This is a genomic window from Desulfobulbaceae bacterium, from assembly GCA_015231515.1.
Taxonomy (GTDB): domain Bacteria; phylum Desulfobacterota; class Desulfobulbia; order Desulfobulbales; family VMSU01; genus JADGBM01.
This window is the reverse complement of sequence record JADGBM010000001.1, coordinates 1-57,671: the sequence shown is the minus strand read 5'-3', so window position 1 is coordinate 57,671 and position 57,671 is coordinate 1. Positions and strand designations below refer to the sequence as shown.

Genomic DNA, 57,671 nt, shown 5'->3' with positions numbered 1-57,671 from the left:
TCTTGTTGAGCGAAATATATGGAAGTTGTTCAATGGTCTCCTTGGTTACTTTGTTTGAATCAAAGAAACGGAGAAATTTTTTAAAGTTGTTGGGTACGGTTCCTTCGCAGAATATAATAAAGAAATGGTTCTGCATGGCAAACTCTTGTTCTGCAACGCGAGCTCGTGGTTTTAACTCGCGTTTAAGTACGAAGGGGTAGGGAATACCAGCTTGGCAGAAATTACGGTACGAGTCAATGAGGGCAATTTTAGCGAGATTATTGTCCAACTGGTCGCGCAACACCTCGTAGAGGGAGCGACGCAGACGAAGACGTGTACTCAGGTGATATCTATAGGGCCAGGTAAGCATTAAGTTTGTTTGGTAATATCACGGCCATAGGTGCCGGAATGAAAACAGTGTTATGGTTTGCAGATTCTACAGGGTTTAAAACCTGCACTAACAGCTTCTGAATGTGAATTGAAAAGTGAAGTACAGGTGATTGAGTTAAAGCTTTTACAGTCGGTTTTGTGGAATACCTTACTCTTAGTGTTAGCGTATAAGGCAGTGCTGCAGGTTTGACATGCGGCAGCAGAAGCCGGTTTTTCAGTCCTAGTATAATAGTGTAGGGTGTCATCTGAATAGGCAGAGAACGTTTTCAATGTGGTTTTTGCCAGATTTAGTACGTCGTATTTTTTAAGTTTTTTGAGCTCTGGCAGGTTAAATTTGAGGTGTCCTTCAGTGGTACCTTTAAAATCGGCCAGTGAGTCGGGATCAAAGATACTTTTCAGGTAGTTCTCGACAGAGATTTTAGGTGCTCCAAATATAATTTTTTTAACTGTGTCAGCCTCAAGCTCAGTAATTGCGCCGTCGCACTCACATAAGGCATTGCCGTTTCCGTCGTAGTTATAGGCAACGATAGTGATGTTGCAAAAATTAGAGAAATACTCGTCGAATAAGATGTTTTGCAGTGACAAGTTTTTTGTGAACGAGAGATTTTTCATATGGTTTCCAATCGTAAGTTAGTGGCAGTTGATATAAAGATTGACAGATTGTAATCGACTGCATTCATTAGACAATGACATGCTGATTGATGTCAAATGTTATTTGAAAAATGTTTTTAAAGAAGATGGTGGAATGGGTTTGGCTACCTAATGAACTGTAGCCGATCTGCTATTTGAAACTTTCTGGCGATAGAGGGAGGATGATACTGAAGCAGCTGCCTTCATTAATGACACTTTTAACGGTGATTTTGCCTCCCAGGGCTTCAGTAAGCTTCTGGGCAAGAGTTAGGCTAAGGCCGAGACCGTTATACGGTCTGGAGTTTGAGCCATCTGCCTGACTGAATGACTCGAAAATTATTTGCAGTTTTGAATCGATTATCCCAATGCCGCTATCCGTTATGTCAACTATAAGGCAGTTGTGCTCATTGTCCTTTGTACCTGTAATTGTAATCTGTCCGGATTCAGTGAATTTAATTGCATTGTCGACAAGATAATTGATGATCTGCACCAGAAATATCTCATCGGTGATGAACTGTTCTGGAGTGTTCTCTTCGAGAGTGTAACTAAGTTGCAAGTTTTTTGCGGCAGCTTTCGGCATCTGTGAATGGGTAATATGGTTAAACAGGCTCTTCAAAGAAACTTCAGAGAGGTTCGGTCGAAGCATCTGAGAGTTGAGGCGTTTCAGGTCAAGAATTCGAATGGTGCTTGAGGTAAGATCATCGACAGCTTTGTGAATATAGTCAACATACTTGTGTAGTGATTTGTCTGTGATTTTTAACTCAAGTACGGTAGCTGTCGTGCTGATAATGTGAATCGGAGTTAAAAACTCATGGCTCATATTGTTACTGAAATTAAGTTTGTCCTGACGATGTTGTTCTGCTAATTGAGCTAAGAGTTTCTTTTCGATTTCTACTTCCTTCAAGACGGAAATGTCATCTTGGATAAGAATAAAATTTGTGATTTTGCTGACAGGATCTTTTATAGGGCTGATGGATAGGGCAACCCAAAACGTGCGGCCGTTGGTACTAAGCGATTGCAGTTCACCCTTCCAGGCATTGCCAGAGAGAAGCTGCTGCTTGATATCTGCAAATTGCGGACGGTTTTCAGAGGCAAATAGCCTCGAGATGTCTTCTCCTTGTATATCATGAAGGCTGAATCCTGATTTAGTCGAATACGATCTGTTAATATAAGTCACTTTGAACTCGTCATTGGTCATGATGATGGAGGTTGAACTACTATCAAGAGCTAATGACAGCTTGCTGATATAAGAGTTTTGGTTTTCAACTGATTCCTCAAGATAGTGCCGATAATTAATGGATTCACGTTCAAGATCCTTAAACCTTGTGCAACGTTCTACCAGGCAGGTCAGATCTGTGATGCCAAAAGGTTTCCGAAAGAAAAAATGGGCGCCTAGTTCATAACACTGCCGCATCTCATCATCATTACCATGACCAGTTAAAATTATCACAGCGTAAGGGTCATCAGGTTTAAGATTGATGGCTTTAAGAAACTCAATGCCGTTCATTTGAGGCATTGACAGGTCTAGAAGAATCAGATCCGGAACCAGATGCTTGAGCATGTTAATTGCTTCAAATCCGTTTGAGGCAGAGTGCAACTCGTAGGGCAGTAAGCTTAATGCTTTCTTTATTGAATAGATAATTGATGGTTCGTCATCTATGGCAAGTATTCTCTTGTTCGGCATTTACGGCTCATTGTTAAAGTTTATAAAGTACGAACATAAACGATATTTTGGCATAACGCAATAATTATTAATGCCAGTATATGGTCAGGCAATGGAGCTGCTGTAAATCTTTGTTCCGGTTCTATCAGGTGTAACAATTGTGCAATAAGATACTTTTATGGGAGTACTCAAAGAACTGCTCTGTGTCAAATTAACGGTTGTTATTCGTTAATCGGTTCGGCATCGATGGGAATTGGTCTTTTGTTTTTTGTGAGATCAGGAATAAATATTCTAAAAGGCAGCGTTAAGGTGTCAAGTATGAATTCAACTGCCGCACTTCCGACAGCACTGGGCTGAAGTGCTGTGGTCTCAGGATTAGCAAGAGGGCCTGAAACACCGACTGGAAAGGTGAAAATAGATTCTTTCTCACCGCCAATTGCCTTGCCGACCAAAGGAACGTTGGTAATAACGTTGTCTATCATCTTGAAAGGCGCAACAAAAAAAGTCAGATCAGTATTGAATTCGTTGTCGGCCAGGTCAATTGAACCACGACCAGTTAGATTTACGCCTTTTCCTTTTAAAACGGCACGTTCAAGTACCAGCGTATTCTTGTCAATATATGATTTTAAGACCAGGTCGCTATACATAAGGCCCTTGCCGTCGATATCGGGTGGCTCACCCCAGGCAAAAAGTTCAGTGAAATTAATAACGCTGAAAATATTGGAGAGAATATTCATTTTTTTAATAATGCCGCCCTCTGACGTTAATGACAGGTCGCCAGTGTTCCAGTTGCCGGGAAAACCTTCTATGTGCCCTTTTATTTTGAAAGGGCCTTTTATGATACTTTTTTGTTGCCCCATGCAGGGCAGAAACTCCTCGAAGTTAATCTCATCAGTGCCCGAGATAAAATCAAAAAAACTTTTCGATTCGTTATCGCCATTATAATAGGTGGCAGACATTTTCATGCCGCATAGATCACTTGGGAAAAATTGCAGTTTTATGTCGCCGGAATCAAATGAAATCGTGCCATAGGGATTTTTCCAGGTGTAAACATGTGGTGGTTGGCTTGGTAAGCTCTCTGTGTCAGCAGGTTGTTTGATATAGTTCAGCCGAAAAAAGTCAAAATCGAGTTTGCCTGAGAGCTGATCAATAAAGTCGGTATGTTCTTCCTGAGATAACAGACCATTCGAATTTGTGGGTTGCAGATTCTTTTTAATAAATTCTTTGTGAAGATCAAAGGCGGTTTTAATCTTATTGAAAGTCAGATTTTCTGAATGAAGGGAGATATCGAGAAGAAATTTATCTGTTGAATGGGTTATTTGGCCTTTTGCATCGAGGGTGTCACCCTCAATTTCTGAAGTGAACTGTTTTAACTGTATGGTGTTTCCTTCTCCGTTAAGCCGAATGTTTCTGGCAATAAGGGGAGGGGTGTCGGGTAGGTAGTTCCAGGAGAGATCATTGATCTCAAGGTATCCGGCATAGGTCGTATCCTTAGTTGGTTTTTTAGTGGATAGTTGACTGAAGACACCGTTGATCTGACCCTCTTTAAATATATTCTTCTCAAAAAATGAGTCTAAGGTTTTCATAGTAATGCCGCCCTGCCAGGTCAGCAGTGATCGACCGCTTTTCGATTGATCCAGGTAGGTGATTTTGCCCTGCATAACACCATCGTTAAAATTCAAACTGCTCAGGGATATATTTTTTTGTTTACTGATATCGATCAGCATTGATTTGGTATCGGATTGATTGATCTGGGCGATTATCTCACCATTAAGATGAAACGAATCAAAAGACGGCGCCGTGTTGGCTATTTGAAAATTATTTAAAGTCAGCGGTAGCCGTGGAAAGAATTCATCCGGAATCCAGCCTGTAGATCGCAGCCATTGTCCAAGTTTAGGTTTAACGATGCCATTCAGATCAATACGGCCATGCCAGTTGTCAAGCAAGGTGTGGCTATAGGTGCCGGACATAAATAAATTCTGGTCGAAAGAGTTGAAAATTCCTGAAAAGCGAACCTGCTTTGATGATAAAGTTCCCTGAACTATTTCACTGACAATAGCGGGAGGCAGGTACGGACTATGAATTGTTGTGTTGTTTAGTACGAATGCAGTCTCAAATTTCCATTTTTCAGGGTAGAGAGCTGGCCCCGAAAACTGTGTGTTGGAAAAATCAGCCACTCCAGTAATTGCTGTGATGACTTCGTGAAGGGCGTTTTTAAGATAGGCTTTGCCGGTGTTCACCTGAAGGAATGACTGATCGAAAAGAGTCTCGAGGTTAGCAGTGGCATCAAGTTCAGTAACTTGTATACTGATCTCATTTGCCCACTCAACTGAACCGGAGGTTTTTTTGATTGTCTGCCCGCCAACTTGCGCTTGAAAATCATCCCATACAACTTTGTCGGGTAAAATATCAAGCTTTCGGCCATCGAGTTTAAAAGGCCACGGCAGTCTGTCGTAAAATCCGGCAGCAGACAGATACGATATCTGAACAGTTGTTTCGACATTACCGAGTGTGTTGCCAAGGGTAAGGTTGCCTTTTGCTCTGCCGGAAATTTCGGAAAATTGACAGAGTTCGTTCTGAAAGGCGTCATCTTCAATGATTATTCCAAGCACATCCTGGAGATCCTGAAGATCAGCGTCCAGATTAATATCGAGATAAAAGGCATCATCTTGTTCAATAAGATCAAGCCATAAAGAGGCCTTTTTGCCGTGGGTGGAGCCAATGTCGGCCATCAGGTTTTTTCCGGCAAGGTAGCCATTGATAATACTGATTGGTCCGCTGGCACGATCAATGGCAAGACCAATATCCGAAATGTAAAGTGGAACATCAACAGCTTCAGCCCAAATTTTCATTTTATCAAGATATTCAAAGTCTGTGGTCGGTCCTTTGAAAATATAACGGGCAGTTTTGGCAAAACCACCTCTAACAACTGAGCAGGTTGTGGTGGCGGTTTCATTTTCAGGCCATAACGATAAAATCCGTGTCCGAACAGAGGCGAGATCGATATCATTTCCTGAAATATCTAGTGTCCACTCGGGTTCTTTCTGAAGAGAGTTATTACGTTTAGACACTTTACCTGAAAAGCTTGCGGCAGGATCTTCAAAATCAAAACGGTCGAACTCAAAAAAGAATTCATTGGCAAGTTTAGTGAAGGCAACATTGCCAATAGAGCGTATTTTGTAGCTCTCTCCATATGCAGTAAGGGAGAAAGGGGTATTGATTTCAGAAAAGTTCAGTTTGAAATTGTCTTTACCTAAACCTTCACAATGCATCCTAAGGGATATTCGTGAGTCATTTATCTGGTAATTTTTGTCTGCCTGATTGAATAATGGGGCAATATTTGTCTCGTTGGCACTTAAATCGAGACGGTAATATTTTTTGTTGAGATCGATGCGGCCAATTGCTTCAATTTTATCACTAAAACTTGATTGAAAGTTCCCATTAAATTTTAGTCGGTTACTGGTACTCTTAATTTTCAGGTTAAAGTCAGTAATTTCCAGTGGTTGGAGAGAGATGTTCGTGCCGCCAATTGTGTCAATTCGGGGTAATGTTATGGATCCTTCCGAAATAGCAAAGTTCAAATCTGGTATTGCTGATTTGCTTCTGATGTTATCGGCAGTTGGCAGATGTTTAAAGTGCAGGACTGGCTTAATGAGCTTGATGCGGCCTAACTGACCTTTGTCATCAAAAATAAATTTTAAGCGAGGAGTGAGTTGTATGAGAGGAACTTCTAAGGTGAATAGGTCTGATTTGGATTCGAAATGTTCAATGTACAGAGCAGGAAATGGTAACCAGTGCCACCTGATAGCGGCAAACCGGCAATCAAGACCATATGTTGTGATCAAGTCCCGGGTTATGCGATCCTGAAAGTGTTTTTGGTTGAGGAGTTTGGGGGTGAAATAGAGTGCTGTTAAAGCAATAACCAGAAGTAAAAGTAGTGCCGTCCTTTTTCTCATTTCCGATTAAGATTCTCGACAGTATCCATAAGGCAACTGATCGCCTGAATTACGAAAACTGTACACCAGCCTTACATTCAACCTTCGACTGGCATGTCCAGACAACAGTACCCTGACAGGGGAGGTCGTCAGCTGAAAAAGAGAGTACCTGCCCCAACTCAAATGGTGAGGAAGATATCAAACACATCCCGGTGTCACAGATATTTTCAACTCTAACTTTCAGTTCAGGTCCGCAGGCTGATGGATTATGGGCGTTTTGAATCACAACGTCAATCCAGTGGTTATCGCACTGGCGCCTGATAGCTCTTCGTCGTTCTTGATCTGTCATTATATGCCTACTTTAGATGTTGGATAATTTATGTCGGGCGGTTGTCATTCAGTTGTAACTGTACTACTTTTTACAGGGTACATGAACAAAAAAACAAAAAAAAGCGATGTTTACGATCTATACAATGGGGTCTATTACGATTGGTTGAAGGCGAGATACGAGTTGATACCTACAAGATAGCTCTTCGGTATGCCTTTAGTCGACCTGGTTTGTGCAGGTGGTTCTGAGTGAAATAACGGAAGAAGCAACGGAACTTACCGTATTTTTCTGCGGTGTAGTCGTTGCATCGGCACTTGTCGCAGCAAACGCTGTGGTCGTTCACCTCATCTATCCATTGCCAGTTGCCAAGCATGACAACAGAGGTCAGTTTGCGAAGGCAAACGTTGCATAGCCAAATTTTCTTATTTTGTTTAATTTGCCAAAGATGCATGCGTAGTTTAAACTCTGCTGATATAAGGAAGGTTAAGAGTTGGATTTTTAATCTATATCGGCTAATCTTCGAATCAGCATAAGATATAAATACATCCAGGGGTAGGCTATAGATGGATTTTGTGGAAATTACCGGTCAAATTGCACTTTATGGCAACCCTGTCATTTATGGCTTGTTCTTAATAGGTATTCTTGCCGGCTTATTGGGCACTACCAATATTTTCAGTAAATCGCCTGTCGGAACGGCCTATAGTCGTTATCTGCTTTACAGTTCCAACATCCTCTTCCTCCTTGGATTTGGACTGATCTGCTGGCTGCATTACCGAATTTATACGGAACTCCCTCTGCTTCTTCCTGAGTCGTTGTCGGGATGGATTAATAAGCAGATTACGTCCATGAACAGTCAGGCCGCCTATAGTTTTGCCCTTTATGATGCCAACAGTCCTCCTCGATATGCGATCCCGTTATGGATTGAAAACGAAAAATATTTCTTCTGGTTTATGTGCTACTCAGCAATGGCTCAAGCCGCCTTTAATCGTCTCAAGAATCACCGGATTCAAGGGGCTTTGCTGCTGTTCTTGGCTGCTCAGATTCTGATAATCTTTTTTGTGACGAATCCATTTGTTGATCCATTACCACAGTTTTTTGCTGAAATCACACCATGGTTTCAAAAGGGTTTGGCACCGATGGAACAATTTGGTCTGTTCATGAAGCTCTATCCTAAAATGATATTTTACTATAATGCCAGTTATATGTGGCTTCACCCCCCAATGCTATTTTTGTCATATGCAGCCATAACTATAACCTTTATCACCTCATCGTTTATGCTGATTAACAGGGAGCTTGAGGTCGAAATTCTAGGGTACGATTTTGCTAAGTTTGGCTATTTTATGCTGACTTTGGGAATGCTTCTCGGATATCCCTGGGCTCTAAAGGCTTGGGGGCCAAACTGGTGGTGGGATCCCAAAATATGCAGTTCAATTATGATGTGGGCTATATACAGCACCTATCTGCATACTCGGTTATATGCTAACAAAAAAAGTATGTGGTATTTTACCTCAATTCTTGGGATCTTATGTTTTTTAGCGATGCTATTTACTTTTGTAAGCTCATTCTTTTTCCCAGGTGAACACACATTTCAGTGATGTATATGGAAAACACAGGACCTACCCAAAAAGCTTCCTATGATTTTTATCTGATTCTTGCGACAGCAGTTGTCTTAGCAATTATTTCCGCCATCTGCATTTATGGGATGTTTTATTTTAAACATGCCCAGATTCAGAACATGCAGCCCCTGTTTAAAGCCCAGTACATGAACTCTATGAATGAGGTCGTGAGTCCGTTTATTATCTGTCTTATTTTATTGATTGGCATCTGTGTTCCCAAGCGGCTGCTGCCAACTACAATTTTGAACTGGTTCACCCTGGCGCTTGTTGTTCTTTTGGGTGTAGTCTCTTTTTACTATGGGATCATAACGGCCTTAAAGATCAATCTGATGGTGGCGCTTGCTGCACAGTTTGCGGTGCTGTGCCTGGCGTTGATTGGCAATCAGTATCTGCATTTTGAGAAAAAAGGGTATTGGGTCAGGGTTGGTTCATCGGCGATGCATCTTGGTATTATCCTCTTTATTCTCGATCTGTTTTATTATAAAAATCAAACTCTTCACCTTACCTTGTTCTGGGTTACAACAGTATCTACTGTCATAGGTATGCTTGGCTGCTTTTACTCGGAATCAATAGTCAACTGTATTAAAAAGATCCGCTCTTAAAGGCTTTTTCGTTCTCGCATCTGTTGTATTTTTTGGCGGTATTTCTCGGCATCACCAAAGTTTGCATAGTGATGATATCTGGGGGGAACGTCTTTGACTTTCCTTGCGTGCTTGATCGGACACCAGAACTCTTCTGTGCGTGACGCAATCTCCATTCCGTATGATAAAAGTCCGTTACCGTATCCACAGTAAATGCAGTTGAGCTTTTCAATTATATTCAGGTAGGCGAGGTGGTGCCTGTCAATGATCAGATAGTCTGAACGCTTGACTTTAGTAATGCCGTAAAGAGGGAAACATAAAGCCTGATAAACAGAGATGAACAGGTCGAGAAAAACCAGGGGAATGATAAGGCTATAGATAATTGGTGAAGTTATCATGAAAAGTATATTTGAGTTTCTAAAAAACTTATAGAGGTTTTCTTTGAACTCCTTTTGGGCTTGGAGTGCCTTTTTCTCCCATATAATTTTATTCTTTTGAAAACTGTAATTGAGTTTTTTTTGTGCCTTTTTCAGCTCCTCTTCGAATTCAATATGGAGCCCAGCCTGAAGCGTTTTAATTTTTTCCAGCAGGCTATCAATACGTTCATTCATGATGACGCTCCTTAAATGTTTTTGAATACGCTAGGCGTAGAGGATGCTTTAGGACACTTTGTTCCCAAGGGATGGCAATGAATTTAAGGATTTTGAGCTACAATATGCACCGTGCGATTGGCCTTGACAGGCGTTTTCGCTTAGAGCGCATCATCCGGATACTTGACCATTACGACGCTGATATTGTCCTTTTGCAGGAGGTTGATGTGGGTGTTCCCAGGTCACAAAGGCTAAATCTTGGCGATGAAATTGCCAAACAGCTCAAATATCCATACCATGCGATCGGCCTGAACGTCAAACTACGGAATGGAATGTACGGGAATGCAACCTTGAGTCGATTTCCAATTGTTGATGAAAGAAATATTGATCTGACAATTGGCTTCCGGAAGTCTCGCGGATGCCTGTTTACCAGACTGGAGCTGCCAGAGGCAAAAAGTGGCTGGGGGGCATTGGGACTGGCTGTCTTCAATTTGCACCTTGGTCTTGTTGCCCGGGAAAGGTTGCAGCAGTTGGAACTTTTATTCAGTTCCACTGAGTTTTTAAAAACGACATCTTCCGCACCGTGTCTGGTTGCCGGAGATTTCAATGACTGGAGGACAGTATTAACACCGATTTTTATCGATCGGCACTCTTTTAAATGTGCCACCGACCATGGGAGCCATAGCCGAAAACCCATGCTGACCTTCCCCTCTTTTGCTCCAGCAGTGGGGCTGGACAAAATTTTTTGCCGTGGTGAAATAGAGTCCCTCCATAGTTGGCGATGCCGTCTTATGGTCTCTAAAGTGGCAAGTGATCATTTGCCTGTTATTGCTGACCTTCAGTTACTGATTAACGGTGAACATCCATCGGCAAAATAGACCAAACCTCGGCCGGCCTCTCAGAAGGAAGACTAACGCTATTATGCACTCATTTATTCGGGTAAACAATCGCCTCGCCAACAGCATTGGTATTGATCACAAATAGTTATCCCGGTTTGAAAACAGGCGACATTGCCTTCCTTGCTCTGAATGGCGTGGATCAGTTCATTCTTTTTTAATTTGCCCGGTGCTACACCAATATTTTTGGCTATTGTTTTAATCTCTGTCATTTTCATTGGCTATACTCCTTTCTGCTTTCTTTATTATGAGGTGGTTTAAATTTACTATACTAACTTTGCCCTAAGCTTTCAGATTAAGTCAAGTAAAAAGTAAATATATAATATATCAATATATCGTTAGATAGATATGGTACTGTCAGATACTCAATTTTCTTGAAATGGTATTCTAACAAACAATGCAATGGCTCAGGGATAAATAGCGTGAAACCATGAATACGAATTTGCAGTTGATTCATGAGTTCTGGCCTCATTTTTTAATAACTGCGTTTACGCTTCTGGCTATGATGATGACTGCAGTTCATGTAGTTATGCTGAAGCGTGACTTTCGGGCGGCTGTTGGCTGGTTGGGTCTGATCTGGTTTGCCCCGATATTTGGTGTATGTTTGTACTGGTTATTTGGAATAAACAGAATACAGCGTCGGGCCAAGAAATTTTCCAGAGAGAGGAAGGCGCTGGGAATTCCTTCACAGGATTTTGTTGTTTCTCCGCATCAGATTGATACTATTTTTGGTCAGGAACGTTCCGTAAGTGCGCTCTGCCGTTTAACCGAAAAGGTGACTATGCGGCCGCTTTTGAGCGGTAATGCAATTGCCCCCCTCATTAACGGTGATCAGGCGTATCACGAAATGATAACAGCTATCGAGGGCGCTACAATTTCAATTTCCCTGTCCACATATATTTTTGCTAATGACTCATTAGGCAATAAATTCAGAGTAGCTCTTAGAGAGGCTGTACTGCGAGGAGTTGATGTTAGGGTGTTGATTGATGCTGTAGGGGCTCGGTATTCAATTCCATCCATCATTGGTGGGCTTAAGAGAGACGGTGTTCGCGTTTCCAGATTTATGAAAACACTGCTGCCATGGAGGTTTCGATATCTCAACCTGCGTAATCACAGAAAGATAATGGTGGTAGATGGAATTATCGGCTTTACCGGTGGGATAAATATTACAGAATTCTGTGTTACTGCAAACAATAAAAACTACACTGTTCAGGATATTCACTTTAAGATTCAGGGGCATGTGGTTGCTGAACTACAGCAGGTCTTTGTCGAAGACTGGCTGTTTAACGCCGGAGAAAATCTCCAGGGTCCTGCCTGGTTCCCCGTTTCTGAGACCCAAGGCGATGTGATTGCCCGTGGAATATCAGACGGCCCTGATGAAGATTTTGATAAGCTCAGATTTGTAATGATGGGGGCAATTGCGGGTGCCCGTTCTTCAATAAGGATTGCTACACCATATTTTGTGCCGGACAACGAAATGATCACGGCCCTGCAGATTGCTGCACTGCGGGGTGTAAAGGTCCAAATTCTACTTCCCGGCAAAACAAATCTTCGCATGGTTAAATGGGCCTCAGATGCGTCTCTCGTGGAACTGGTTCGATCTGGTTGCGAGGTGCTTTATACTGCTGCCCCGTTTGATCACTCAAAGCTAATGGTAATGGATGGTGAGTGGGTGTTGCTCGGTTCGGCGAACTGGGATGCCAGAAGTCTGCTGCTCAACTTTGAGTTCAATGTTGAATGTTATAATACAAAGCTTGCCCGGACAGTGGAGGGTATTCTCGATACCAAAGGAGTTAACTCTACAAGACCAACTCTTCGGGAGCTTGAGGGGAGAGGATTTTTCGTAATATTGAGAAATCGGTTTTTTAAACTGTTTACACCATATCTTTAATACTATGGGATACGTACCTCGTAATGTCCTTTGGAATCTCACATGAAGCCTATTTGGAAAAAATGCTATCTCTGGAATTGTTTTGCTATTGTATACTGTTTTTTTTACGTCGTTGTCTTCCCCCCACCTGCAAATGCTACTGAAGGTAAAAATCCTTGGACGCTCAGTTTTTATTTTGAGAATGATTTGTTTAATGGAACCGACAGCAACTACACGAACGGCGTTAAAATCTCTCTTATCTCTCCTGATCTCAAAAGGTTCGTTGAAAGCGGTAAATTGCCCCAATGGAGTATCGACTATGTAAATAAACTGCCCTTTATAAATGAGCCGAATCTCATTCGTCGTGTCGAGTTTTCATTAGGACAAAATATGTATACGCCCTCGGATATCATTCGTAAAGACCGGATCCTTGACGATCGGCCATATGCCGGCTGGACATACTTTGGGGCGGCATTTCACAGCAAAAGTAAAGCCATAATGGATACTTTCGAGTTTCAATTTGGTTTGATTGGGCCAGAGTCTTTTGCCGAAGAATCTCAAAAGAGTGTGCACGAATTAAGAAACCTGCAACGACCTAACGGATGGGACAATCAACTTAAAAATGAACCGGGAGTTGCTGCAATTTATGAGAGAAAATGGCGGCTGCCGTTTCTTTACAGGGCAAGCATACCCAACTTCGATTCCATCGCACACGCTGGCGGTGCTCTTGGCAATGTTTACACCTACGCCAATGGCGGCTTGGAGATGCGCCTGGGGTGGAATCTGCCGGAAGATTTTGGTGTTTCTCTGATCCGACCAGCCGGAAATACCAGATTCACCATAAAAAATGGCAAAACGGCCTATATTTTTGGAGCCGTTAACGGGCGTGCTGTTTTGCAGGATATTTTTTTAGACGGAAATACGTTTACTGATAGTCAGAGTGTTACGAAAGAACCATTTGTCGCAGATTTTGCCGGTGGTCTGGCAATTTACTTCGCAGGGTACAAGATCACCTGGACCCAGGTTTTACGTTCTCGGGAATTTAAAGAGCAACCGGACAATCATAGTTTTGGCTCATTGACACTATCCTTCTTTTATTAGTGGCTTTAAGTTTCTTCATTTTATAATGGTCTATATCCTGTGAAAATAAATATCAGCTACGTAATTCTTTTGACAAGGATAGAGGAATACTTATAATCAACTCTTCAATTCTTATTTTGAAATACTATAAAACGAGGGCTATCCAATGAAACGATATGTGTATCTGTTTGTTTTTCTTTTTCTTATGTCTGCCTGTTCAACCTATACAACACAATACGTGGGTTTCAGGCCTGCTTCTGATTATCCTAACTCCCATACGGTGGCTGGTGCTACCATTGGAGCAGAGGCTTTTGCCGATAATAAAGAGGCCAAACAGGCATTTGGGTTTGATATTAAAAAAGCCGGGCTTTTGCCTGTTCAAGTTGTTATGGATAATAAGTCTGGCGAGAGTATGGAGGTTGTCAGCGGTCAGACCTTTTTAGTCGACAACAACAATCGCTACTGGACTCTTATCCCGAATCAGGCTGCAGTAGAGCGTGTGTCTGAAGCTACAGAGATGGGAGCTTTTGCCTCAGGGGCAACGAAGGGGGCAACTCTAGGTGCCGCTGGTGGTGCAATACTTGGAGCAGCGTTCGGAATTCTTTCCGGGGATAATGTACTTGAATCAGCCGGAAAAGGGGCTGCTGTTGGTGGTGCCGGCGGAGCGGTTATCGGCGGCACAAAAAAAGGTACAGATCCTAAACAACGGCGCACAATTGCCGACGATATTCGTGATAAAGGACTTGAAGGGAAGAGCTTTCCGAATGACAGTCTGGCCAATGGTTTTTTGTTTTTCCCAGCAGAAGCTGAGACTGCCAAGGAACTCAAAGTGCAGATCAAAGAAAAAACCTCCGGGAAAATACACAGCCTTACCTTGGTTTTTTAATGGCACTTCACTTATGAAGACCATTCTCTCAACCGATAGATCACGCTCTTTAAGTCTATTGAAATGAACTCAAACGGGCAGCGCCGTGGTTTTCGCTAAAGTTATAAAGTTGTCTGGCATCTTGGATGAAACACTACATGAAATTTATCCTGCGCACTCTGGTCTTTCCAGCATGCGTTCTCCTTGTTCTTGCCGGACTGATTTATGGTAGTCGTTTTCTCCTGGTTAATTTTGCTGTTCAATCCATTGCCATTCCTTTTGCTGAAAAGTATCTGCCAGGCCTCGATCTGACAATAGCGTCTGTCCATTCTGATCTTATTTCATCCATAGAATTTAAAAACATACTAGTTGATTATCGCCTCGAAGATGGCAGTAATCTTCACACTGACCTGCCACAGCTACAGGTTAATTTCGCACTTTCTGATCTGAAAATAAATCTTTCAACCCTAATCTCTAAGGCACGGATTGTTGCCGACCTTCAATCTGCAAGATTCGATCTTCAATCAGCTTCTTCAACTTCTTCGTCATATGGTTTTGATCTCCCGGGTATCTCATTTCCCCTGCCTTCATTTTTGATCAGATTTGAGAGTGTGGTCATTGCCCGAGCAGATACGACTATCGGATTACGGGCAGGGGAGATATCGGTCTCGTCTCAATCTGTTACAACCGAGAATAGTGTACTGCCAATAGGTGTCACAGCTTCACGTATTGATCTTTCTTTTGGACACTATGAAACATCTGCCGAAGAGGTTCGGGTTGACTCCTTGTATCGTCCTGGTTCGTACGAAGTTGCTCTGTTAACTGTTGGCGGAGAAGAACTTGCTCGCGATCTAATAGTTAAAAGTGATGGCGAGAACATCTCCGTAAAGGCTGAAGTGACAGTTTGGGAAGGTAGGTCTAACTTTGAGGCGGTAATAGCAGAAGAGGCCCGAGTCACTTTTTCGATTTCAGGAATTAACCTAAAGAAAATTGATGTTGTTAGTTCCGGAGACACTATTGAAAAAACAGGAAATCTAGAAGGACGTGGCGTTCTCGCTTTCCCGATGGCAGAACCATATCGCCTGACCGGCGAGGTCTTTTTTTTACTTGAACAAGGAAAGTTGTTTGGGGTTCCTATCGATATATTTCGTTTACAGGCCAGTGCCGCAGATGGTCAGCTGCAGATAACTGAACTTAGTCTGAAAGCGCAGAAAGATCAGATACATATTGAAAAAAATGTCCTGCCGCTGGAACCTGTTCTCTCCGGAAATTGGTCGGAGTTGGTTGGAAAAGCAATTGGGCACTTTGAATTGTCAATTGCACGTCTGGGAAAGTATGAAACGCAGCTTCCGGAGCAAGTGAACGCCATTATAGAACGACATAAAGTTGATACCTTTCAAGCCAGTGGCAAATTGAACGAGGGTGTTTTATCGGTTCCTCATCTTCTGCTTAATTCAGAAAAAGTTTCTTTACGTGCTAATGGTATTGAGGCAGACCTCAACCCTTGGTCTGCTTCAAAAAGTTGGCAGGCGGTGCCGATTAAAGCGGACATACAAATTGATTCGACAGATGCTGACTACCTTACCGATTTTATACCGGAATTTGGTCCATTCAAAGGGATCTTAAAGGCAAATCTGCAGCTTGGAGGTGAGATCGGTGATCTGATAACTGATTTTTCAATTCAAGGACAGAAAATTACATATAAGAAAACGAACTTAGATTTTCTTGATCTTAGCGGGACAGTTCGTGATAGGGAAATTGATTTTGACGCAATCAGGGCGGTAAAAGGTCAAGACGCACTAGAGGGTGCCCTCAGTTATAGTTTTATGAGACCTAACGACACAACGGGAACGTTTAAAGTCAAGGTTTTTGAAATTGATAACTATCTGTCGGAAGGCATAAGAGAGCAAAGTCAACTGCAGGGTGATTTAACTGGGGAATTGGATTTTAGAAGGGTAAATGGACGTTTTTCAGGGGAATTTGCATTTGATTCTGACTCACTTTCTTATACTGGGGAAAGAATTGAACAGATCAAAGTTGATGCACAACTGTCAGGTAACGATCTCACAATTCGATCCTTTACTGGTCGATATCCTGGTCAGGATTTTACTGTCTCATCTCTTGCCGGGGAAATTGCCTTTAACCGGGAATGGGACCAATTTGTGGCTTATCTAAACAGTTTTTCATCAACCTATAGAGGGAAGAATATTGTCTTGCTGAATTCGGCCCAATTTAGTTATCAAACCGGACAAATATCGACGCTAGAGCCGATCGTCTTCCAGTATGAGGCCGGGAGAGCTTCAATTGCAGGACTGGCGTCAACTGACCAGGTTGACTTGCGGTTAACAGGCGATATAGCTGATGGTGCTGATTTCATGGTTGGTATTGGCCAACCGGAATTCTCCTTTGGAACGGCTTCAATGAAGGTTGGAATAAAAGGTAGCCTTCAAGATCCTGCAATTAAATTTTCAGGAAACATCAAACAAATTAAAGCCAAAGATGCCCCTCCCCTTGATGGCTTTTTTGATGTTTCGTTAGCTGCTGGTACTCTGAAAATTATTAAATTCGTTTTGAGCGATGATGTCTCTCCGAGACTGCAGCTGCATGGGGAGTTGCCGATATCGATAGAAGACAGAAAAATAGAGTTTACCAATGGCCCACTGCAGCTATTTGGAGATATTGATCTGCAGTCATCTCCACTTATTTCATGGTTTTTTCATGATAAGATTGTCCAAGTAGGTACAGTTTCAGGTAAAATCGATCTTCACGGTACACGGCAGAATCCCCTTGGCGTCTTGCAGTTGAAGGCAGACAATCTCATACTACAAGACAGCTCCGGTTGGTTGCCCTCAGAACCAATATCGGTGGATATTGCCGTAAAAGGCGAAAAGAACAAAATATCTGTGGCTCAATCTACAATTGTTTCTGATAGTTCCTCTATTGTGCTCCAGGGATCAATTTTCGCTAATGGTCTGCTTGATAATGAGTTTTGGGCGGATGGGAAAGAGTCCGTTCTGGACGCTGGTCTTGATCTTAAAGGAACTATTACCTTTAAAGATATCAGCTGGCTGGCTGACCGTCTTGAGCTGTTACGCCGTATTTCTGGCCGGGCAGATGCCGACTTTAAGCTTACCGGAACTTTGGCAAACCCACTTGTCGATGCGCAAATCTCCCTGCGGAATGGGGCAATGCGCTTTAGTAATGATATGCCCGCCCTACAAGAAGTTGGCTTACAGGCCAAGATAGTTGACTCAGTTGTTACGATCAGTCATTTTGCCGGCAGTCTTGGGGGCGCCCCTCTCATGGGTAAGGGGACAATTTCTCTGCTTGGAGATGATGGGCAGGTTTCTCTTGATCTTCAGGTTAGTGGAAGTGATCTCCTTTTTTACAGGTCAGAGGGTGTTACAATTCGGGGAGATGCGTCATTAAAGGTTTACGGTATTTCTGATCGCCCTTCCATAGATGGTAGCATTGTCCTTACCGATACTCGAGTTACCAAAAACATCGATTTTATATCGTCTTTACTTTCAGGATTTTCTTCTCGGGCAACCCCGCCGCCACAGTTTCCGGCCTTTACCGATCCGCCCTTGCGGGATGCTGTTTTTAACCTGACGCTTACATCTAAAGAGCCGGTTGCTATAGCCAATAATATGCTGCGGGGAAAAATTACCCCACAACTTGAGTTGCATGGCACCGGTGAAGTGCCGTTTTTAACAGGGAAAATCTATATAGCTGAGACTAATCTTGTCTTACCGGCTGGAAAGGTAAAGATGGATGCCGGAGTTGTGCAGTTTTTAGAAACTGATCCGGATAGGCCTGTTCTTGAATTAAATGGTACAGCAAAAATGATGGGCTATGATATCGTCATAGGCATATCAGGTGTGTATGATGCACCTGTTATTATGCTTTCCTCCACACCTTCTTTGTCAAATGAAGAGCTTTTGATGTTACTTTTAGCTGGTAAGCGTCCATCAGGACTTAACAACCCTCAGAATCAGTCAAAAAACTATTCAGGTGTTGCTGTCTACCTTGGTGAAAACTTGCTGAAGAGTATCTGGGGTAGCGATACTAATGAGACAACTGTTCCAGATCGTTTACAGATTGAAATCGGCAAAAATATTACTCAACAGGGTGAAGAGACTATAGAGGCGCAATTTGTCCTGGCTGAAAATATTAGAAATGGTCAAAATGCTCTGCTTTTGACCGGTGAAAAAGATGTGTGGGATAAATATAATGGCGGTCTTCGCCTGGTTTTTAAATTCAAATAACTGATGCGTTTACTCACTAATGTTGTGATACCTATCATTTCTAAAAATAGAGCCTTTTACGTCTTTTTTTTCATTCTGCTCATGGCGTTAATGGTTCCAAGCCGATTCTGTCTGGCGGTAGACGGTACGGCTTTTCTTAAAACTCTATTTCCACATCAGGAAAGTAAGCAGTTTTCCTTCTCGTTACGATTTGATGGTAATACCTTTTTCAAGGACGCCGAGCTTATTGCTTTTGCCCAGGAAGAGTTGCAGATATTTGAGACAAACAGCATGAAAAAAACCGCTGTTGACGACGCTGCTTTTAAGATGGAGTTAGCCTATCGTCTGGCTGGTTATCCCGCAGTACTTGTGACCTATCATATATCTGAGCAACAAGGTCAATACGATCTTCTTTTTTCAGTTTTTGAATGGGGGCGTGTTTTACTGAAATCAGTGCATATTGAAGGAAATAGTTCGTATACGGAAAGGTATCTTCTTGGGTTGGATAAGAAACTGATGGCCCAGTTGGACAAACAGGTGCCGTTTCCTTATGTGGAGCAACAGCTTCAGTCTTTTGCTGGCAGTCTGGTTGATTTTTATTTGGCGGAAGGTTTTCTTGATGTTACAGTAAATTTGCCTGAACTGATTGCAGATGCTACTGAAGAGACGTTTGCTTTGATCAATATACTAATTAACGAAGGCCCACAATACAGGGTTGGTGAAATTCGCAGCTCAGCTGATATCCAGGATCAGATCCAGGATATTACCGCCGCATTTGAGAACACTGCCTACAATCCTCGGCTGAAACTTCTGCTGAGAAGCAGGATTCAGGAACAGTTTCAAAATAAGGGTTTTAGTGATGTGAGCACGGCAGTCGATACAATTAAACGACCAGAAACAAAAGTGATGGATCTTGTCGTTGATGTCCAACAAGGCGAGCCAACATCGATACAGGAGATTGTTGTGCAGGGTAACGATGGGATCTCTGAAGAGTATATCCGCAGGAGAATTAAGCTTGCTGTCGGCCAGCCTTACACCTTGGAAACTGAGAGAGCCAGCTTCTCTGGGCTTTACCAGACCGGTCTTTTTGCCAAGGTGCATTTTGCGCTTGAACAGCTCGATAAACCAGGCAATAAGAAGCTGATAGTTGAAGTAGAAGAGAAACCGGCAAAGGAGTTCTTTATTGAACCAGGGTGGGGCTCCTATGAGTTGCTGAGAGTTGCGGTCGGTTATACCGATAAAAACCTGTTTGGTACCGGCAGAAGCTTTCGTTTAGATAATAATGTATCATCAAAAAGTAGTCAGGTATTGGCGGGATTTACTGACCACTACTTTCTGAATACCACTATTTTAGCGGATCTCCCAATTTATTATCGTTACCGGAAAGAACCTGACTACGCAATTGAAGAGAATGGCGTTGGGATGTTCCTCTCAAAAAAATTCGACAATAAATCCCGAGTTAGCGGAGGATATTCGTACAGCGCTAAAAAGATCACTGACATTGAGACTACTCTTGATCCACTGTATATCGACAATAACTATACTAATGCCGCACTTACCCTGAGCTTGAGCAGAGATACCCGCGATGATTTTTTTCTCCCTAAAAGCGGCTATCACGGTAATGTCTCACTGGAATATGCTGACACAATAATCGGTGGCGATCTTTCGTACCTGCGCTTTACGACAAGCGTTCGTAATTTTAAGAAAATTCAGGATCAATTGGTATTAGCCATGCGATACAATATGGGTGTTGTTCTGCCTGGCCCAGGCCAAGACGGCATTCCGTTGGATGAACGGTTTTTTAATGGAGGTGAAAACTCAGTTCGAAGTTTTCGCGAGTCACAACTCGGTACTAAGGACAGTTCCGGAGCCTCTCTTGGTGGTACGGCGTTTAATACGATTTCAGTTGAGCTTCGCCGCACCTTTACTACTCATATAGCCGGGACATTTTTCATTGATGCCGGTAATATATCGCCAAATAAGACCACCAATGATGGGGTGTCGTCGTTGGCCGATACTCGTCAAAAGCTCATTGATGCTACCTGGAAGGATTTTTTCAGTGATTTCCGATATGGAGTTGGCTGCGGTATCCAGTATCTTCTTCCCATTGGTCCAGCAAGGTTCGATGTGGCCTTTAACCCAGACAGCAGACCTGAAACCGAAAGTGAATATGCTTTTCACCTGAGTATCGGCATGGCGTTTTGAGCTGATGATTTTCTAAAAGAGTACGAGGGAGTGATGATATGCCCAAACATCTTTTGTTACCTATAAACATTGATCAGCATATGATCTGAAGAGTGAATATGACAGAACCTGACAACAAAAATACCAGTGTCCCCGGCCGTTTCACCAAACTGAAAACCTTTTTTATCACAGGAGTTGTTGTTATTACCCCCATTGGTTTAACCTTCCTGGTTGTCCAGTGGTTTGTGAACCGCATTGATTCATTTTTGTATAAAATTTTACCCCATGCCTATCAGCCGGATAGTTTGTTTGGCTTTCATATTCCAGGCTTTGGTTTGATTCTAAGTTTTATACTTGTTATTTCTACTGGTTTTCTAGCCACCAATTTTTTGGGCAGGCAAGCTGTTCTCTATGCTGATCGAATCGTTCAGCGTATTCCATTGGTTAACTCAATCTACACCCTCTTTAAACAGGTTATGGACACAACCCTTGGCAAGGGGAATAAGGGGTTTCGTAAACCTGTTCTTCTTGAGTACCCCAGAAAAGATGTCTGGGCAATCGGCTTTATGACAGGTGTTGCGACTGGTGAAATTCAGGATATTACAAAACACAACCTCCTAAATATTTTTATTCCGACTACACCCAACCCGACCTCCGGGTTCTACATTCTAGTTCCGGATAAAGATGTTATTCCCTTGTCTATGACCGTTGAGGATGCCTTTAAATTAATTATATCTGGTGGCATGGTGTCACCCAAGGTGCTGGCACCAAAGGGAAATAGTGGTGCTGTGAATATTTGAACTGTTACCTGAAATTGAAAGTTGTCTACAGAATAATGACAAATAGAGGTGGTTATATGAATATTAAGCTCATCTTCATTCTTACCTTAGTTGGCATGGCTGTTCTTTTTGTTGTACAAAATGTCGCGATAGTTGAAATTCAATTTTTTATCTGGTCTTTGGCTGTCTCCAGGGCGATTTTGATATTTCTCGTTCTTGCCGTTGGGATCATTGTCGGCTGGCTTCTCCATAGTTATGCTACCCATATTGAGAATAATAAAAATGAACATGTCGGCCTGACAGATAAGCCGCCCAAACCTTAATACTGCTTACCAAAGTTAGGTGCTATTTGGCGTAAACAAATGAGATAATAAAAGGAGACAAAATGACTATTACCCTGTCAAAGCTTCCGTACGACAAAGATGGATTGGCTCCATACATCAGTTCCAACACCTTGGATTTTCATTTATTGATAATCTCATCAATTGGGATTTCGCTAATGAGAGCCTTTCGTCGATGTAGTAAATCTACTGCTTAAGAGAGGCGCCGATATTGGACATTCATAGGAGGGGGAAATATGAATTTTATTAGTGAATATTTGCATAAAGTCAGTTGGGAGAGCTTAATACAAACATGCATTAAGATTAGTATTATTCTGTTTTTGGCCCGCCTCAGTATGTTTCTTCTGCAAAAATTTCTTCTACGTCTGGAAAAGAAACTTCTAACTCAGGGGCAGGAAGCCGGCGAACCACCCACCGAATCAGCAAAAAGAATTGAAACTGTCATTCGATTAGTCAGGCAGGCGTCTCTGTTGGCATTGTGGACTACTGTAGTTTTAATTGTTCTTAAAGAGGTTGGTGTCGAAATTGGGCCAATACTTGCGAGTGCTGGAGTTCTTGGTTTGGCGATTGGTTTTGGTGCCCAAAATCTGGTTAAAGATGTGATATCGGGATTCTTTTTTATTCTCGAAAACCAGGTGCGAGTTGGCGACGTTGCAATCATCAATGGAACCGGTGGTTTAGTCGAAAAAATAAATTTTCGTACAATTATTCTGCGCGACCTCTCAGGTATAGTTCATATATTCCCTAACGGATCTATCCAGACATTGAGTAATCTCACCAATGAGTGGTCGGCATACGTTTTTGATATTGGTGTTGCTTATAAAGAAAACACGGACCAGGTTATTGAGGTCATGAATAAGGTCGGCACGGAGATGCTGGCTGATGAGAATTTTGGGATTTATATGCTGGAACCTCCAGAAATATTTGGAGTTGATAAATTTGATAATTCAGCGGTTATCATTAAGGGAAGGATAAAAACAAAACCGATTCGTCAATGGCTGGTGGGGCGCGAATATTTGCGACGAATTAAACTGGCCTTTGATGCAAATGGTATAGAAATCCCTTTTCCGCACCAGACAATTTATTTTGGTGAAGCGAGCAAGCCGATTGAGGTGCAGTTACTTGAAAAGTTTAAAGAAGCGCAGCGACAATAAGAGTATTATGGGTTTTATTGATCTGGACAATTTTAAGTATGCGACAGCTATGGTGAGGGTACGGTAGATATAAAATTGGTGATAGTTTCAAATACACCCTTGCGGATCAGCATTATAGCAATAGCAACCAGTAAAAGGCTTGCAACCTTTGACACAATTCTTGTTCCAGTTCGTCCGAGCCACTTAGTCAATGGTTCGGAAAACCAGAACACTATTCCAGCTATAGCAATATTTGCTATTGTGGCACTGGCAGTGACCAGATTACCATGAGTACTGGCTAAAAGAATGCAGGTGGTTAGTACGGCAGGTCCGGTAATCAGGGGGATGCCAATCGGCACAGCGCCAAGGCTTTCCGGGTCAGGCTTGCGCTGCCTTTTTTCACCCGTCAAGAGGTCTCCCAAAGAGATTGTCAGAAGTAGAATTCCTCCTGCTATCATGAAGTCAGGGATAGCCACACCTAAAAACACCAGAAGTGTGGGGCCGGTGAAAAGAAAAAGAAGGGCAACCGGTGCTGCTGTGAAGACTGACTGTAGAATAATATATCGTCTACGTTGAGTTTCCAGATCATTAGTAAGGCTGATGAACAGCGGCAGGATTCCTATGGCATCAACGGCGACGAAAAGCGGTACAAAACAGATCCAGAATTCATACATTACTTCGTTCATGGCAGTATTTTTTGTGTGTCTGGTGACAGGTGTTTACAGATAGATCTATCACCAATGAGTCCGGCCGTTTTTATGGAGGCAATCGCATCACCGAAAATCTTAATATCTTTGTCAATTTTCAGCCCTGTCACGGCCATCTGGTTTTCCTGATCGAGGGTAAATGATTTGACTTCACCAATTTTTATGCCATGCATTTCAATGGGGTTTCCTGTTCTGAGCCCATTGACCGTAGAGAATTTTGCGTAGAGCAGGTAGCTGTTGCTGTTGAGCAGATCAATATTACCCAGCTTAACGCTCATGAAGACAATAAGAGTAATTCCAGTCAGCACAAAACACCCTGCTATGAGTTCCTGAATGTTCTTTTTCATTTCAATCACCACCTAAGGGTATATATACTATATCTTTCTGATTTTTTGCTGCCAAAGTTACAATATCATTTAATGCATCTTGACGAGGCAGTCCTTCAGCGATTCCGGCCATGATTTTGATGACGCAGCGCTTCGAGCTGTTGTGCAATGGGAGAAAAGGCGACCTGCCGACAGCATCTTCAAGCCAGATAACAAAGTCATCTACAAGTTTTGTCGCCTCTGTTATATCCGAAAAGGTAAGAAATGTAATAAAGACATTACGTTTTTGGCGGGTAGAAAAGGCACCGACATCATTAAAGTATTCATTTAGATAGTCGCCAAATTTTTTGAGGATTGTTTGCCCTGCATCATGACCTGCGGCCATACATAAAGAACTGAAATCTGAGAGCGTGAAAACTGCAATGATGTACTTTTCGTCAGGTGATTTACGGTTTAATGTGCTTTGGTAACGAGCTTTAAACGATCGAAGAGAGTAAGTGTCGGCAATCATGCTCAAGATCGCATTTCTTCGGATAATATCCTGGCCGGTAGTTGGTTCATCAAAGAGGACAATTTCAGGGTCAGTCACCAGTGCGCAACCAAGATAATCAATCCACCGCGGATGTCTTCCATCACGATGCTTGACTGTACACGGTAAAAATACGTTCCTTTGTCTAGGCCTAACAAGAGAACGCTGCTCAGATAGGCCCCCATAATTCCAACTAAGTCAAATAATGTAGTCAGTATCGGGAAACTGATAACTGCGGCCATAAGGCGCGGACTGACCAGATAACGAACCGGATTAATCCCCATGGTTGTTAAGGCGTCAATTTGCTCAGTTATTCTTTGGACGCCGATCTCAGTCGACATTGCAGAACCTGCACGGGCAGTGATCATGATAGCTGCTAGCACAGGTCCAAGTTCACGGATCAGGGTGAGACTGACGGCAGAACCCAAGGCTCCTACTGCTCCAAACTTGATTAGGGTGTAGTAGAGCTGTAAGCCAAGAACCATACCGGTAAAAAGGGCAACCAGTGTGATAATTATGGTTGAGCTCACTCCAATAGAATAGATGTGCTGCGCAATTGATCGAAGCTGTTTTCTTTGAAAAATCAGGAATAGGGCAGAAGTGGTGAAAAGGGAGTATTGCCCAAGAGAGCGAATTGGATTGAGGGCGTACGTTGCTAATTTTGAGGTATTTTTAGGCATGATTTGCAGATTGTCTCACTATTGATCAGCAGAGTGGCTGTCTCGTTTCTTCAATTATGCATAAAAAAATCGCCTAAGTTAAAAATAGTATGACACTAAAACTAACTTTGTGATAGCATAATGTAAATGAATCTTACTATTAAGGTGGTGTCCAGTAAATATAGACCCAAAGGACTGTAGCTGAGTAAGTGCAAACGAATTACGAAATGAAAATGTAAAACTCATTCTAGCCGGGTGGTGTGTGAAAGTTCCTTTTTTTTCATGCCGCTAAAGGTGAATATCCGATGATATTCAAAGTGTTCCCGAAGAAAAAACTGTCATCACTTTACGAGCTGCTTGCCTACAATATTGTTGTTGGTCCCATCCTGAAAGGCACAGATCGTGACGGAAAATCTCTTTATGATTTTGACGTGGTCTACGGTTTCGATGAGCTTGTTCTCGGTTATACCTCTACCATCCACTCCGCTAAGCGTTTTGTCCTTCCGTACCAGGAGAATCTTTCCTCATTTGAAATAAGTGCCTCAGACTGGCAGAAAAATACAGATATCAATGTCTATAAACCGCTGGTTTTTTTTGGCATGCATGCCTGTGACATTAACGCTCTCAATAAACTGGATATGGTGCAGGCTGAAAGTGTTTATCCGAATCCATATTACATTGGCAAACGAAAATCCATGTTCATTATTGGTATAAACTGCACACCCGAGCCTCAATGTTTTTGCCAATCGATGGGGACAGATACTGCTCTGCATGGTTTTGATCTGTTTATTACTGACATTGGTGAAAAATATTTTGTCGAGATTTTAACCTCTCAGGCCTTTGAGCTTATAAAAAAGATCAGTGGCAAAGAACCAAGCCAAATTGATCATCAGCGCTATAAACATGTTTCCTCCCAAAAGAATAAGCTGTTTACCACCACAGTGGATAGTTCCGATCTGACTAAGATTCTTGACCTGGAGTTTGACTCGAAGGCCTGGCAGATCTGGGGCGATAAGTGTCTGTCTTGCGGAACCTGCGCTAATGTCTGCCCAACCTGCTACTGCTATGGTGTCGAGGAAAATGTTGATATGGACCTGAAGGGTGCGACAAAAACTAAAACACTTCACTCTTGCAATCTACTGGACTTTGCATCAGTTGCAGGGGGCCATAATTTCAGACCGGAAAGCGCCACCAGGTTAAAGTATCGTTATTATCATAAACACCGCGGTTTCGTAGAGGCCTTTGAAGAGGCACTTTGTGTCGGATGCGGTCGTTGTGGAGAGTCCTGTCTGTCTGATATTACACCCGCAGAAGTTATAGCGAGTGTCCGGAACGAGGTCTAGTGTTGTGCTGAATCGGTCTGCCTATACAGATATTCTAAGCGAAAACAAGATGAACCGCCGAAAGGGCGATACTGGTGGGGCCTTTGAATATGCCTACAAAGCAGAAATTACAAACATCTACTCGCTTACTCAAAATGAAAAACTTTACCAGATACAAATTTGCGACCCTGATTTAGGCGATCGCTTTACCTTTAAACCTGGTCAGTTTGTTATGCTGGAACTGCCCGGCATTGGTGAAGCCCCTTTTTCTATCTCTTCTTCACCGTCAACCACTGGTAAGTTTGAGCTCTGTATTCGTAAAGTCGGCAACTTGACAAACTTTCTGGATAAAGTGCAGCGCGGAGCTCGAGTAGGAATTTCCGGACCATTTGGAACTCATTTCCCGGTCGAACAGATGGTCGGCCAGAATATCCTTCTGATTGCCGGCGGTCTTGGTATTGTCCCCCTACGTTCCCCCCTTCTTGCAGTCCTTGAAAACAGGAGCCGATACGGTCAGGTTGACATCATGTATGGTGCAAAAAGCCCCGAACAGCTCTTGTTTACATATCAGTATGAAGGATGGCGTCGATTTGACATAAACTTGACTGTTACTGTCGATAATGCCGACCAATCGTGGGATGGCCACGTCGGTTTGATTACTGAAATTATTCAGCCGAGGATCAACGAAAGTGCTTCACTTGCGGATACTACGTACGCCATCGTTTGTGGGCCTCCGGTAATGTTCCGTTCTGTCTGTAATATGTTGATGGATGCCGGATTGCCCATGGGGAAAATGTTTGTTTCACTTGAACGGAGGATGCATTGCGGACGAGGGAAATGCTGTCGGTGTAACATCGGATCTACCTATACCTGTCTTGATGGGCCAGTTTTTGATTACTGGTCAGTAATGAATCTGAAAGAGGCGATATGAATGGCTGGCCCAATTTCATTCCTTGGTGTTCCTTTGAAACGTCCGAAAGTTGCTTTTTTTGAATTTACAGCATGCGAAGGGTGCCAGTTACAAATTCTTAATAATGAACATACCTTGATCGGTTTTTTGAACCTGGTGGAGATAGTAAATTTCAGAGAGGCCATGACTGAGCGTAGTGATGATTACGAAATTGCCTTTGTTGAAGGTTCGATCAGCCGGAGTGATGAAGTTGAACGCCTACTGGAGATTAGGCGCAATGCCAGGATCCTGATTGCCTTCGGGTCATGTGCCTGCTTTGGCGGTGTTAATCAGCTCAAAAACCGCTTTGCGGATTTGGACTGGGTTACCAAGGAAGTTTATGGAGATTTTCCGGTAGAGACAGATGAAGTGCACCCCATTGCTGATTATGTTGCGGTTGACCTCAATATCTATGGCTGCCCGGTCAAGAAGGAAGAGGTGGAGCAGATTGTTACAAATCTGGTAGTGGGAAAATCGGTTAAAATTCCCGATTTTCCGGTTTGTATGGAGTGCAAAGCCAAGGAGAATATCTGCCTTTTTGAACTGGGGGAGCCCTGTCTTGGTCCTGTTACCAGGGCAGGGTGTGACGCCTGGTGCCCCAGTAATCGACGAGGTTGCTGGGGATGTCGTGGGCCAGCCGGGGTTGTCAATATGGATCAGCTGGAAGAGATATTTAACAATTACGGCTTTAAAAATGTGGAGCTGATTGACCGTTTGGAATGTTTTGGGGGCTTTACAGACTTCACTTCTAAGCTCAGAACTAAAGCAGCCTGTGAACAAAGAAAAACAGAGGGCAGATCATGAAACTCTCCTGCAATATTGATATCAGGCATCTTACCAGGGTGGAGGGCCATGGGAATATTAGAATAAAAATAAGCGATGGTAAAGTTGTAGAGGCTAAGTGGGAGGTGGTTGAAACACCACGTTTTTTCGAGGCAATGCTGGTTGGCAAACACTGGGAGAATGCGCCTTATATCTGCGGTCGTATCTGCGGCATCTGTTCTATCGGCCACACTTTGGCAAGTATTCGTGCCATTGAAAACGCTTTTCAGATACAACCTACGGTTCAAACTGCCAGACTGCGGCTGCTTCTCAAGCATATGGAAACCTTGCAGAGTCATATTTTGCATCTCTATTTTCTGGCTGCTCCCGATTTTTTGGGTACTGGCAGTGTCCTCCCCTTGATTAATAGCCATCCTGATGTAATTCAGAGGGCACTTCGCTTGAAAATGATAGCCAATGACGCATGTGATATAATTGGTGGGCGAAGAATTCATCCGATCCGCACGGTTGTCGGTGGGTTTACCATGTTGCCACAGAAAAAGGAGCTTGATGGTATCCGTCAAAGACTGGCAGCTGCTGCTCCTGACCTTGTTGCTTCTGCTGAACTGTTTAAATCCTTTGCAACTCCTTCTTTTGTAAGAGAAACGGAATTTGTTTCCCTTAAGGGTGAAAACGATTACCCTTTTATTGGCGGTGAAATGATCTCCTCAGACGGTGTGAGACATAAAGAGGCTGATTATCGCAAGATGACCAATGAATACTGCGTGAAGGGATCGACGTCGAAGTGGAGTAAACTCTCTCGCAAATCGTTTGCTGTTGGGGCGCTTGCCAGGATGAATAATAATTTCGGAATGTTGCACAGTGCAGCCCGTAATGTTGCGTCAGAACTTGCCTTCGCTCCGGTCTGTCACAACCCGTTTATGTGCAATGTTGCCCAACTGGTTGAATGTGTTCACGTCGTTTATGATAGCATCAGTCTTATCGATGAGCTGTTAGCTCTCCCCTTACAGGAAGATCGGCAAACCGTTTCACCCAGAAAGGGTTGTGGTGTCGGTGCGATAGAAGTTCCACGAGGCATCTTGTATCACTATTATGAATTTAACGCCAAAGGTACTCTCGTAAAGGCCGACTGCGTTATTCCAACCAGCCAGAACCACGCTAATATTCACCATGATATTGAAGAAATGGCTATGCAGTATTCTCAAACTAATGTAGATGATCGCGATATTGAGTTGTTGGCTCAAATGCTGGTTCGATCCTATGACCCATGCATCTCATGCTCAGTTCATTAGGTGTAAGTGCCAATAGATAAATCAGTGAAAATGACTTTTAAATAACAAATAAAAAAAGGGTGCGGAAATGAAAATAATGCTCAGCGCAGTCAGCCGAGATTGGCAGATGAAGATATGTTAAGGATTTTTTCAATCTGGTCTGTGAAGCCGCGTTTAAGGTCTTTGATATTTTGGATAAACTTAATAGCAGTGATGTTAATCTCAGAAGGTTGAACTATGGAAGAGGGAAGAGAGGTTGCTGTTTGACTGTACAGTTCAACTTCAGAACCTTGATAAACACCATATTGTGCTGATTCCAAGTGTTCCGACCAATGTATTGTGTTGCCCAGGAAAACCATAGTGAACTCATGTATGCGGTTGTCTGTATGAACGATAAAAAGCTCGCTGTTATCGAGCCCTTTATACCACACAGGTGTTCCGGCAGGGCATTTCTTGAGGTATTGGGGGCTAACCTTCACAAGACGTAAGGCGTCGAGTTCTGCATCAAAATAACTACTTAGAATTTCAGAAAACTCTTGACCGATAACAGTGAAATGGCAGCCAACGACTACAGAGGTTAAGTGAACAACACGAAGCGTTGTTGGTAGTTTATGGTTCAAAATATTCAGTGTTCCCTGGACGGAGCTTCCAGGTTGAGGCCATTGGCAATGACTGGCCAAGAAGCCAATTCCGGTTCGTGAAATATTCGTAAGGCCAATACCAGATTGCCTCTCGGGGCTCTCCATGTCAAAGCTGACAGAATGGAGATGGCCAAGGTGAACACGTGGCGGACGCCTTACGACGATATCGGTCTTAGAATTTTTATCAAAAAAGGTGCTGAAAAAACTAAGAACTCCCTGCTTTTTTGAACGGGGATAACGTTTAATCATAGCTCTATATCTTTAAGCATATCATCAATGACTTCAAGACCTCCCTGCCAGAAATCAGATGAGTTTAAGTCAATTCCAAAGGGCTCAACAAGGGCATAGGGTGTACTGCTGCCGCCGGATTTTAATAGTTCAATATATTTAGGTACAAACCACTCCGTATCTTTACGATATATATTGTAGAGTGCAAGAACTAAAAGTTCTCCAAAAGCATAGGAGTAAACATATCCCGGAGTGCTCAAAAAATGCGGTATGTATGACCACCATGTTGAGTAGTCTTTGGTGAGGATCACACTGTCGGCAAACATCTCCTGCTGGGTTTGTATCCAGTACTCACCTAATTGCTCGGCAGATAACTCTCCATGCTGCCGCCTGCCTGTATGACTAAGTTCCTCAAAACGGTTCATAGCGATCTGTCTGAAAACGGTAGCGAATATAGATTCAAGCTTTTGAGAGATAAAGGCTATCTTTTGGTCGTGATTATGTAAGAGAGTAAGTTGTTTTTTGAAAAGGAGTAACTCTGCAAATACAGAGGCGGTTTCAGCAAGGACCAGAGTGGTGTCGCTGTTTAAATAACCAAGTTTCGCAGATAGATATTGATGAATGCCGTGTCCCATCTCATGGGCAACTGTTGAAACGTCACGAAGGTTGCCTGTGTAGTTGATCATCAGGTAGGGATGAACATCCGGAGTGCAAGGATGTGCGAATGCTCCACCGCGTTTTCCGGGGATAATGGGGGCGTGTATCCAGTTTTTGTCAAAAAATAGCTGTGCTATTTCACCGAGTTCAGAAGAAAACTCAGTAAAACTATCGATGACCATTTTACGGCAATCCTTCCAACTAACTACGGTAGAGGGAAGATCGGGCAGAGGTGCATAACGGTCGTAGTCTGAAAGTTCTTTAAGGCCAAGAATCTTCTTCTTAAGGTGATAATAACGTTTTGGGATATCATATCGACTTACGACAGTATCTATTAACGTATTAACTGTTTTGTCCTCAAGTTCATTGTACAGGTTCATTGAACTTACCCAGGCGGGGTATTTGCGAAGACGATCATCGATCATTTTATCGGCAAGCAGGGTATTTGTGATGTGTGTCAAAACATGGAGTTGACTGTTGAGACCATCGGTCAGGTCTCTAGCTGCCTGCTGCCGAACTGTTTGATCCTGATGGTAGAGATCGGCGAGAACTTCTTCCTCAGTCCGTTTTTTTTCGCCAAACTCAAGATGCCCCATCACTTTCTCGAAAAGCAATGTCCAGGCACCGCGACCAACAGGCGATATTTCAATAAGTAAGGTCTCCTCGTCTCGTGAAAGCATGTGGGGGGCGTAACGGCGAAGAGAGGAAAGGTAATGTCGATAATGGGAAAGAATGTCATTATTTAAAAGTTCGGCAGTGTGAGAATCCGACAGGTCATTCCATTCAAGTTCAAAGAAGACAGTGTTTTTGCTGATACGGCTGTTTTCTTCCCTGATTTTTTGCAGAAAAGCAGTGGCTTGAGAGTTTTGAGTCTGGGTGGTGAAGTTTAAAAAGGCATAGGTTGATAGGCGTCCACGTTCGGTTGCCAGATTTTCAAGCCGCACGATCACCTTAAGTATCTGGTCAGCGGAAAGTTCTGCGACTCGACCGCTAAACTCATCATGCAAAGCTTTGGCTTCGATTTGACAGGCTGCGAGATCATCATCTATCTCTTTGGCATCGACTCCGGTATAGAGATCGTTAAGTTCCCAGAGAACTTCAGTAGTTCCCAGGTTTTTATTTAATGAGTCAGACATGATTTCTCCCGAAGTAGGTTGCTTGTGTGGCGTTTGTTTTGATGATTTGCGAATTGAAAAACATTAGACAATGTACCGTAAATTGACGTTTTTACCAAGAAATACGCATAAAAAAAGCCCTGAACCATTTCTGGGACAAGGCTTATTGCTAAGGAGCAAGTATCAGTTATTCAGGTTCGTCGTGACAGAGGCTACAGTCTTGGGTAATTGACTCACCTTGTGAATTTACATGTTCCTCATCATGGCAACGGAAACAACCCCAGCCTTCTTCGGCGCGTTGATGACCTAAATGGCTTCCGTAGGTGCCCCACTTAATGTTCATGTTTGGCCAGATATTGCCCAGATAAGTCTCTAAGAGATATTCACCTGCTGTTGCCAGGTCTTTTTCGTAACGCTTGACATAGTCAATGCCGTGTCGATTTGTCTGAAGTTCAACTAGACGATTAACAAGGTTGTTCTGAGCTTCCTCTCGTGTATTGAATTCAGTGTTGATTGTCGTAAGGCTATCCTCACGGATACCAATGATCTCTGGATTGATTTTTTTGCTTAACAGGCCAAAGTCAACGCGTTCTTCTGGGAGGTCAAAGACGTGTGTTGGTCGGTTATGGCAATCGATACAGTCCATGGTTCGCCATTCTAAAGCAAGTCCTTCGGCAGGTTCGGTTCCTTCTGGAAGCTCAGGGTCAGTTTTAGTAAACTCATCCTGGCTGCCGTCAGGTCGGGTAACACGAACATTGGAAATAACTAAACGACGGGTGTCAACAGCCTTATATTCAATTTTAACATCGTTACTAACATGCCAGTGAATGCCTTCAAAAGCCTCAGTTACTGGATTGTGGCCACCTATATGGAGGGCGATTTCATTAACTTCAGGTGTTTCTTGATCGCTGTTAGAAAAATGGGTGAATTTTTTAATACGTTTGCCGCTGAATTTATCTGGCCAGTGGCAGTTTTCACAGGTGTCACGAGCCGGTCGCAAATGCTCAACAGGAGCGGGAATTGGACGGCTGTGGCTGTTGGTCACCACTGCGAGTACCTGGCGAAGTCCGGAGATCTTGGCACGAACAAACCATTGAGCGCCAGGTCCGATATGGCACTCGACACATACAACCTTTGAATGTGGTGAACGTTTATATACATCATACTCAGGTTCCATGACCTGATGACAGACCTTTCCACAAAAGAACGGGGAATCAGAAAAGTGATAACCTTCGTAGCCGATGACAGCAAGTAAAAGAAAGAAGAGAACAGTGAGCACAACAAAGTAAATCATCAGTTTCCGGTGTTTGTGGTCGCTCAAATTTACCTGAAGGTGGTCTTTAGCTATTCCGTGCTTATGCCATTGACGTCTGCGCAGGAAGGCAGCAAGAGGGATAAGCAGAAGGCCGGTAATCATACCACCAGGCAAAACGAGGAAGGCTAACAGCGGAACATAAACATTGTGGCTCAAACCAAAAAGTTCAACTATAAGCCCTACAACCATGAGCGTTGCACAAACAGTTGTGAGGATAACACCGATTATTCCAAGCGGTGATCTCCACATCCCTCTGACAATGTGTCCCCAAGGACCTCGATACTGTTCATTTTTATCCGAATCTGCCATTTTCCCCAAACCTCCTTAAATCATTTCATTGTAAAAAATCAATAGTACTGTTTACATTTAAAAAGCCGTCATATTTTATATTTCTATTGCGAATTATAGCCTTATATGAAACACAGTAATTTAAAGCGCGCAAGATTACTCCATTTCAATTGAAAGTACAACTCTATGTTGTAGGCAGAGTAAAAATGTGAAAACTGAAAAGACCGAAAACACACTTTTAACAGCAAATTTTCTGAGTTCTCTTTCGACAGGTCCTGGCATTTATCTGATGAAGGGGGCAAAAGATGAGGTTTTATATGTCGGTAAGGCCTGTAGTCTACGTAATCGCCTCAGATCGTATGTCAATTATTTAACGACACAATCAAATAAAACAGGAGTTCTACTTAGTAAAACTCAACGTATAGAAACAACCCTGACCATGACGGAAAAAGAAGCGTTGCTTCTCGAATCGTCGCTTATTAAAAAATTTAAACCTCGCTACAATATCATTCTTCGAGATGATAAACAGTACCCCTACCTGAAACTTACTGTAGATGAACAGTGGCCTCGCCTCGTTATAACGCGCAAAAAAAACAGTAAGGATACGATGATTTTCGGACCATTTTCCTCGGCCTCGGCGATGTGGGAAACGGTAAAGTTGCTTAATAAGCTTTTCCCCTTGAGGCGCTGTAAAGGGTCGAATCTTAAAATGCGTAACCGGCCTTGCCTCAATTTTCAAATGCAGAAGTGTCTAGCGCCATGCACCGGAAACGTAAGCGCTGACGAGTATCAACAGTTAGTGCTGGACGTAGCCAATGTTTTATCCGGGAAAAACCATGAGGTTCTGGAAAGACTGGAAAAAAAAATGTCTGAGGCCGCTGACAAGTTAGAGTTTGAGGCCGCGGCCCACTATCGTGACAAAAAAAAGGCCCTTGAAAAAACGATAGAAAAACAGATGGTTTCAGCCAGCCACTACCGCGATCAGGATGTTTTTGGCTTTGTTCGTCAGGCTGGTTCAGTAGCTATTGCAATTTTGCGAATTAAAAGCGGCATGATTCAGGCCCATGAAAATCATTTTCTGGAAGAGCCGCTTGATAATGATAGTGAAGTGTTATCCGAATTTATGCAGCGCTTTTATGAGAAAACCAGCTTTTTCCCGCAGGAGATATTTGTACCCTTTAATCCCTCCGAAAAAGATGCGCTTTGTGAATGGCTTGAGGAACTGCGGGGCGCCAAGGTTTTGTTGAAACAGCCACTTCGCGGTGACTCTGTGAAGTTGGTTTCTATTGCTCAAAAAAACGCTGAACAGGTGTTTTCTGATATTGATCGCAAAAATAGCTCCTGGGAGATTCTCGCTAAAGCCATTATGCGTGATTGTCAATTAGGTCGTCTCCCGAATCGTATAACCTGTATGGATATCTCAAATATTTCAGGAGAGCATACGGTTGGTTCGGTGGTTGCTTTTTGGCAAGGAGAAAAAGATCCAAAAAACTACAGGCATTATACGATTAAGACGGTTGTCGGACCAGATGATTATGCCTCATTGGCGGAACTGCTCGATCGTCATCTATCTCGAATAGCTGATAACCTGCCGGATCTGCTTTTGATTGATGGCGGCAAAGGTCAACTAATGGTGGCCCACCAGGCCCTTTTGAATCATAACCTGTCGGGACAGCTCGACATCCTCGGTATTGCTAAGGAAAAAAGCGACGAGGGTGAGAAAATATATGCACTTGGACGAAAAAATCCTTTGAAAATTCATCGGCATTCAGCGACAATATTACTGTTCATGCGTATTCGTGATGAGGCTCACCGTTTCGGGATTACCTTTCATCGCAAATTACGCTCTAAAAAACTTATGCAATCCCCCCTTGATTTGATCGATGGTGTCGGATTCGAGAAACGCAAGGCCTTATTAAAAAAACTGGGCAGTGTTAAACGCATAGCCGAGGCAGATATAGATCAGCTCTGCCAAGTTAAAGGAATTGGAGTCGAGCTGGCCAAGAAAATTAGGAAACATTTTAGTTTATAAACTAATTTAAAGGACAATAGTGGACAAATGGAAAATGACAACCCGAAGGGGGCAATTTTACAACGCGACAAGAAAACCTATGCGATCGTACCACGAACTCCTGCAGGAATACTGTCTGCAGAAATTCTGGACCAGATTTCTGCCGTGGTTAAAAAATACGATATCCCTGTTGTTAAAATTACATCGGGACAACGAATCGCCCTGGTTGGCCTGAAAAAGGAACAAGTCGATCCTGCCTGGAATGACCTGCAGATTGACCATGGTGAAGCACAGGCCCTCTGTTTGCACTATGTACAGGCCTGTCCAGGTAATAGTCTCTGTAAATTTGGAGTTGATGATTCGCTTGGCCTTGGAGTGGAATTAGAGGGCATGTTTCAGGGCCTTGACTATCCAGCGAAAATCAAATTTGGAGTGTCTGGCTGTCCGATGAACTGTGCTGAAGGCTATTTACGAGATGTTGGCGTCTTCGCAAAGGCCAAAGGCTGGACCTTGATAGTCGGTGGAAATGCCGGCGGCAGGCCACGAATTGGTGATATTATAGCCAAGGATATCAGCCGGGCTCAAGTCGTTGAGTTAAGCCGCAAATTTTTAGAATACTACAAAGAAAATGCTCGCAAAAAAGAGAGAACCAGCCGTTTTATTGAACGTATTGGGATTGAAACAATTGTCAAGGCGCTCGATTTGCAGCTCTAGCAGTGTCAAGAACAGCCAGCCTCTAACTGAAAAAGCAGCAAGTGCTCAAGGAGTGGGATTTTGAATAAAGAACTCTTTAAAGTTACGACTGTGTTATTGTTTTGCCTTGTAGGCTTGCTTTCAATTTATGGTTGCAGTTCCGACCAAGAACAGACCAAGACGAATGAAAAAATATCACCTCCTGCTACCTTGGAGAATAACCAACTCACTATTGCTGTCAACACGACCATTAAATCTGCATCTGTTATTCTGGCTCATGAACTGGGGTATTTTGAAAATGAGGGTATTCAGGTTGATCTGAGCATAAAACAGTCTGGAGTGGCAACCAAAAAAGCTCTTGATGACGGTGTTGTCGATATTGCAACTGTCCCAGAGATTATTGCTGCCGATGATGCTCTGGTGAATGATAGTTGGCGAATACTGTCTTCAATAAACAGAAGTGTTACTAATGAACTGGTTGCAAGGAGAGATCGAGGCATTAATCAGGTTAGCGATTTGAGGGGCAAAAAAATCGGCATTAAAAAAGAGAGTGGAAGTGTTTACTGGCTCAACCAAATGCTCATATATAATTCAATTGCCATGGGTGATATTGAACTGGTGGATGCCAAGCCGGTTAATTTAGCCGGAATGTTGAACAGGGGTGAAGTCGATGCCGTAGTTACCTGGTATCCCCATGCATATCAAGCCATTACTGATCTTGGGGAGAACGCGTATCATACTTCTGCGCAGATGGGGCAAGAGGTTTTCTGGCTTCTTATCGCTCAGAAAAGTTGGTTGGCAGAGAATCATGAGTTGGCCATTCGTTTCTTGAAGGCTTTGGAAAAAGCAAATCGCTATATTCAAAATAATCCTACCAAAACGAAAGAGATCCTGGCTGAGTTTCTACATCTTGATCCGGCAAGTATTGCCTATGAGTGGGATCGTCATATTTTTAAAACAGAGTTGCCTCAAAATCTTGTCATGATTATGGAGGAGCAGATGAAATTCAGGGTTGCCCAACAAGGAGAGGGCGCGGCGCCAGATCCTTTCGGATTATTTCATTTTGATGCCTTAAAAAAGGTCAACCCCTCATCAATCAGCATTGCCCATTAACATTTGTCTCATTGTCGTTACTCCAACTGTAAAGAATGTAAAGAACTGAAATCTTGAGGGTACTATGAATTTTCTGCAAAGATTTAAGATCCGCACAAAATTACTCGCCAACAGCGTCTTGATGCTTTCATTGCTTGTGGCGGTAATTGTCACGTATCAAGTATCTCAGAAGAGGGCGGATGTTTTTTTCAAACAGGTATTGGAAGAAGAGCATGATGTCGTTGATCGAGCCGCGACGATAAAGACACTAATAAATGAATGCCGCAAAAATGAGATAAACTTTTTGCTGCACAATAAACTAATTTACTCAGCGCAGGTTAACCGGGGAATCGATGAGATTAATAACCAGTCTGCTAAGATCAGCAGTTATGTCGAAAAGACAGGTGATTTTGAAATTCAGGATATGTTGGAGGTTATTTCTAGAAGCTTAAAGGTGTATGAGCAGACATTTAATAAAATTGTGGAAGGACGAAAAAAACAGGGACTAACTCATGATGAGGGGTTGCAGGGTAAATTCAGAGAAATAGCCCAGATGCTTTTTGATGAACATATTACCGAACATGCAGTTGAAGAGTTACTTCTGTCTGTTGGTCGATTGAATCGATATAGCCTCGAAATAGACCATAAAAATAGCGCCCAGCCTTTTAAGACCGAGTTGGAGCGATTTGACGAACTGCTGAAAGCCCACCCCATGAGGCCGATTTATGCCGATAAACTGACCAGACTGTCGACCGCCTATACGGAGGAAGCTGCTACCTTTTTAGAAACGGCTGAACAGCGGGATGTGCATGAAGGTCATCGCAAAGCCCTGCATCGCATCGGACTTGAGATGGAAGGTATATTGAGCTCAATGTATGTGCCCAATGTACGATCAATGGTTCTTCAGATCAGAAGACATGAAAAGGACTATTTGCTCAGGGAGAATCTGCTCTATGTCCAAAAAAGCCACCAGGCTGTTGCCGACCTGAGACAAGCCATTGAGACTGCCAACGTCAACTATGATGATGTCAGCGAAACAGTCGAGTATTTGAAATCGTATCAAACCTATTTTGATGCACTTGTTGAGGAGAACCGTAAAATTAACCTCTTGAAAAATAGCCTGTTGGATCGTGCTATGGAAATTGAACAGGCGGTTGATCACATCGTTGAAAAATCTCGGGTTAATGGTCAGGATAATATGAATAAGGCGCAAGCCCAGGTCAATTCAGCATACGTTTTTGTACTGATATTTAGTTTTATGGCAATTGTCATTGGCGTTTTGTTTTCTCTGCTCATCACTAATTCAATCACAAGACCACTTCAGACTCTTATGGCTGGGCTTTTGAGGATGGCTGACGGTGATTATTCTGTTAGGCTTGCCGAAAATACGAGTTCCAGTGATGAAACGAGCGTCGTTGCAAAACTATTCAATAAAATGGCGGCAACTATTCATAAAAGCAGTTGGCAAACAGAAGGAATAGCCAAACTTGCTGAAGAGTTGCGCGAGGACAAGGAAGAAGATGTTCTCTGTCGAGATATTATAAGCTTCCTGGCAAAATTTATTGACGCTCAGGTTGGCGCTATGTACGTGCGCCAAAATGACACTACGTTTCGTCTGGCTGAAAGTTATTCATATGTCGATCATGATAATCCCCCCGTTACTGTTAAAATAGGTGAAGGACTTATTGGTGAAGCGGCTCGCGGGGGAGAGCTGCTTGTTCTTTCTGATCTGCCGGATACGTATTTCCGTATCAAGTCAAGTTTAGGCGAGGCGATACCACGACATAGTATTGTTTTACCTGCGCTTTGGAGGAGAACTACCCAGGCGGTTATTGAACTAGCTTCAATAAAGAGTTTTTCCGCTGAACAGATAGAGTTCTTGAAACTGATCTCAGAGTCTATTGCCATCGCTATTCACTCAATGCAACAGCGCGCCAGGACATTAGAGCTGTTGCAGGAAACCCAGCAACAGGCAGAGGAGTTGCAGACCCAGCATGAAGAACTGAAAACTTCAAATGAAGAGTTGGAGGAGCAAACTCAGTGCTTAAGGCAAAGTGAGGAGGAGTTAAAAAGTCAACAGGAAGAGTTGCAGGCCACAAATGAAGAGTTGGAAGAGAAAACTCAAGCCCTTGAACATAAAAATTTACAAATAAATGAAACAAATAAGGATCTAGAAATTGCCTGGAATGAAATTGATGGCAAGTCTAAGGAGATTATCGCCGCCAGCCGCTATAAATCAGAGTTTCTGGCCAATATGTCCCATGAGTTACGAACACCTTTAAACAGCCTTCTCCTGCTGGCTCGAGACCTGGTCAAAAATAAAAAAGGAAATCTAGATTCTGACCAGGTTCAATCCGCTAACATTATCTATAACAGTGGCGAAGATCTACTGAAGCTTATCAATGATATCCTTGATTTGTCAAAGATAGAATCAGGCCATATGGAAGCCTCCCATGAAACGTTTGGTATTCGTGGTTTTGCTGATTGGCTTAATGATAATTTCAGGCATATGGCTGCTGACAAGGGACTCGATTTTACTGTAGGTATAGAAAATGGTTTACCAAAAATTATAGTTACAGACCGGCAAAGGCTCGAACAGATTGTCCGTAACCTTGTTGCTAATGCCATTAAATTTACTGCCAAAGGAGGAGTGACGGTAACTTTTAAACCTGCCGATGCCGAGAGTAAATTCTCTGAATCCTCCCTGGATCCAAATTTCACCATGGCAATCTCCGTAACAGATACGGGTATAGGGGTTACACCAGAGCAGCAAACTATAATTTTTGATGCCTTTAAACAGGCCGAGGGTGGTACTTCAAGAAAATACGGGGGGACGGGTTTAGGGCTTTCGATTTCTTCTAAGCTTGCGACCCTTTTGGGTGGCGAGATCCAGCTTATCAGTGAGGAGGGAAAAGGGGCTACATTTACACTCTTTATTCCATTTATGGTCGATGAGAACGATCAAAATGAAATAATTGAAACCTCCGATAACTCCAGCAGAGAAGATCAGGAGTTTAAATCCTCTGCCACGTTTGAACGGAAAGATGCTCATTCTTTATTAAGCCCGGATATTCCAGATGATCGGCAGGAACTATCAAAACACGATAAGGTTATTCTGATCATTGAGGATGATCTTAATTTTGCCAAAATCCTTATGGACTTGGGACGTGAAAAGGGCTTTAAATCCATGGTCTCATCGACTGGATTTGGTGGACTGGATTTAGCTGAGCGCTATCAACCAAGTGCTATAATTCTCGATATTCGTTTGCCTGATATTGACGGCTGGCAGGTTCTTGATACCTTGAAAACGAATGCCTCCCTGCGCCATATCCCGGTGCATATGATATCAGGGGAAGAAAAACATATTGAAGCCCTTAAAAAAGGCGCCATGGGTTTTTTACTCAAACCAATCAGTCAGGAAGGGGTGGAAGAGGTTTTTGACCGGCTTGAAGATGCGATGTCAGCTCGAATGCGGGATTTGCTTGTTGTCGAAGATGATGAGCTTATGGCTCAAGAGATTATTGAACTCATCGGCAACGATGATATTAATGTTATCATAGCAAAAAGCGGCCAGGAGGCTCTTGATGTTTTGAGCGCCAAAAAAATTGATTGCATGATACTCGACATTGGACTGCCGGATATGACTGGTTTTGCCCTGTTGGCGAACTTAGAGTCAATGGAAAATGTCGCGACCCCGCCCGTTATTATTTACACAAGCCGTGAGTTAACCAAAGAAGAAGGTGACTCTCTGCTTCAATATACCGATACCGTAATTATCAAGGGCCTGAAGTCCGAAGAGCGACTCCTTAATGAAACATCCCTTTTTTTGCATCGGGTAATACGAGATATGCCTACAAAAAAAAGGCAGATGATTGCAAGTCTGTACGATCAGGATGCCATGTTCAAGGATAAGAGGGTTCTGATTGTGGATGATGATATGCGAAATGCCTACGCTCTTTCCAAGATACTTGATGAGAGAGGTATGAGTGTTCATATTGCCCATGATGGTCAACATGCCTTAAGTCTGATGGCCGAACTGGAGGCCGTCGATCTGGTTCTTATGGATATTATGATGCCAGTCATGGATGGGTATGAGACTATGCAGAAAATCAGAGAACAAGAAGCATTTCGGAGTTTACCGATTATCGCTTTAACAGCCAAGGCAATGGCTGAAGATAAAAGCAAGTGTATGGAGGCTGGAGCAAGCGATTATCTTACTAAACCGATTGAGGAAGGAAGATTGCTGTCAATGATGAGGGTCTGGCTGTATCGGTAGGTTGTTATGGAGAAAAAAGATCTCGAAAAGATTGAGCTTGACTTGATGCTGGAGGCGATTGTCCGACGTTATGGGTATGACTTTCGTAACTACTCAAAGGCTTCAATGGAGAGGCGCGTTAAACAGGCCAAAGTTAAGCTGGGCTGTGCAGAAATTACCGATCTTACACGAAACCTGCTGCACGACTCAGTTTTTTTTCAGAAATTGGTTAGTGATTTTTCGATTACCGTAACTGAAATGTTTCGTGACCCTGAAGTGTATAAAACGCTGCGTGAGAAAGTTCTACCATATCTTGCGACCTATCCGTTTATAAAAGTTTGGCACGCTGGTTGTGCAACCGGTGAAGAGGTATATTCATTTGCAATCCTGTTGCATGAAGAGGGGCTCTTGGAAAGAACGACAATCTACGCCACTGATTTTAATGAAGATGCCTTGAGTACTGCCCGGCAGGGTATTTTCTCGATTGACCGAACCAAGGAATATGCCGAAAATTATCGAAAAAGTGGTGGAAAGGCCTCTTTGTCTGAGTATTTTCATGCCCAATATGATTCTATCGTAATGGCTAATTCCTTAAAGAAAAACATTACTTTTGCCAGACACAACCTTGTGACAGACCAGGTTTTTGGTGAAATGCACCTCATCCTCTGCCGAAATGTATTAATATATTTCGACCGTACTCTTCAGGAACGGGTGTTCAGGCTGTTTAGTGAAAGTTTGATTCACAATGGGTTCTTATGTCTTGGCAGCAAAGAGAGTTTGAAGTTTTCTACGATTGTTAGTGAGTTTAATGAGTACGAAAAAAGGCATAAAATTTATCAAAAGAAATCGTCTTTATGATTTTGCGAAATTTCGATGTCATGGTCATAGGAGCTTCCGCGGGCGGCTGGACAGCCCTTGGGGAAATCCTGCCCTATCTTCCTCCCGAATGGCCATTGGCCGTTGTCGTTGTTTTGCACCTGCATCCGACCAGTGATCAGTTTCATCTTAAGCATTTTAGTCGTAGTTGTTCCCTTCAGGTAAAAGACGCCGAAGAAATGGAATCTCTTAGTCCTGGAGTGATCTATTTCGCCTCACCGCAATACCATCTGCTTATTGAGCGGGATCGAACATTTTCATTTTCGAGTGAAAATAAGGTCTGTTTCTCAAGGCCCTCAATTGATGTGTTATTTGAAAGTGCAGCGACTGCGTATGGTTCTAAGGTGATTGGGGTTATTCTTACTGGAGCCAATACGGATGGCGCTGTCGGTCTTTTATCGATAAAAGAGTATGGTGGAACAACAGTTGTTCAAGACCCGAAAACTGCTGAATCTCCATGTATGCCTCAGGCAGCGATAAGGGCGACTACTGTGGATTATGTTCTTGATCTACCAAGCATGAGACAGTTTTTCATTCAGTGCTCAGCCGATAAGTACATCTGAAGAATTCGGCAGGCATCCTTGATCTGTGTAATCTCAATATGTTCGTCATTCTGGTGGGCATGGCTTATGGAGCCAGGGCCCCAGACAAGGCATGGTCCTTTCTTTATAAGCTTAGAACAATCCGTCGCATAGGAGGCAGCTTGCGGAGTGGGGTTGTAGCCGCACTGGGCAATTGCATTTTGCAACCTTGAGATAGGTTTGTGGTTGATATCCGTTTCAATACCTCCAGCATAAAAAATATCTTTAATTTCTCCCCGGCCTCCGACTAACTGCTCCAGCTGCATGGTGTATTGTTTGGGATCTTGCTCAGGCAACAACCTGGTATCGACAGAAATTTGGCAATAATCAGGAATAATGTTGACTGATGAGCCTCCTTTAATCTGTGTTATCGCAAGAGAGGCCTCCCCCAGAACGGAGTTATGCTGCCTCTTGATGCGCAGACCTAAGACCTGTAAGTCGGCTATAATGGCATGCATCTCAATAATTGCGTTTCGCCCTCGATCTGGTGTGGAGGAGTGGGCTGCAACCCCTCTAGTAGAAATTTTACAGCGGTGGATGCCTTTGTGGGCATTAATGATCGTAAGTTCTGTTGGTTCCAATCCAATGCAGAGGTCCCAGGGGTCTAATTTGGTGGCAAGTGCGGCAGCACCGGCCATAGAACATTCCTCGTCAACAGTAGCAGCAAAGGTTACATCGTAGGCAAGTTTTCTGTTTTGTTGCTGTAAGCCAGCTAAAGTGCTTAGCGCCGCAGCTAAGGGCCCCTTGTCATCACAGGCCCCACGTCCCCATATTTTGTCGTCGGCAATATCGCCGGAAAACGCCTTTGTCATGCCTGAGGCACTGACTGTGTCAGCATGTGCGGTAATAAGTAATTTAGGGGCATTTTTTTTAGGAAAATAAGCGATGAAGTTGTTTCTACCTGCTGTAACTTCCTGAAGTTCAAAGTCTATAGCACGAGTGATACAAAAAGAGGCCAGATATTCATTGACCTTGTTTTCGGGGTGTTTGGGGTCGGATTCGGTATGGTTGGAGGATTCACTGGGAATTCTGACAAGGTCCTGAGTGAGACTGATTGCAGTTTTTTCTATATTCATAATCGAGCACCTATAAAAAGTTACACACTGGATTTTTTCTTTTTGTTATTTGCATGTCAGTAAAAAGGTGAGTATGTTAGGCCAAAACATAAATGTAAATAAATGATAAATTAGATGAAAAACAAGATAAATGAACTCACCTTTAATGTGTCCTGCCCACAGTCACGATATTCGTGTTCCTGCCACTATTCTCATAGTAGATGATGAACTGATTAATCGAAAGCTTTTAACGGCGCTTTTTGAGATCGACAACTATTTTTTGCTTGAGGCTGAAAATGGTATTGAGGCGCTGCGCCTGGCTGTCGAAGAGCGTCCTGATATCATTCTTCTTGATATAATTATGCCCCAAATGGATGGGTATGCTGTCTGTGAGGCGCTTAAAAGCAATCCTCAGACATCCTCGATACCAATAGTCCTTGTGACTGCTCACAAATCGAGTGAACATGAGTCGAAAGGATTTCTCTGCGGTGCTGTCGATTACATTCATAAACCATTTAATCCAGCCATTGTCAAAGCCCGTGTGGTGACTCATTTAAAGGTCAAACTTAATCAAGATACACTTGATAATAGTAATGCAAAACTTCAATTAGTAAATAAGCTGCTTGAACAGGAGATTGAGCAGCGCAGCAAAGTTGAGAAGGATCTTGTTATTGCACGTGACGAAGTTGAAAGTGCAAATCGGCTGAAGGAAGCCGTTATTAAAGACCTGTTTCTGGCGATGTGTGAAATGCTTTCCAGCCGAGACTTGTATACCTTTGAACACGGAATGCGTGTTGCTTCAATTTCACGATTAATCGGCGAAGAGATGGGTTTAGGCCATGATGAACTTGACGCCCTTGAGCTTGGCTGTATGCTTCATGACATCAGTAAGGTGGCAATTCCTGATGATGTGCTGCTGAAACCTGGGCTTTTTGATGCTCAAGATCGTGAAATCATGCGTCTGCATCCCGCTATGGGAGCACGGATTTTTAGTCGCCAATCATGTGACCAGCGAATTATCGATATCATTCACTACCATCACGAACGACTTGATGGCAGCGGTTATCCAGCTGGGCTTAAATCAGATGAGATAAGCCTGCTCGTTCGTATAGCCATGGTTGCCGACACCTATGAGGCTATGGTAGCTAAGCGTCCTTATAAAAAGCCGATAAGCAGGGCCTCTGCTCTGCGTTTGCTGAAAAAAGATGTTGGCGCCGGACTGCTAGATCGTTTTGTAGTAGAGGTTCTTGCCCAGGTTACCGAAGATTGGAGTCCGTTGAATCAAATACCGTATACTTCTGACGAGGGTACGAAGTTACTTGAACTCTTTCGCCAGAAAACCTATTTCAGAGAGCCGTTAAGTGATTTTTATAATTACAGATATCTGTTTTTTCTTGAACGATCAGGTTTTCTCGACTGCCTTGACCACGGGTATTCATTATTTAAGATTGAGGTGACAAATCTTAACCAGATCAATAAAGATTTTGGTTACTTGAAAATTGATCAAATTATTGACAATGTCGGTTCAAAAATAAATGAGGTTTTACTCTCCATAACTCATGGCCATGAAATAAGGTGTCAGCTGATATTAATGAGAAAGGGATCTACATATCTGGTCTATACCAACTGTCACGGTAAGGCGTTGGTGAAAGTTGATAAACAGTTGGAGAACTGCGTAGGGGCAATTCGGATTGAACACGGAGTACTCTGCAAAAAGGTGCATAATAAATTTCTTGCAGATGTATCAGTTGAAGAGGCCTTGTACAAGTTGTTGGCTATATAGTTGCTTGTCGCCATGCCAATAGCTGTCAGCGAGTGGCATGGCGCCGAAAGGTTTAAAAACTTCAGGGGCTTTGCTAAGCGTGTGGCGCTGCATCAAAGTTGATTTTCTGTTGGCTGACCATTTTATAGAACATACCTTTTTTGCCAAGTAGATCTGCGTAGGAACCTGACTCGAGACTTTCACCGCCTTTTAAGACAATTACCTTGGCAACATGCCTGATAGTTGAGAGGCGATGGGCAATGAAGATACTTGTTCTGCCTTTCATGGTTTCCGAGATGGCTTTTTCAAGAAGCATTTCTGTCTCAGAATCGATGCTTGCGGTTGCCTCGTCTAATATCATGATTTTTGGGTCTCTAGCCAGAACTCTGGCCATGGCGAGCAGTTGTTTTTGTCCGGCAGATAGTTCGTAACCACCCTCACCGATTTTTGTTTCTATGCCATCTGGAAGCCTTTTAACAACCTCTTGAAGCTGTGATTTGTTGATTATCTCCTGAAGCTGCGGTTCCGATAGCTGCTGGCCGAAACAGATATTATCCCGGAAACTCCCTGGAATGAGAAAAATATCCTGCATGACAAGTCCAATCTGGTTTCGAAGCCAGTTAAGGTCTATTGTGCTCAGGTCAACACCATCAATTGTGATTGAGCCACTATCGATATCATAAAGACGCTCCAGTAAGTTAATTATTGTCGTCTTGCCTGAACCGGTTGGCCCAACTATGGCGACGGAGTCACCCTGTTGTATGGTGAGGTTGAAGTTTTTTAGAACCATCTCCTGGTTGTTATACGAAAAATTAACATCTCTGAAATTAATTGCCCCTTCAACTCTTGGAATAACTACGTTTTCGTTAACTTTAAAGGAGCTTTTTTTATCAAGAAGCTCGAAAATTCTCTCGGCAGATGCCAAAGCCGACTGCACAATTGAAAATTTCTGTGAAATTTCCCGTACAGGTTTAAAGAAAAGTCGCATATAGGAGAGAAATGCAGCCAGGACCCCAAGTGTCATTTGGTTTTCTAATATCTGCCCCCCTCCATACCAGATAATCAAAGCGATGGAGACAGTGCTTACGACCTCAATAAAGGGCAGGAACATGCCGAAAATTTTAATTTGGTAGAGGGTCTTACGTGTATAGGCATCGTTTTCAATATGAAATTTAGTAAGACAATCCTGTTCGCGCCTGAAAAGTTGGATGAGTGAGGCCCCGGAGATACTTTCCTGGAGAAAAGAGTTAATGGCCGCAATTTTTGTGCGAATGTTCCTGAAGGCATCGCGGGCTTTTTTGCTGAATAGTATTGAACTCACTGTCACTACGGGAATGAGCAAGCTCATGACCAGAGCAAGTTTCCAGTTCATGAAGAATAGAATTACCAGTATGGCCACAAGCTGGATTGTATCGTTAAAAATAGTGATGATTACCGAGGTAAACATTTCATGCATGTTTTGAATGTCATTGGTTAAACGCGTTACAAGTTTCCCGGTTGGATTACTGTTGAAGTAGGAAAGGTCCATGGAAACCATATGGGCAAACAGATGTTGCCGCATACGGTGCATGATGTTTTGCCCGGTTCGTTCCAGTACCGTCACCTGATAAAAATTAGCAACAAAGCCCAGAAATACCACACCACTAAAAATTACTATTAGAGTCTGTAAACCTTGCATTCGTTGTTCACGGTTTAATTCTGTCGCCAGGATAAATGAGTCAATGGCGGTGCGGATGAGGTAGGGGAGGGCAAGACTACTGCAAATTACAGCAGCAGAGAGAACTATGGCAAGGAACACCCCTTTTTTTTGAGGGGCGACGTAGACAAGTATGCGTTTCCACAAGTGAACATCTTTCACATTACCTAATTTGTCTTCTTCGAAAAACCCGTAACTTTGCTGCATTGGCGGTATCTCTACTTTTATCCGGTTTTAAACGGATATTTGGTTGTCTAATTGTCGGCCTGATTAGCGTAAATAATCTGATAATAGCTGCTGTGCTCAATTAAGTATTGGTGAGTTCCGACAGCTGATATCAAACCGTCATTAAGTACTGCTATCGATCTTGCATTTCTAAGTGGTGACAATCGGTTTGAAACGACAATGACAATTGCCTGCTCTGCATAGCGATTTAAACTTTTTAAGATATGTTTTTCTGTGCCTGAATCGACAGCTGACAGGCTGTCATCAATTATTAAGACCGGAGCTTTGGTCATAAAGGCCCGGGCCAGAGATATTCTCTGGCGCTGTCCTCCTGAGAGTTTCACGCCTTTTTCTCCTATTCGAGTCGCATAGCCATTGGTGAAGGAAGTAATCTCGTCATGGATACCAACCATACGGGCAACAGTTTCAATCTGATCTTGCGTGGCGGCAGGTACTCCAAAAGCAATATTGAAGGCAATTGTGTCTGAGAAAAGCAAGGCATCCTGTGGCACATAAGCGATACATTTCCTGTAAGAACCGATCTGATATCGGTTGATGTCGTGGCCATTTATGAAAATTGAACCGTCAGGAACAGGAAACATGCGAGCCAACAACTGACACAGTGTCGTTTTACCACTGCCGGTTTTTCCGACAATGCCGTACAGCCCTTTTTCATAAGAAAGCGATATCGTCTTTAAAACGGAGCTTTGCTGGCCTGGATAACTAAATGAGTTTAAGGAAAGTGAAATTAAATCAATAGGTTGACTCAGGGAAAGAGAGGCTTCTGTATCATCGAGTAGAGGTTGGTCGTTGAGCACTTTTTGTATGCGGCCAAGAGAAGTAGCGCCCCGTTGAAATAGATTGGCAACCCAGCCGATAGCCATCATGGGCCAGGTCATCATCAGCAGGTAGCTGACAAAGGCGACAAAATCGCCGACAGTAATTGTTTTATTGATAACCATTTGGGCGCCAACAAGTATGATTAACAGCAGGCTGAAGTTGGCGATAAGACCAGATATCGGAAAGAGCAGACCCTGAATCTTGGCGACTTTGACGCTGTGCTCAATGTAAGTTTGTCCTAAATCGTCAAAGCGTTTTGTCTGATTTTCCTCCTGGGTATAGACTTTAATGAGTCGCATAGAAGAAATTGTGCTGCGTGCAACTTCTGTCAGCTTAGAAAATTGCTCCTGAACGCTTTTAAAACGAAGGTGAAGTTTGCCTGATAAGTGACGAGTCAAAAAGGCAAGGAGTGGTAATGGTAAAAGAGTTATTAAGGTAAGCAATGGGCTTATGTAGAGCATGAAACCGACCACTGCCACAGTCATAAATAAGGCATCAACAAAACTCACCAGCCCCATACCGCAAGCGAGTTGTACAGCCGAAAGATCATTGGATGAAAGGGCCATTAACTCGCCTGTAGTATGTTTTTGAAAATAGGCGCGATCAAGGCTCAAGAGCTTTTCAAATAATTTGTTACGGATTTCCTGTTCCAGGAGGCGAGAGAAGCCAAGGATCAAGTAACGCCAGATAAAGCGGAAAACTGCAACGCCTAAAGCGAGTCCGGTGATACTGAGAGCATGGTTTATGAGTTGGTGCGGGGTGAAAAGGCCTGAGTTAAGACCGTCTATAGCCGATTTAATTACTCGCGGAACCAGAAGTTGTAGTAGGTCTACACCTAAAAGGGCGACCAGGCCAACAGTGATACGTACAGAATATTTTTTGAAATAAGGGCCAAGAAACTTTAATGAGTTGGTGTTTTGAATTTGCTTGAAGGTCACAACTGCTTTATGAAATTGAATGTTTAAAGGTCCATTCGCAAACTACAGCCAAAGTTTTTTTTGCCTTGGCGCATCACTGAAACTGATGATTTTTATTGCCGCGATGTTATCGAATTATTGATGTGTTAAACGATTACATTCTTACATCATTTAAAGGTTTAGTACCTTAAAATTTTTTCGAAGTTGGAGTTTAAACTCTGCTGTTGCTCGTTGTAATTCGATGTGAAGCGCACAAGGGAATAAAACTATGTGAAAAAAATCAGGGGGAGTAGGTAATACTTCAAATGATGATAAGGGAAAAATGGTTATTCCAGGTCAGCCGGTTAGTTGTCTTGGTTGCTAAGCGCCTTTTCAATGAGAAGTGCAAAATCTTTTTTCAGTAAAGGTTTACGAACAAACCATTTAATGCCTAAGGCTTTGGCATCATCACTACTGAACTCACTGGTAAAACCGGAACAAATGATAATAGGAATTTGAGGGTTAATCTTTAAGATCTCCCTGCTGAGCTGTTCTCCATTTAAGTGCGGCATTTTATAATCAGTTATTACCAGACTAAAGTGATGCGGAAGATCTTTGAACAGCTCCAAGGCCTCCAGGCTGTTAGAGTTTGATATTACCTGATAGCCGAGTTTTGTAAGAATTAACTCGTTAAGCTCTAAAACCATGGTGTCGTCGTCAACTAAAAGGATGCGATCATTTGTGCTTTGGTCTTCCATAACGATGGGCGCTCCCTGGATAATAATGAGGGCATGTGAAATTCGCCTAGCAATTTACACTTAAAACGTAAACGATCAGTAGACGGATTTCAGCCAGTAACTAATTAATAGGTGTAAAAATAAATTTAAAAAAAACATAGCATAAAACCTGTTAAGAGGTGGTACTGATTGAATACGTAGATAGTACTTACATTTTGTGAGTGGCAGGTGGCGGTTTAAAGCTGGGAAAGGTAGGATACCAGGTTGATTTTAGAAGAGGCAATTCCTAGTTTTTTGCGGATGTTTAGGCGGTGAGTTTCTACTGTTCGTTCCGAAAGATTCTGCATTACAGCAATTTCCTTGATTGAAAAACCTCCTTTAATCAAGTTGCACAGTTCAATCTCCTTAGGTGTCAGTCGATATTGTAAGCTTGTAAGTTTGATGCCTAATGAGGAGGTCAATTTGCTGAGATTCTGTTTAACAAGTTTAAGGTAGCTGCTGTCAAGCGAAGATGCTTTTTCAATAAGCCTGTCGATAATAGGCAGCAAGAGTTTATGGACATTGACATCTACCCGACTGTAAATATTCTGTTTTTCAATTTCAAGGTGGTTTAAAACCTCTGACAGGGCGATGGTCTTGTTGTGAAGTGTGTGGGATTTTTTATTGATGAGCAGCTCCAGTTTTTTGTTTGCCGCAACAAGTTGATCTGTGGCGATTGTATGCTTTGTGATATCTCTAAAGGAATAAAGACGAGCTTTTTGGGGTAGGTTGATACGTTTGACATTTACCAGAAACATAGTTTTCTGTTTGGCCTTGCCTGTAACGGTTACCTCAATGTTTGCTACTTCCTTTTGGGTATCAAGTTTTTTACTGTCAATCAATAAACTTCCTGTAAAGCTGGAAATATTTGTAAAAGGCAGAGCTGTATCAGGTTTATAGCTAAGAATTGTGCTGGCATTGGTGGATAAAAATAAAATGTTACCATGGTCATCTGTTATGACAATGAGATCGGTAAGGTTTTTCAGCGCCGCTTTATAAAATAAAATTTCATCCATTGAATGCTGTGATCCTTTTAATATTGTTTTGGAACAACTGTAATCAAAGGAGGTACTGAGGTCTATTTTTTTTATGATAAAATAAAAAATTATTGTAACCATTCACACGGCATCTTTGCATGGGCATCTAGCTGACCCAAAGGGGTGTTTTTCTTTGACAAGGGGCTGTAAAGAAGGTAAGAATGCCAACTTTTGAGCGGTATTTTTCTTCCATTTATAAGGTTATTTTATGAAGACTATCAATGTTGGTATACTCGGTTTTGGAACAGTCGGCAGCGGTACGGCAGAGGTTTTAGTGCAGCAGGCCAAAACACTTCAACAAAAGACGGATTTGTCGATCGCTATCAAGGCGGTGGCCGATATCAATATTGACCGTCTTCCCGAGGCCTTTAATGCTACAACGCTTACCAAAAATGTTGATGATATCTTTAATGATCAGTCGATAGATATTGTTGTTGAACTTATTGGTGGGTTGGAGCCGGCACGGACATTCATGCTAAAGGCAATTGAAGCTGGAAAGCATGTGGTTACTGCCAATAAGGCCTTATTGTCCATTCATGGTAAGGAGATTTTTGAGGCAGCAGCGCGTAAAGGTGTCGAAGTTGGTTTTGAGGCCTCGGTCGGTGGCGGTATTCCGGTAATCAAATCCCTGAAGGAAGGTTTGGTTGCCAATCAGATCAACTCGATCATGGGAATTATGAATGGAACGGCGAACTATATTTTGAGCCAGATGTCTGATTTTGGCCTGCCCTTTGATCAGGTCTTAGAAGATGCCAAACAGAAAGGCTATGCTGAGGCTGATCCTACTTATGATATCGAAGGTATTGATACTGCGCATAAGTTGGTCATCTTAATGATTATGGCTTATGGTATAAATATATCCCTTGACGATGTTACAACAGAGGGAATATCACAAATTAAACCTATCGATATAGAGTTTGCCAAACAGTTTGGTTGCCGGATTAAGCTCTTGGCAATTGCCAAAAATAATGGCGGCCATTACGAAGCAAGGGTTCACCCCACTATGGTACCGGATGACCACATGCTTGCCAGTGTAAATGGCGCCTATAACGCCATACATTTTAATGGAGATATGGTTGGCAATGTTTTGTTTTATGGCAAGGGCGCCGGAAAAATGCCGACAGGCAGCGCTGTCGCAGCTGATATTGTCGATATTTCCAGAAACATTGCTAATGGCTGTATCAACCGCGTGCCAAGCCTCTCGTATCTGCCACAAAATATTAAGGATTGTAAAATCACGCCGATGAATGAGATCTGCGGCTCTTATTACTTCCGGATTACCGCCTTAGATCAACCCGGAGTGCTCGCTCAGATTGCCGGAATCCTCGGTAAAAATAATATCAGTATTGAGTCTGTCATTCAGAAAAAACGCCATGATAGTAAGTTTGTGCCGATAGTAATTCGTACACATCGTGCCATGGAAAATGAAGTTGAAAAGGCACTTAGTGAGATTGATAGCCTTGAAATGTGTACCAGTCCAACTGTTAAAATCCGCATTCTTGAGTAAAGTCCGCTAATGGCAAATAAAAAGCACATCATACTTATTGGCGATGGTATGGGTGATTACCCGATTGCCGAGCTCGGGAATAAAACCCCACTGGAAGCTGCTTCTATCCCTGTGATGGACAGTCTGGCCGGGAAGGGTCTTTTGTATACTCTGCAAACGGTTCCTGATGGACTGCCCCCCGGCAGTGATGTTGCTAATCTTTCCTTGCTTGGCTATAGGCCAGAAAAATTTTATACCGGTCGTTCACCCCTTGAAGCGGCAAGTATGCGAGTGAGTCTTAAGCCTGACGAAACCGCGTTTCGCTGCAATCTTGTTACCCTTGATCGTTCAAATCCTGCCTCTATTCGAATGATCGACTACAGTGCTGGACATATCAGCACAGAGGAAGCTGCTGATTTGATTTCTGCTCTTTCAAGGCTAAATAACAGTTCTTTTCAGTTTCACCCAGGGATCAGTTATCGCCATCTGTTGGTTACAAGCATCGACTCAAGTTCTCTACACACTGTTCCCCCTCACGATTTTACTGATAAAGATGTCACTGGTCAATGGCAGAAATATCTTCAGCTAGAGGGGTTTTCTGAACTGGTGCAAAGGGCCACGGAAATATTGGAGAATCATCCGGTTAATCAAAAAAGGATTGCCGATAAAAAAAATCCTGCCAACGCTATATGGCTTTGGGGTGAGGGTAAATCTCCCCAGATGAAGTCAATGAAAGAATCGTATGGTGTGAGTGGGGCACTTATCTCGGCGGTGGATCTCTTGAAGGGCATTGGGGTCTACGCCGGTATGGAAGTAATTAATGTGGCTGGTGCTACTGGGTATCTTGATACTAACTATGCTGGGAAAGCCGCGGCTGCACTGGAGGCTGTCGACAGGCATGATCTGGTTATCGTACACGTTGAAGCTCCCGACGAGGCGGGGCACCAGGGATTACTTAAAGAAAAAATTAAGGCCATTGAAGATTTCGATAAGAAGATTGTCGGTCCTATTTATGAGGGCCTTTGCGGGAAGTACGATTTCTCTCTGGCAATTACCACGGATCACTATACTCCCCTGGCAACCAAAACCCACGCGGCTCACCCAGTGCCAATCATAATTTATGACTCTTTAGAGCAAAAGTACAGTGACGCTTCCTACTGCGAAAAATCTGCGGAAAAGAGTTGCCGCCTTCTGTCAAATGGAGAAGAGTTCTTCAATGTTTTATTGGGTAGGCAGTAGTGGTTGATAAAACAACCGCCGATGCCCTTGTGCACAGTTGCCAAACCCGCGTTTTGTACGGAGATACAGATTCTGGCGGTGTAGTTTATTATGGGAATTACCTCCGTTATTTTGAAAAAGGACGCACTGAGTTCATGCGAGCGCAGGGGATTAGTTATAAGTCTTTGGAGGAATCGGGTTTTATCATGCCAGTCGTTGAAAATTACACCCGCTATAAAGCTTCAGCCACCTATGATGATCTCATTGAGATACAAACTACACTGGCTGAGGTTAAGCAGGTGTCCTGTAAATTTATCTACCAGATTAGAAATGTTGAGACAAATCGTATTCTCGTGAAAGGCCATACTGTTAATGCAATTGTTGATAAGAGTGGCAGGCTTACTAAATTTCCAGATGAAATATATTCTAAGCTCATTGAGATAGCCAGGAAGCTTGACTGACAGGGTGACCGATCCAGTCCCGTGATCCCTTTTGTCCGGTTGAATTGACAGAGGAGTCAATCTAAGCTCTTGACACTATTAAAAAAACGGGTATAATCCTCGACTTGTGACGCGGGGTGGAGCAGTCCGGTAGCTCGTTGGGCTCATAACCCAAAGGTCAGAGGTTCGAATCCTCTCCCCGCTACCACTTAGATATATAAGGCTTTCAGGGGTTTCTCTGAAAGCCTTTTTTTATGCCTAAATTTTGCCTACCCAACACTATACCCAACACCCGGCACTGTTTTCAGTACCCAACGATAGCAGAGCAAAATGAGTGACCCTGCTTTAGGTAAGACTGATTAGAGATACCTTGACTTTTGTACAATTGAATCTTTACAGAAAATAGTGCAATATTTTCTGGCTCATCAAAAAAATCTGCTTCCAAAACATCTTGACCGCTGAAATTTTTTCATTTGTCAATCTCTGCCAGTCACATCTTAACCAGATCCTATTTGTCTGCTAGAAATCAAGGGGACTTTTTGCTTCTTTTATGGTCTGGCTTTTAATGGTGTGAGTATAAATCATGGTGGTTCTCACATCACTGTGGCCTAACAGTTCCTGGATCGTGCGGATATCATAATTTGCCTGTAACAAATGGCTGGCAAAGCTGTGACGGAAGGTGTGGGCGGAGGCGCGCTTGCAAAGCCTGGCCTTGTCAACCGCCTCCTTTATCGCCTTTTGCACATGGGTTTCGTGTAGATAAGACCGGCAGTATTCGCCAGTCCCTGGAACAAGGGTCAAGTTCATGGCCGGAAACAACCATTGCCAAATAAATTCCTTAGCCGCATTCGGATATTTTTTCCCCAGCGCATCCATCAGAAACACCCCAGCATATTTACGGTCCAGATCGCGTTGATGCAGATCTTTCAAAGAGTTTACCCGGGCTCGGAGGCCCATTATAATTGTTTCGGGGAGAGGTACTGTTCTGACCTTTTTCCCTTTGCCATGAACGGTTACAATTCCGGCATCAAAGTTCAAGCAGTGGATGCGCAGGTTCAAGCACTCAACCAACCGAAGTCCGCAGCCATATAGCAATTTCACGACCATATCATATGGAGGTACGAGATGAGCAAGAATCTCGTCAATTTCTTCACGGGACAACACGACCGGTATGTAAGGCTTGCGCTTGGCCCTGACCACTCCCTCGACCTTGCCGAACTCTTTGTGCAAGACATGGCGAAAAAAAAACAAAAGCGCATTAAACGCCTGATTCTGAGTCGACGCAGAAATATTTTTTTTAACCGCCAGAAAGGTCAAAAAGTCCTTAACATCAACAGGAGAGAGCAATTCTGGAGGTTTGCTCTTGGTAAAGGATTGGAATTTTCGCATCCAGAGCCGGTACGTTTTTAAGGTCTTCGGAGAATAATGCCGCAGCTTGATTTCATCCTCCAATCCGGCATATTCCTCTTTCCAGGAAGCGTTGGTTCGAGCACCTGGTTCGTTGATCTTGACGGAGACGGTTGGCGGAGGTGATGGTTGGGGATACGTTTTTCGCATGGTTGCGACACAATTGCTAGTGTTTGTCGGGCCTGTAGAAGCAGCAGAAGCAGATATTGGTACCTTGGCCATCTTTCCTGGCAGATCAGCTTTCGGTGGGGGCTGGTTATCGCTTAGAGGTTTAGTTGATCCAATAAGCTCATGATAAAGCGAGATCGCATGTGATGCTTGCTGTTGATTGGATTTAGTTTGTTTCTTTTCTTGTAATTTACCAAGGAAGCGAGAGAGGCTCTCTTTTTGGTCGGGTGTAAAATGATACTTCCGGCAGAAATCAAGGTAAAAGCGCAACCATTTTTCGTAAAACGCGTGCAAGCGATTTGGAACCTCCTTATTTTGTAAACATACTGTAAATTGCGACTGTAACGATGAAGGGATTGAGAGCATCGGATTATCCTCCTGCTGGATATTCTCCCAGACTGAATGATATACAGTAGGATAAATTGGCGACAAGTTTAGGCTTGTCAAGAATATTTAATTAAGAGTATGGTGATAATTCAATAGATTAGCAAGAAAAAGACTTGTGAAATACCCGGCTTGTTGTGGGGGGGGATGACGAGTTGAAAACGATGGCATGTTCTCGCAGTAAAGATATACAGAAACAGTAGAATCACTTGTTATGCTTCACAAAATACAAACTATCTTCAGTAAATTTTGGTTAATAAAATGTCAGAATCAATTTTAGATATTGTCGCTCAATACGCGTCACCAGGTACTTCCGTCAAATTGACATTGTTGACCCAAGAAAAAGTATTAGGCAGGATTGAGTCAATAAAAAGCACAGTAGTTGTTATTCAGCAAGCAAATGGGAACATTCGCCTGATAAAGTCTGAGAATCTTATTGATTTCGAAATAATTTCATCTGATTCCGAATCCAAGGGAAACTTTTCCTCTGAGGTTGAAAGTGTAGAATCTCAACAAGAAAATATTGCAAAAGAAACTACACAGCCCCAAACTGATATTTCAGTAGAAAAAACGACAAAAGAACAAATTATTAAACCAAACAATAATATCATTTTATTTAAAAGAGATATTATTCTTAAAGATATAGATCCTATCTTCGATATTGGAGATATTACCAATGGTGAAAAACAAGATTTAAATAAAATTAAAAATAAATATGACTATGCTATTAAAATTCATGAATTAGGTAGGATCAGACAAGCAATCCCAGAGCTCGAAGAAATTGCAGCGAATGCCAATAACCATGCAATACATCTTTTATGTGGCCAATTTGCAAAATTAATGGGTGATAGAAAAAAGGCTGAAAAATATTACCAA

47 protein-coding genes, 1 tRNA gene and 1 pseudogene (1 of these 49 running past the window's edge) are annotated in these 57,671 nt (G+C 42.9%); 29 read left to right on the top strand and 20 right to left on the bottom strand.

Annotation, left to right across the window (positions count from 1 at the left end; translation table 11 throughout):
* From HQK80_00245 to HQK80_00225, 5 genes are all read right to left on the bottom strand, one after another.
* Positions 1 to 349 carry the start of a hypothetical protein gene (locus HQK80_00245; protein MBF0220654.1) on the bottom strand. Its footprint begins 722 nt before the window's first position, so 349 of the gene's 1,071 nt are visible here — the first part of the coding sequence; its start codon is at positions 347 to 349; its stop codon lies off the left edge, out of view.
* Positions 350 to 399: 50 nt separating this feature from the next.
* Positions 400 to 981, bottom strand: coding sequence for a hypothetical protein (locus HQK80_00240; GenBank protein MBF0220653.1), 582 nt, complete (start codon positions 979 to 981; stop codon positions 400 to 402).
* Between the two features lie 169 nt (positions 982 to 1,150).
* Positions 1,151 to 2,683 carry a response regulator gene (locus tag HQK80_00235; protein ID MBF0220652.1) on the bottom strand — a complete coding sequence of 511 codons (1,533 nt, stop codon included), beginning with the start codon at positions 2,681 to 2,683 and terminating at the stop codon, positions 1,151 to 1,153.
* A 200-nt stretch (positions 2,684 to 2,883) separates the two neighbouring features.
* A complete protein-coding gene (locus HQK80_00230) occupies positions 2,884 to 6,618 on the bottom strand; it encodes an AsmA-like C-terminal domain-containing protein (GenBank protein MBF0220651.1) in 3,735 nt (1,244 codons plus the stop codon).
* A gap of 49 nt (positions 6,619 to 6,667) precedes the next feature.
* On the bottom strand, positions 6,668 to 6,946 hold the full coding sequence (locus HQK80_00225) for a PilZ domain-containing protein (protein MBF0220650.1): 279 nt from the start codon (positions 6,944 to 6,946) through the stop codon (positions 6,668 to 6,670).
* Positions 6,947 to 7,163: 217 nt separating this feature from the next.
* Between HQK80_00225 and HQK80_00220 the strand changes: the two genes are divergently transcribed.
* The 3 genes from HQK80_00220 (at position 7,164) to HQK80_00210 (ending at position 9,143) form a co-directional block, all read left to right on the top strand.
* The gene (locus HQK80_00220) at positions 7,164 to 7,337 is read left to right on the top strand and encodes a hypothetical protein (GenBank protein MBF0220649.1); all 174 of its coding nucleotides are present in this window, start codon (positions 7,164 to 7,166) and stop codon (positions 7,335 to 7,337) included.
* A gap of 151 nt (positions 7,338 to 7,488) precedes the next feature.
* Complete coding sequence (ccsA, locus tag HQK80_00215) at positions 7,489 to 8,520, top strand: cytochrome c biogenesis protein CcsA (GenBank protein MBF0220648.1); 1,032 nt, start codon at positions 7,489 to 7,491, stop codon at positions 8,518 to 8,520.
* A gap of 5 nt (positions 8,521 to 8,525) precedes the next feature.
* On the top strand, positions 8,526 to 9,143 hold the full coding sequence (locus HQK80_00210; GenBank protein MBF0220647.1) for a hypothetical protein: 618 nt from the start codon (positions 8,526 to 8,528) through the stop codon (positions 9,141 to 9,143).
* Here the strand turns inward: HQK80_00210 and HQK80_00205 are convergent.
* On the bottom strand, positions 9,140 to 9,733 hold the full coding sequence (locus tag HQK80_00205; GenBank protein MBF0220646.1) for a hypothetical protein: 594 nt from the start codon (positions 9,731 to 9,733) through the stop codon (positions 9,140 to 9,142). The two genes, HQK80_00210 and HQK80_00205, sit on opposite strands and share 4 nt — an antisense overlap.
* 77 nt (positions 9,734 to 9,810) lie before the next feature.
* Between HQK80_00205 and HQK80_00200 the strand changes: the two genes are divergently transcribed.
* Positions 9,811 to 10,590, top strand: coding sequence for an endonuclease/exonuclease/phosphatase family protein (locus tag HQK80_00200; protein ID MBF0220645.1), 780 nt, complete (start codon positions 9,811 to 9,813; stop codon positions 10,588 to 10,590).
* 53 nt (positions 10,591 to 10,643) lie between these two features.
* On the opposite strand, the gene HQK80_00195 is transcribed toward HQK80_00200, so the two are convergent.
* On the bottom strand, positions 10,644 to 10,826 hold the full coding sequence (locus HQK80_00195) for an SAP domain-containing protein (protein ID MBF0220644.1): 183 nt from the start codon (positions 10,824 to 10,826) through the stop codon (positions 10,644 to 10,646).
* Positions 10,827 to 11,038: 212 nt separating this feature from the next.
* Between HQK80_00195 and cls the strand changes: the two genes are divergently transcribed.
* The 9 genes from cls (at position 11,039) to HQK80_00150 (ending at position 23,128) form a co-directional block, all read left to right on the top strand.
* On the top strand, positions 11,039 to 12,499 hold the full coding sequence (gene cls / locus HQK80_00190; GenBank protein ID MBF0220643.1) for a cardiolipin synthase: 1,461 nt from the start codon (positions 11,039 to 11,041) through the stop codon (positions 12,497 to 12,499).
* A 186-nt stretch (positions 12,500 to 12,685) separates the two neighbouring features.
* Positions 12,686 to 13,579: a lipid A deacylase LpxR family protein gene (locus tag HQK80_00185; GenBank protein ID MBF0220642.1), complete on the top strand. Its 894-nt coding sequence runs from the start codon at positions 12,686 to 12,688 to the stop codon at positions 13,577 to 13,579.
* Between the two features lie 145 nt (positions 13,580 to 13,724).
* Positions 13,725 to 14,444, top strand: a complete 720-nt coding sequence (locus HQK80_00180; protein ID MBF0220641.1) for a glycine zipper family protein — start codon at positions 13,725 to 13,727, stop codon at positions 14,442 to 14,444.
* Positions 14,445 to 14,569: 125 nt separating this feature from the next.
* On the top strand, positions 14,570 to 18,691 hold the full coding sequence (locus HQK80_00175) for a translocation/assembly module TamB domain-containing protein (protein MBF0220640.1): 4,122 nt from the start codon (positions 14,570 to 14,572) through the stop codon (positions 18,689 to 18,691).
* A gap of 3 nt (positions 18,692 to 18,694) precedes the next feature.
* Positions 18,695 to 20,875 (top strand): outer membrane protein assembly factor BamA, encoded by a 2,181-nt coding sequence (gene bamA, locus HQK80_00170; GenBank protein MBF0220639.1) that lies wholly within the window; start codon positions 18,695 to 18,697, stop codon positions 20,873 to 20,875.
* Between the two features lie 98 nt (positions 20,876 to 20,973).
* Positions 20,974 to 21,654 carry a DUF502 domain-containing protein gene (locus tag HQK80_00165; protein ID MBF0220638.1) on the top strand — a complete coding sequence of 227 codons (681 nt, stop codon included), beginning with the start codon at positions 20,974 to 20,976 and terminating at the stop codon, positions 21,652 to 21,654.
* Between the two features lie 56 nt (positions 21,655 to 21,710).
* Complete coding sequence (locus HQK80_00160; GenBank protein ID MBF0220637.1) at positions 21,711 to 21,956, top strand: LapA family protein; 246 nt, start codon at positions 21,711 to 21,713, stop codon at positions 21,954 to 21,956.
* A gap of 62 nt (positions 21,957 to 22,018) precedes the next feature.
* Positions 22,019 to 22,171 carry a hypothetical protein gene (locus HQK80_00155; protein MBF0220636.1) on the top strand — a complete coding sequence of 51 codons (153 nt, stop codon included), beginning with the start codon at positions 22,019 to 22,021 and terminating at the stop codon, positions 22,169 to 22,171.
* Between the two features lie 39 nt (positions 22,172 to 22,210).
* Positions 22,211 to 23,128, top strand: a complete 918-nt coding sequence (locus HQK80_00150) for a mechanosensitive ion channel family protein (GenBank protein MBF0220635.1) — start codon at positions 22,211 to 22,213, stop codon at positions 23,126 to 23,128.
* 47 nt (positions 23,129 to 23,175) lie between these two features.
* Here HQK80_00150 and HQK80_00145 read toward each other — a convergent pair whose 3' ends face one another.
* The 4 genes and pseudogenes from HQK80_00145 to HQK80_00130 form a co-directional block, all read right to left on the bottom strand.
* Positions 23,176 to 23,793, bottom strand: coding sequence for a MarC family protein (locus HQK80_00145; GenBank protein MBF0220634.1), 618 nt, complete (start codon positions 23,791 to 23,793; stop codon positions 23,176 to 23,178).
* Complete coding sequence (locus HQK80_00140) at positions 23,790 to 24,161, bottom strand: MCE family protein (GenBank protein ID MBF0220633.1); 372 nt, start codon at positions 24,159 to 24,161, stop codon at positions 23,790 to 23,792. The genes HQK80_00145 and HQK80_00140 overlap by 4 nt, the downstream gene beginning before the upstream one ends.
* Positions 24,162 to 24,639: 478 nt before the next feature.
* Positions 24,640 to 24,735 (bottom strand): annotated as a pseudogene (locus tag HQK80_00135) (ABC transporter ATP-binding protein).
* Positions 24,726 to 25,349, bottom strand: a complete 624-nt coding sequence (locus tag HQK80_00130) for an ABC transporter permease (GenBank protein MBF0220632.1) — start codon at positions 25,347 to 25,349, stop codon at positions 24,726 to 24,728. The pseudogene HQK80_00135 and the gene HQK80_00130 overlap by 10 nt, the downstream one beginning before the upstream one ends.
* A gap of 284 nt (positions 25,350 to 25,633) precedes the next feature.
* On the opposite strand from HQK80_00130, the gene HQK80_00125 reads away from it, so the two are divergent.
* Genes HQK80_00125 through HQK80_00110 form a run of 4 tightly spaced genes read left to right on the top strand, consistent with a single transcriptional unit; the run spans position 25,634 to position 29,674 of the window.
* Complete coding sequence (locus HQK80_00125; protein ID MBF0220631.1) at positions 25,634 to 26,671, top strand: 4Fe-4S dicluster domain-containing protein; 1,038 nt, start codon at positions 25,634 to 25,636, stop codon at positions 26,669 to 26,671.
* A gap of 49 nt (positions 26,672 to 26,720) precedes the next feature.
* Positions 26,721 to 27,581 (top strand): FAD/NAD(P)-binding protein, encoded by an 861-nt coding sequence (locus HQK80_00120; GenBank protein ID MBF0220630.1) that lies wholly within the window; start codon positions 26,721 to 26,723, stop codon positions 27,579 to 27,581.
* Complete coding sequence (locus tag HQK80_00115; protein MBF0220629.1) at positions 27,582 to 28,403, top strand: NADH:ubiquinone oxidoreductase; 822 nt, start codon at positions 27,582 to 27,584, stop codon at positions 28,401 to 28,403.
* Entirely contained in the window at positions 28,400 to 29,674 is a 1,275-nt protein-coding gene (locus HQK80_00110; protein MBF0220628.1) for a Ni/Fe hydrogenase subunit alpha, read from the top strand. Before HQK80_00115 ends, HQK80_00110 begins: the two co-directional genes overlap by 4 nt.
* An 89-nt stretch (positions 29,675 to 29,763) precedes the next feature.
* On the opposite strand, the gene HQK80_00105 is transcribed toward HQK80_00110, so the two are convergent.
* From HQK80_00105 to HQK80_00095, 3 genes are all read right to left on the bottom strand, one after another.
* Entirely contained in the window at positions 29,764 to 30,543 is a 780-nt protein-coding gene (locus tag HQK80_00105) for a PilZ domain-containing protein (GenBank protein ID MBF0220627.1), read from the bottom strand.
* Positions 30,540 to 32,315, bottom strand: coding sequence for a M3 family oligoendopeptidase (locus tag HQK80_00100; GenBank protein ID MBF0220626.1), 1,776 nt, complete (start codon positions 32,313 to 32,315; stop codon positions 30,540 to 30,542). The genes HQK80_00105 and HQK80_00100 overlap by 4 nt, the downstream gene beginning before the upstream one ends.
* Positions 32,316 to 32,481: 166 nt before the next feature.
* Entirely contained in the window at positions 32,482 to 33,918 is a 1,437-nt protein-coding gene (locus HQK80_00095) for a NapC/NirT family cytochrome c (GenBank protein MBF0220625.1), read from the bottom strand.
* A 187-nt stretch (positions 33,919 to 34,105) separates the two neighbouring features.
* Between HQK80_00095 and uvrC the strand changes: the two genes are divergently transcribed.
* The 6 genes from uvrC to HQK80_00065 all read left to right on the top strand — a co-directional run bounded on the left by uvrC (position 34,106) and on the right by HQK80_00065 (position 43,387).
* A complete protein-coding gene (uvrC, locus tag HQK80_00090; protein MBF0220624.1) occupies positions 34,106 to 35,929 on the top strand; it encodes an excinuclease ABC subunit UvrC in 1,824 nt (607 codons plus the stop codon).
* Positions 35,930 to 35,956: 27 nt separating this feature from the next.
* Complete coding sequence (locus HQK80_00085; GenBank protein MBF0220623.1) at positions 35,957 to 36,622, top strand: NAD(P)/FAD-dependent oxidoreductase; 666 nt, start codon at positions 35,957 to 35,959, stop codon at positions 36,620 to 36,622.
* 60 nt (positions 36,623 to 36,682) lie between these two features.
* Positions 36,683 to 37,714, top strand: a complete 1,032-nt coding sequence (locus HQK80_00080) for an ABC transporter substrate-binding protein (GenBank protein ID MBF0220622.1) — start codon at positions 36,683 to 36,685, stop codon at positions 37,712 to 37,714.
* 64 nt (positions 37,715 to 37,778) lie between these two features.
* Positions 37,779 to 41,969 (top strand): response regulator, encoded by a 4,191-nt coding sequence (locus tag HQK80_00075; GenBank protein ID MBF0220621.1) that lies wholly within the window; start codon positions 37,779 to 37,781, stop codon positions 41,967 to 41,969.
* A 6-nt stretch (positions 41,970 to 41,975) separates the two neighbouring features.
* Positions 41,976 to 42,806, top strand: a complete 831-nt coding sequence (locus tag HQK80_00070) for a protein-glutamate O-methyltransferase CheR (GenBank protein ID MBF0220620.1) — start codon at positions 41,976 to 41,978, stop codon at positions 42,804 to 42,806.
* A complete protein-coding gene (locus HQK80_00065; GenBank protein ID MBF0220619.1) occupies positions 42,803 to 43,387 on the top strand; it encodes a chemotaxis protein CheB in 585 nt (194 codons plus the stop codon). The genes HQK80_00070 and HQK80_00065 overlap by 4 nt, the downstream gene beginning before the upstream one ends.
* Here HQK80_00065 and HQK80_00060 read toward each other — a convergent pair.
* A complete protein-coding gene (locus HQK80_00060; GenBank protein MBF0220618.1) occupies positions 43,360 to 44,481 on the bottom strand; it encodes a M20 family metallopeptidase in 1,122 nt (373 codons plus the stop codon). The genes HQK80_00065 and HQK80_00060 overlap by 28 nt on opposite strands.
* A gap of 130 nt (positions 44,482 to 44,611) precedes the next feature.
* Between HQK80_00060 and HQK80_00055 the strand changes: the two genes are divergently transcribed.
* Entirely contained in the window at positions 44,612 to 46,243 is a 1,632-nt protein-coding gene (locus HQK80_00055; protein MBF0220617.1) for a response regulator, read from the top strand.
* A 73-nt stretch (positions 46,244 to 46,316) separates the two neighbouring features.
* On the opposite strand, the gene HQK80_00050 is transcribed toward HQK80_00055, so the two are convergent.
* From HQK80_00050 to HQK80_00035, 4 genes are all read right to left on the bottom strand, one after another.
* Positions 46,317 to 48,125, bottom strand: coding sequence for an ABC transporter ATP-binding protein (locus HQK80_00050; GenBank protein ID MBF0220616.1), 1,809 nt, complete (start codon positions 48,123 to 48,125; stop codon positions 46,317 to 46,319).
* A gap of 47 nt (positions 48,126 to 48,172) precedes the next feature.
* Positions 48,173 to 49,921 carry an ABC transporter ATP-binding protein gene (locus tag HQK80_00045; protein ID MBF0220615.1) on the bottom strand — a complete coding sequence of 583 codons (1,749 nt, stop codon included), beginning with the start codon at positions 49,919 to 49,921 and terminating at the stop codon, positions 48,173 to 48,175.
* Positions 49,922 to 50,244: 323 nt separating this feature from the next.
* The gene (locus tag HQK80_00040) at positions 50,245 to 50,637 is read right to left on the bottom strand and encodes a response regulator (GenBank protein ID MBF0220614.1); all 393 of its coding nucleotides are present in this window, start codon (positions 50,635 to 50,637) and stop codon (positions 50,245 to 50,247) included.
* Positions 50,638 to 50,852: 215 nt separating this feature from the next.
* Positions 50,853 to 51,671 carry a hypothetical protein gene (locus tag HQK80_00035; protein ID MBF0220613.1) on the bottom strand — a complete coding sequence of 273 codons (819 nt, stop codon included), beginning with the start codon at positions 51,669 to 51,671 and terminating at the stop codon, positions 50,853 to 50,855.
* Positions 51,672 to 51,900: 229 nt separating this feature from the next.
* On the opposite strand from HQK80_00035, the gene HQK80_00030 reads away from it, so the two are divergent.
* The 4 genes from HQK80_00030 to HQK80_00015 all read left to right on the top strand — a co-directional run bounded on the left by HQK80_00030 (position 51,901) and on the right by HQK80_00015 (position 55,044).
* Positions 51,901 to 53,199, top strand: coding sequence for a homoserine dehydrogenase (locus tag HQK80_00030; GenBank protein MBF0220612.1), 1,299 nt, complete (start codon positions 51,901 to 51,903; stop codon positions 53,197 to 53,199).
* Between the two features lie 9 nt (positions 53,200 to 53,208).
* Positions 53,209 to 54,417 carry a cofactor-independent phosphoglycerate mutase gene (locus HQK80_00025; protein MBF0220611.1) on the top strand — a complete coding sequence of 403 codons (1,209 nt, stop codon included), beginning with the start codon at positions 53,209 to 53,211 and terminating at the stop codon, positions 54,415 to 54,417.
* Complete coding sequence (locus HQK80_00020; GenBank protein ID MBF0220610.1) at positions 54,417 to 54,857, top strand: acyl-CoA thioesterase; 441 nt, start codon at positions 54,417 to 54,419, stop codon at positions 54,855 to 54,857. The genes HQK80_00025 and HQK80_00020 overlap by 1 nt, the downstream gene beginning before the upstream one ends.
* 110 nt (positions 54,858 to 54,967) lie before the next feature.
* A tRNA-Met gene (locus HQK80_00015) sits at positions 54,968 to 55,044 on the top strand.
* Positions 55,045 to 55,355: 311 nt separating this feature from the next.
* On the opposite strand, the gene HQK80_00010 is transcribed toward HQK80_00015, so the two are convergent.
* Positions 55,356 to 56,777: an integron integrase gene (locus HQK80_00010; protein MBF0220609.1), complete on the bottom strand. Its 1,422-nt coding sequence runs from the start codon at positions 56,775 to 56,777 to the stop codon at positions 55,356 to 55,358.
* A gap of 279 nt (positions 56,778 to 57,056) precedes the next feature.
* Here HQK80_00010 and HQK80_00005 point away from each other — a divergent pair.
* A partial coding sequence (locus HQK80_00005; GenBank protein MBF0220608.1) for a hypothetical protein occupies positions 57,057 to 57,671 on the top strand: 615 nt, incomplete at its 3' end.

Bases quoted from the DNA above. Each gene is read 5' to 3' on its own strand.
- HQK80_00240 (MBF0220653.1), bottom strand. From the start codon at position 981: ATGAAAAATCTCTCGTTCACAAAAAACTTGTCACTGCAAAACATCTTA.
- HQK80_00235 (MBF0220652.1), bottom strand. From the start codon at position 2,683: ATGCCGAACAAGAGAATACTTGCCATAGATGACGAACCATCAATTATC.
- HQK80_00230 (MBF0220651.1), bottom strand. From the start codon at position 6,618: ATGAGAAAAAGGACGGCACTACTTTTACTTCTGGTTATTGCTTTAACA.
- HQK80_00225 (MBF0220650.1), bottom strand. From the start codon at position 6,946: ATGACAGATCAAGAACGACGAAGAGCTATCAGGCGCCAGTGCGATAAC.
- ccsA (MBF0220648.1), top strand. From the start codon at position 7,489: ATGGATTTTGTGGAAATTACCGGTCAAATTGCACTTTATGGCAACCCT.
- HQK80_00210 (MBF0220647.1), top strand. From the start codon at position 8,526: ATGGAAAACACAGGACCTACCCAAAAAGCTTCCTATGATTTTTATCTG.
- HQK80_00205 (MBF0220646.1), bottom strand. From the start codon at position 9,733: ATGAATGAACGTATTGATAGCCTGCTGGAAAAAATTAAAACGCTTCAG.
- HQK80_00200 (MBF0220645.1), top strand. From the start codon at position 9,811: ATGAATTTAAGGATTTTGAGCTACAATATGCACCGTGCGATTGGCCTT.
- HQK80_00195 (MBF0220644.1), bottom strand. From the start codon at position 10,826: ATGAAAATGACAGAGATTAAAACAATAGCCAAAAATATTGGTGTAGCA.
- cls (MBF0220643.1), top strand. From the start codon at position 11,039: ATGAATACGAATTTGCAGTTGATTCATGAGTTCTGGCCTCATTTTTTA.
- HQK80_00180 (MBF0220641.1), top strand. From the start codon at position 13,725: ATGAAACGATATGTGTATCTGTTTGTTTTTCTTTTTCTTATGTCTGCC.
- HQK80_00175 (MBF0220640.1), top strand. From the start codon at position 14,570: ATGAAACACTACATGAAATTTATCCTGCGCACTCTGGTCTTTCCAGCA.
- bamA (MBF0220639.1), top strand. From the start codon at position 18,695: ATGCGTTTACTCACTAATGTTGTGATACCTATCATTTCTAAAAATAGA.
- HQK80_00165 (MBF0220638.1), top strand. From the start codon at position 20,974: ATGACAGAACCTGACAACAAAAATACCAGTGTCCCCGGCCGTTTCACC.
- HQK80_00160 (MBF0220637.1), top strand. From the start codon at position 21,711: ATGAATATTAAGCTCATCTTCATTCTTACCTTAGTTGGCATGGCTGTT.
- HQK80_00155 (MBF0220636.1), top strand. From the start codon at position 22,019: ATGACTATTACCCTGTCAAAGCTTCCGTACGACAAAGATGGATTGGCT.
- HQK80_00150 (MBF0220635.1), top strand. From the start codon at position 22,211: ATGAATTTTATTAGTGAATATTTGCATAAAGTCAGTTGGGAGAGCTTA.
- HQK80_00145 (MBF0220634.1), bottom strand. From the start codon at position 23,793: ATGAACGAAGTAATGTATGAATTCTGGATCTGTTTTGTACCGCTTTTC.
- HQK80_00140 (MBF0220633.1), bottom strand. From the start codon at position 24,161: ATGAAAAAGAACATTCAGGAACTCATAGCAGGGTGTTTTGTGCTGACT.
- HQK80_00130 (MBF0220632.1), bottom strand. From the start codon at position 25,349: ATGCCTAAAAATACCTCAAAATTAGCAACGTACGCCCTCAATCCAATT.
- HQK80_00125 (MBF0220631.1), top strand. From the start codon at position 25,634: ATGATATTCAAAGTGTTCCCGAAGAAAAAACTGTCATCACTTTACGAG.
- HQK80_00120 (MBF0220630.1), top strand. From the start codon at position 26,721: ATGAACCGCCGAAAGGGCGATACTGGTGGGGCCTTTGAATATGCCTAC.
- HQK80_00115 (MBF0220629.1), top strand. From the start codon at position 27,582: ATGGCTGGCCCAATTTCATTCCTTGGTGTTCCTTTGAAACGTCCGAAA.
- HQK80_00110 (MBF0220628.1), top strand. From the start codon at position 28,400: ATGAAACTCTCCTGCAATATTGATATCAGGCATCTTACCAGGGTGGAG.
- HQK80_00105 (MBF0220627.1), bottom strand. From the start codon at position 30,543: ATGATTAAACGTTATCCCCGTTCAAAAAAGCAGGGAGTTCTTAGTTTT.
- HQK80_00100 (MBF0220626.1), bottom strand. From the start codon at position 32,315: ATGTCTGACTCATTAAATAAAAACCTGGGAACTACTGAAGTTCTCTGG.
- HQK80_00095 (MBF0220625.1), bottom strand. From the start codon at position 33,918: ATGGCAGATTCGGATAAAAATGAACAGTATCGAGGTCCTTGGGGACAC.
- HQK80_00085 (MBF0220623.1), top strand. From the start codon at position 35,957: ATGGAAAATGACAACCCGAAGGGGGCAATTTTACAACGCGACAAGAAA.
- HQK80_00075 (MBF0220621.1), top strand. From the start codon at position 37,779: ATGAATTTTCTGCAAAGATTTAAGATCCGCACAAAATTACTCGCCAAC.
- HQK80_00070 (MBF0220620.1), top strand. From the start codon at position 41,976: ATGGAGAAAAAAGATCTCGAAAAGATTGAGCTTGACTTGATGCTGGAG.
- HQK80_00065 (MBF0220619.1), top strand. From the start codon at position 42,803: ATGATTTTGCGAAATTTCGATGTCATGGTCATAGGAGCTTCCGCGGGC.
- HQK80_00060 (MBF0220618.1), bottom strand. From the start codon at position 44,481: ATGAATATAGAAAAAACTGCAATCAGTCTCACTCAGGACCTTGTCAGA.
- HQK80_00055 (MBF0220617.1), top strand. From the start codon at position 44,612: ATGAACTCACCTTTAATGTGTCCTGCCCACAGTCACGATATTCGTGTT.
- HQK80_00050 (MBF0220616.1), bottom strand. From the start codon at position 48,125: ATGCAGCAAAGTTACGGGTTTTTCGAAGAAGACAAATTAGGTAATGTG.
- HQK80_00040 (MBF0220614.1), bottom strand. From the start codon at position 50,637: ATGGAAGACCAAAGCACAAATGATCGCATCCTTTTAGTTGACGACGAC.
- HQK80_00035 (MBF0220613.1), bottom strand. From the start codon at position 51,671: ATGGATGAAATTTTATTTTATAAAGCGGCGCTGAAAAACCTTACCGAT.
- HQK80_00030 (MBF0220612.1), top strand. From the start codon at position 51,901: ATGAAGACTATCAATGTTGGTATACTCGGTTTTGGAACAGTCGGCAGC.
- HQK80_00025 (MBF0220611.1), top strand. From the start codon at position 53,209: ATGGCAAATAAAAAGCACATCATACTTATTGGCGATGGTATGGGTGAT.
- HQK80_00010 (MBF0220609.1), bottom strand. From the start codon at position 56,777: ATGCTCTCAATCCCTTCATCGTTACAGTCGCAATTTACAGTATGTTTA.